Source organism: Streptomyces sp. NEAU-174 (genome assembly GCF_052665095.1).
Genome location: NZ_JBQTCE010000004.1, coordinates 681,847 through 728,211 on the forward strand (window position 1 = coordinate 681,847; position 46,365 = coordinate 728,211).

46 protein-coding genes, 1 tRNA gene and 2 pseudogenes (1 of these 49 only partly in view) are annotated in these 46,365 nt (G+C 72.3%); 21 read left to right on the forward strand and 28 right to left on the reverse strand.

All coding sequences use genetic code 11. The features are described from left to right. The 3 genes in view from ACT2CW_RS15375 to ACT2CW_RS15385 are tightly spaced (at most 36 nt apart) and all read left to right on the forward strand, a layout consistent with a single transcriptional unit that may run on beyond the window. On the forward strand, positions 1 to 678 hold the 3' portion of the coding sequence (locus tag ACT2CW_RS15375) for an alpha/beta fold hydrolase (RefSeq protein WP_445516972.1). It extends 174 nt beyond the left edge of the window; the window shows 678 of its 852 coding nt (coding positions 175-852); the start codon falls outside the window, past its left edge; the stop codon is at positions 676 to 678. A gap of 36 nt (positions 679 to 714) precedes the next feature. Then, positions 715 to 1,536 carry a maleate cis-trans isomerase family protein gene (locus tag ACT2CW_RS15380; RefSeq protein ID WP_445516973.1) on the forward strand — a complete coding sequence of 274 codons (822 nt, stop codon included), beginning with the start codon at positions 715 to 717 and terminating at the stop codon, positions 1,534 to 1,536. A 5-nt stretch (positions 1,537 to 1,541) separates the two neighbouring features. Continuing rightward, complete coding sequence (locus ACT2CW_RS15385) at positions 1,542 to 2,021, forward strand: MarR family winged helix-turn-helix transcriptional regulator (RefSeq protein ID WP_164431580.1); 480 nt, start codon at positions 1,542 to 1,544, stop codon at positions 2,019 to 2,021. 218 nt (positions 2,022 to 2,239) lie between these two features. Here the strand turns inward: ACT2CW_RS15385 and ACT2CW_RS15390 are convergent, their stop codons facing one another. Together ACT2CW_RS15390 and ACT2CW_RS15395 are read right to left on the reverse strand one after the other, a co-directional pair. Continuing rightward, positions 2,240 to 2,704, reverse strand: coding sequence for a hypothetical protein (locus ACT2CW_RS15390; protein ID WP_445516974.1), 465 nt, complete (start codon positions 2,702 to 2,704; stop codon positions 2,240 to 2,242). Positions 2,705 to 2,734: 30 nt separating this feature from the next. After that, a complete protein-coding gene (locus tag ACT2CW_RS15395) occupies positions 2,735 to 3,799 on the reverse strand; it encodes a helix-turn-helix transcriptional regulator (protein ID WP_445516975.1) in 1,065 nt (354 codons plus the stop codon). 86 nt (positions 3,800 to 3,885) lie between these two features. Between ACT2CW_RS15395 and ACT2CW_RS15400 the strand changes: the two genes are divergently transcribed. Beyond that, positions 3,886 to 4,290: a DUF3224 domain-containing protein gene (locus ACT2CW_RS15400; protein WP_445516976.1), complete on the forward strand. Its 405-nt coding sequence runs from the start codon at positions 3,886 to 3,888 to the stop codon at positions 4,288 to 4,290. Between the two features lie 185 nt (positions 4,291 to 4,475). On the opposite strand, the gene ACT2CW_RS15405 is transcribed toward ACT2CW_RS15400, so the two are convergent. The 6 genes from ACT2CW_RS15405 to ACT2CW_RS15430 all read right to left on the reverse strand — a co-directional run bounded on the left by ACT2CW_RS15405 (position 4,476) and on the right by ACT2CW_RS15430 (position 9,332). Next, positions 4,476 to 5,156 carry a uracil-DNA glycosylase gene (locus tag ACT2CW_RS15405; protein WP_445516977.1) on the reverse strand — a complete coding sequence of 227 codons (681 nt, stop codon included), beginning with the start codon at positions 5,154 to 5,156 and terminating at the stop codon, positions 4,476 to 4,478. Positions 5,157 to 5,325: 169 nt separating this feature from the next. After that, positions 5,326 to 6,087, reverse strand: a complete 762-nt coding sequence (locus tag ACT2CW_RS15410) for an SDR family oxidoreductase (RefSeq protein WP_164431595.1) — start codon at positions 6,085 to 6,087, stop codon at positions 5,326 to 5,328. A gap of 18 nt (positions 6,088 to 6,105) precedes the next feature. Then, positions 6,106 to 6,867: a 3-oxoacyl-ACP reductase FabG gene (fabG, locus tag ACT2CW_RS15415; protein WP_164431597.1), complete on the reverse strand. Its 762-nt coding sequence runs from the start codon at positions 6,865 to 6,867 to the stop codon at positions 6,106 to 6,108. Positions 6,868 to 7,026: 159 nt separating this feature from the next. Further along, a complete protein-coding gene (locus ACT2CW_RS15420; RefSeq protein WP_037947741.1) occupies positions 7,027 to 7,422 on the reverse strand; it encodes a DUF3037 domain-containing protein in 396 nt (131 codons plus the stop codon). Next, the gene (locus ACT2CW_RS15425; protein ID WP_138912502.1) at positions 7,419 to 8,243 is read right to left on the reverse strand and encodes a HipA family kinase; all 825 of its coding nucleotides are present in this window, start codon (positions 8,241 to 8,243) and stop codon (positions 7,419 to 7,421) included. Before ACT2CW_RS15425 ends, ACT2CW_RS15420 begins: the two co-directional genes overlap by 4 nt. A 591-nt stretch (positions 8,244 to 8,834) precedes the next feature. Continuing rightward, positions 8,835 to 9,332: a TetR/AcrR family transcriptional regulator gene (locus tag ACT2CW_RS15430; RefSeq protein WP_445516978.1), complete on the reverse strand. Its 498-nt coding sequence runs from the start codon at positions 9,330 to 9,332 to the stop codon at positions 8,835 to 8,837. Between the two features lie 59 nt (positions 9,333 to 9,391). Here ACT2CW_RS15430 and ACT2CW_RS15435 point away from each other — a divergent pair, with 59 nt between their 5' ends. Continuing rightward, complete coding sequence (locus ACT2CW_RS15435; protein WP_445516979.1) at positions 9,392 to 10,306, forward strand: patatin-like phospholipase family protein; 915 nt, start codon at positions 9,392 to 9,394, stop codon at positions 10,304 to 10,306. Between the two features lie 117 nt (positions 10,307 to 10,423). Then, the gene (locus ACT2CW_RS15440; RefSeq protein WP_445516980.1) at positions 10,424 to 10,618 is read left to right on the forward strand and encodes a hypothetical protein; all 195 of its coding nucleotides are present in this window, start codon (positions 10,424 to 10,426) and stop codon (positions 10,616 to 10,618) included. A 779-nt stretch (positions 10,619 to 11,397) separates the two neighbouring features. Here the strand turns inward: ACT2CW_RS15440 and ACT2CW_RS15445 are convergent. Then, a complete protein-coding gene (locus ACT2CW_RS15445; protein ID WP_257548819.1) occupies positions 11,398 to 11,820 on the reverse strand; it encodes a Dabb family protein in 423 nt (140 codons plus the stop codon). Between the two features lie 73 nt (positions 11,821 to 11,893). Here ACT2CW_RS15445 and ACT2CW_RS15450 point away from each other — a divergent pair, with 73 nt between their 5' ends. Both ACT2CW_RS15450 and ACT2CW_RS15455 read left to right on the forward strand, forming a co-directional pair. Further along, on the forward strand, positions 11,894 to 12,547 hold the full coding sequence (locus ACT2CW_RS15450; protein ID WP_445516981.1) for a TetR/AcrR family transcriptional regulator: 654 nt from the start codon (positions 11,894 to 11,896) through the stop codon (positions 12,545 to 12,547). Positions 12,548 to 12,561: 14 nt separating this feature from the next. After that, positions 12,562 to 12,774, forward strand: coding sequence for a hypothetical protein (locus ACT2CW_RS15455; RefSeq protein WP_445516982.1), 213 nt, complete (start codon positions 12,562 to 12,564; stop codon positions 12,772 to 12,774). Between the two features lie 10 nt (positions 12,775 to 12,784). On the opposite strand, the gene ACT2CW_RS15460 is transcribed toward ACT2CW_RS15455, so the two are convergent. Then, entirely contained in the window at positions 12,785 to 13,693 is a 909-nt protein-coding gene (locus ACT2CW_RS15460; protein ID WP_164431645.1) for a LysR family transcriptional regulator, read from the reverse strand. Positions 13,694 to 13,882: 189 nt separating this feature from the next. Between ACT2CW_RS15460 and ACT2CW_RS15465 the strand changes: the two genes are divergently transcribed. Beyond that, entirely contained in the window at positions 13,883 to 14,689 is an 807-nt protein-coding gene (locus ACT2CW_RS15465; RefSeq protein ID WP_445516983.1) for an SDR family NAD(P)-dependent oxidoreductase, read from the forward strand. Between the two features lie 41 nt (positions 14,690 to 14,730). On the opposite strand, the pseudogene ACT2CW_RS15470 reads toward ACT2CW_RS15465, so the two are convergent. Continuing rightward, positions 14,731 to 14,891: pseudogene (locus tag ACT2CW_RS15470) on the reverse strand (IS5/IS1182 family transposase); the annotation flags it as partial. 23 nt (positions 14,892 to 14,914) lie between these two features. Between ACT2CW_RS15470 and ACT2CW_RS15475 the strand changes: the two are divergent. Both ACT2CW_RS15475 and ACT2CW_RS15480 read left to right on the forward strand, forming a co-directional pair. After that, entirely contained in the window at positions 14,915 to 15,301 is a 387-nt protein-coding gene (locus ACT2CW_RS15475; RefSeq protein ID WP_445516984.1) for an NmrA family NAD(P)-binding protein, read from the forward strand. Positions 15,302 to 15,406: 105 nt separating this feature from the next. Continuing rightward, entirely contained in the window at positions 15,407 to 16,636 is a 1,230-nt protein-coding gene (locus tag ACT2CW_RS15480; RefSeq protein WP_445516985.1) for a metallophosphoesterase, read from the forward strand. 28 nt (positions 16,637 to 16,664) lie between these two features. Here ACT2CW_RS15480 and ACT2CW_RS15485 read toward each other — a convergent pair whose 3' ends face one another. From ACT2CW_RS15485 to ACT2CW_RS15505, 5 genes are all read right to left on the reverse strand, one after another. Then, positions 16,665 to 17,879 (reverse strand): SGNH/GDSL hydrolase family protein, encoded by a 1,215-nt coding sequence (locus tag ACT2CW_RS15485; protein WP_445516986.1) that lies wholly within the window; start codon positions 17,877 to 17,879, stop codon positions 16,665 to 16,667. Beyond that, a complete protein-coding gene (locus ACT2CW_RS15490; RefSeq protein WP_445516987.1) occupies positions 17,876 to 19,456 on the reverse strand; it encodes an FAD-dependent monooxygenase in 1,581 nt (526 codons plus the stop codon). Before ACT2CW_RS15490 ends, ACT2CW_RS15485 begins: the two co-directional genes overlap by 4 nt. Before the next feature lie 54 nt (positions 19,457 to 19,510). Then, positions 19,511 to 20,209 carry a TetR/AcrR family transcriptional regulator gene (locus ACT2CW_RS15495; RefSeq protein WP_445516988.1) on the reverse strand — a complete coding sequence of 233 codons (699 nt, stop codon included), beginning with the start codon at positions 20,207 to 20,209 and terminating at the stop codon, positions 19,511 to 19,513. Then, positions 20,101 to 20,706: an SDR family NAD(P)-dependent oxidoreductase gene (locus ACT2CW_RS15500; RefSeq protein WP_445517024.1), complete on the reverse strand. Its 606-nt coding sequence runs from the start codon at positions 20,704 to 20,706 to the stop codon at positions 20,101 to 20,103. The genes ACT2CW_RS15495 and ACT2CW_RS15500 overlap by 109 nt, the downstream gene beginning before the upstream one ends. A gap of 205 nt (positions 20,707 to 20,911) precedes the next feature. Further along, complete coding sequence (locus tag ACT2CW_RS15505; RefSeq protein WP_445516989.1) at positions 20,912 to 21,610, reverse strand: haloacid dehalogenase type II; 699 nt, start codon at positions 21,608 to 21,610, stop codon at positions 20,912 to 20,914. A gap of 197 nt (positions 21,611 to 21,807) precedes the next feature. Here ACT2CW_RS15505 and fdh point away from each other — a divergent pair, with 197 nt between their 5' ends. After that, a complete protein-coding gene (gene fdh / locus ACT2CW_RS15510; protein ID WP_445516990.1) occupies positions 21,808 to 25,065 on the forward strand; it encodes a formate dehydrogenase in 3,258 nt (1,085 codons plus the stop codon). Between the two features lie 44 nt (positions 25,066 to 25,109). Here the strand turns inward: fdh and selD are convergent, their stop codons facing one another. Beyond that, positions 25,110 to 26,135: a selenide, water dikinase SelD gene (gene selD / locus ACT2CW_RS15515; RefSeq protein WP_445516991.1), complete on the reverse strand. Its 1,026-nt coding sequence runs from the start codon at positions 26,133 to 26,135 to the stop codon at positions 25,110 to 25,112. Between the two features lie 53 nt (positions 26,136 to 26,188). Between selD and ACT2CW_RS15520 the strand changes: the two genes are divergently transcribed. Then, positions 26,189 to 26,281 (forward strand) — tRNA-Sec (locus ACT2CW_RS15520). Positions 26,282 to 26,316: 35 nt separating this feature from the next. Here ACT2CW_RS15520 and ACT2CW_RS15525 read toward each other — a convergent pair. Together ACT2CW_RS15525 and selA are read right to left on the reverse strand one after the other, a co-directional pair. After that, positions 26,317 to 28,224, reverse strand: a pseudogene (locus ACT2CW_RS15525) (SelB domain-containing protein); the annotation flags it as partial. After that, positions 28,145 to 29,509 carry an L-seryl-tRNA(Sec) selenium transferase gene (gene selA, locus ACT2CW_RS15530; protein WP_445516992.1) on the reverse strand — a complete coding sequence of 455 codons (1,365 nt, stop codon included), beginning with the start codon at positions 29,507 to 29,509 and terminating at the stop codon, positions 28,145 to 28,147. The pseudogene ACT2CW_RS15525 and the gene selA, both read right to left, overlap by 80 nt. A gap of 248 nt (positions 29,510 to 29,757) precedes the next feature. Here selA and ACT2CW_RS15535 point away from each other — a divergent pair, with 248 nt between their 5' ends. After that, positions 29,758 to 30,978 (forward strand): PP2C family protein-serine/threonine phosphatase, encoded by a 1,221-nt coding sequence (locus ACT2CW_RS15535; RefSeq protein ID WP_445516993.1) that lies wholly within the window; start codon positions 29,758 to 29,760, stop codon positions 30,976 to 30,978. A gap of 34 nt (positions 30,979 to 31,012) precedes the next feature. On the opposite strand, the gene ACT2CW_RS15540 is transcribed toward ACT2CW_RS15535, so the two are convergent. Then, positions 31,013 to 32,632: an ATP-binding cassette domain-containing protein gene (locus ACT2CW_RS15540; protein WP_037947764.1), complete on the reverse strand. Its 1,620-nt coding sequence runs from the start codon at positions 32,630 to 32,632 to the stop codon at positions 31,013 to 31,015. 144 nt (positions 32,633 to 32,776) lie between these two features. Here ACT2CW_RS15540 and ACT2CW_RS15545 point away from each other — a divergent pair, with 144 nt between their 5' ends. Then, positions 32,777 to 33,286, forward strand: coding sequence for a Rieske (2Fe-2S) protein (locus ACT2CW_RS15545; RefSeq protein ID WP_182467162.1), 510 nt, complete (start codon positions 32,777 to 32,779; stop codon positions 33,284 to 33,286). Here ACT2CW_RS15545 and ACT2CW_RS15550 read toward each other — a convergent pair. Continuing rightward, positions 33,252 to 33,983, reverse strand: coding sequence for a cysteine hydrolase family protein (locus ACT2CW_RS15550; RefSeq protein ID WP_445516994.1), 732 nt, complete (start codon positions 33,981 to 33,983; stop codon positions 33,252 to 33,254). The genes ACT2CW_RS15545 and ACT2CW_RS15550 overlap by 35 nt on opposite strands. Positions 33,984 to 34,039: 56 nt before the next feature. Between ACT2CW_RS15550 and ACT2CW_RS15555 the strand changes: the two genes are divergently transcribed. Beyond that, complete coding sequence (locus tag ACT2CW_RS15555; protein WP_445516995.1) at positions 34,040 to 34,507, forward strand: pyridoxamine 5'-phosphate oxidase family protein; 468 nt, start codon at positions 34,040 to 34,042, stop codon at positions 34,505 to 34,507. Between the two features lie 22 nt (positions 34,508 to 34,529). Here ACT2CW_RS15555 and ACT2CW_RS15560 read toward each other — a convergent pair whose 3' ends face one another. Further along, positions 34,530 to 35,435, reverse strand: a complete 906-nt coding sequence (locus ACT2CW_RS15560; protein WP_138912483.1) for a LysR family transcriptional regulator — start codon at positions 35,433 to 35,435, stop codon at positions 34,530 to 34,532. A gap of 73 nt (positions 35,436 to 35,508) precedes the next feature. On the opposite strand from ACT2CW_RS15560, the gene ACT2CW_RS15565 reads away from it, so the two are divergent. Beyond that, a complete protein-coding gene (locus ACT2CW_RS15565) occupies positions 35,509 to 36,516 on the forward strand; it encodes a DMT family transporter (protein ID WP_445516996.1) in 1,008 nt (335 codons plus the stop codon). A 173-nt stretch (positions 36,517 to 36,689) separates the two neighbouring features. On the opposite strand, the gene ACT2CW_RS15570 is transcribed toward ACT2CW_RS15565, so the two are convergent. Next, positions 36,690 to 38,018 (reverse strand): aminotransferase class I/II-fold pyridoxal phosphate-dependent enzyme, encoded by a 1,329-nt coding sequence (locus ACT2CW_RS15570; RefSeq protein WP_445516997.1) that lies wholly within the window; start codon positions 38,016 to 38,018, stop codon positions 36,690 to 36,692. A 36-nt stretch (positions 38,019 to 38,054) separates the two neighbouring features. Between ACT2CW_RS15570 and ACT2CW_RS15575 the strand changes: the two genes are divergently transcribed. Next, a complete protein-coding gene (locus ACT2CW_RS15575) occupies positions 38,055 to 38,756 on the forward strand; it encodes a pyridoxamine 5'-phosphate oxidase family protein (protein ID WP_445516998.1) in 702 nt (233 codons plus the stop codon). 63 nt (positions 38,757 to 38,819) lie between these two features. On the opposite strand, the gene ACT2CW_RS15580 is transcribed toward ACT2CW_RS15575, so the two are convergent. Both ACT2CW_RS15580 and ACT2CW_RS15585 read right to left on the reverse strand, forming a co-directional pair. Then, positions 38,820 to 39,809 (reverse strand): EamA family transporter, encoded by a 990-nt coding sequence (locus ACT2CW_RS15580; protein WP_445516999.1) that lies wholly within the window; start codon positions 39,807 to 39,809, stop codon positions 38,820 to 38,822. A gap of 49 nt (positions 39,810 to 39,858) precedes the next feature. Continuing rightward, on the reverse strand, positions 39,859 to 40,368 hold the full coding sequence (locus ACT2CW_RS15585) for a Clp protease N-terminal domain-containing protein (protein ID WP_445517000.1): 510 nt from the start codon (positions 40,366 to 40,368) through the stop codon (positions 39,859 to 39,861). A gap of 237 nt (positions 40,369 to 40,605) precedes the next feature. On the opposite strand from ACT2CW_RS15585, the gene ACT2CW_RS15590 reads away from it, so the two are divergent. Beyond that, on the forward strand, positions 40,606 to 41,034 hold the full coding sequence (locus ACT2CW_RS15590) for a type II toxin-antitoxin system Rv0910 family toxin (RefSeq protein WP_414084603.1): 429 nt from the start codon (positions 40,606 to 40,608) through the stop codon (positions 41,032 to 41,034). Positions 41,035 to 41,097: 63 nt separating this feature from the next. Here the strand turns inward: ACT2CW_RS15590 and ACT2CW_RS15595 are convergent, their stop codons facing one another. Then, complete coding sequence (locus tag ACT2CW_RS15595) at positions 41,098 to 41,769, reverse strand: PadR family transcriptional regulator (RefSeq protein ID WP_414084602.1); 672 nt, start codon at positions 41,767 to 41,769, stop codon at positions 41,098 to 41,100. 225 nt (positions 41,770 to 41,994) lie between these two features. On the opposite strand from ACT2CW_RS15595, the gene ACT2CW_RS15600 reads away from it, so the two are divergent. Further along, entirely contained in the window at positions 41,995 to 42,819 is an 825-nt protein-coding gene (locus ACT2CW_RS15600) for a PhzF family phenazine biosynthesis protein (RefSeq protein WP_445517001.1), read from the forward strand. A 40-nt stretch (positions 42,820 to 42,859) separates the two neighbouring features. On the opposite strand, the gene ACT2CW_RS15605 is transcribed toward ACT2CW_RS15600, so the two are convergent. Together ACT2CW_RS15605 and ACT2CW_RS15610 are read right to left on the reverse strand one after the other, a co-directional pair. Continuing rightward, positions 42,860 to 43,672, reverse strand: a complete 813-nt coding sequence (locus ACT2CW_RS15605) for a CPBP family intramembrane glutamic endopeptidase (protein WP_414084600.1) — start codon at positions 43,670 to 43,672, stop codon at positions 42,860 to 42,862. A gap of 75 nt (positions 43,673 to 43,747) precedes the next feature. Next, positions 43,748 to 45,250 (reverse strand): glutamate--cysteine ligase, encoded by a 1,503-nt coding sequence (locus tag ACT2CW_RS15610; protein ID WP_414084599.1) that lies wholly within the window; start codon positions 45,248 to 45,250, stop codon positions 43,748 to 43,750. A 447-nt stretch (positions 45,251 to 45,697) separates the two neighbouring features. On the opposite strand from ACT2CW_RS15610, the gene ACT2CW_RS15615 reads away from it, so the two are divergent. Then, positions 45,698 to 46,285, forward strand: coding sequence for a hypothetical protein (locus ACT2CW_RS15615; RefSeq protein WP_445517002.1), 588 nt, complete (start codon positions 45,698 to 45,700; stop codon positions 46,283 to 46,285). Positions 46,286 to 46,365 lie beyond the last annotated feature (80 nt).

A 46,365-nucleotide genomic window follows, 5' to 3' on the forward strand; every position in this document is an offset into this window, starting at 1 on the left:
GTGGCACGCGAACTGACCGACCTGGTCAGGCCGGTGGTGCTGGACGTACGCGGCCGGGGTCTCTCGGACGAGGGCGATGGCTACGGGCTGGCGGAGTACGCCGAGGACACCGAAGCCCTCATCACCGACCTCGGCCTCGACCGCCCGCTGCTCCTCGGTCACTCGATGGGCGCGCGGATCGCGGCGGCCGTCGCGGTGCGCGCCAAGGTGCCCCTGCGCGGCACCGTGCTGGCCGATCCGCCGATGAGCGGCCCGGAGCGCGGCCCCTACCCCACCGCCCGGGAGGTGTTCCTGCGGCAGCTCTCCGAAGCCAGGCGCGGAACGGACGCCGACGAGGTGGCCGCCTCCTGGCCCACCTGGCCGCGGCGGGAACAGGAGCTGCGGGCCCGCTGGCTGTCCAGTTGCGCCGAGGAGGCCATCGTGGCCACGCACCACGGCTTCGAGCACGAGGACTTCTTCGACTGGTGGCCCCGGGTGCCCGGACCGGCCCACCTGCTCTACGGGGCCGACAGCCCCGTCGTGACGGCGGAGGGGGCGCGGGAGGCCGCCGAGAGCAATCCGCCGGCACCGCTGCACAAGATCCCCGGCGCCGGCCACATGATCTTCTGGGACGCCCCGGCGATCGCCACCGCGGCGCTCCGCGACACGCTCCGGGCCATTCTCTCCCCGGCCGCCTGACCGGCGCCCGCCGCCCCGTTTCGGAGGACCAACCCCATGGCAGACCATCACATCGGGCTGATCGTGCCCAGCTCCAACCTGACGATGGAGACCGAGCTTCCCCGGATGCTCAACGCGCGGGCGTCCATCGCGCCCGACGACCGCTTCGTCTTCCACACCAGCCGGATGCGGATGAAGCATGTCACCCCGGACGAGCTGCGCAATATGAACGCGCAGACCGAGCGGGCCGCCCTCGAACTGGCCGACGCGCGGCCCGATGTCGTCGCCACCGCCTGCCTGGTCGCCATCATGGCGCAGGGGCCGGGCCACCACTGTGTGGCGGAGGCCGACATCACCTCCGCGCTGCGGTCCGAGGGCTCCCGGGCGCCCGTGGTCTCCAGCGCCGGCGCCCTGCTCAGCGGCGTCGAGGCGCTCGGCGCCCGCCGGGTCGCGATCATCACGCCGTATATGAAGGAGCTCACCGCCAAGGTGGCCGACTACCTCGAGGACGCCGGGATCGAGGTGGTCGACGCGCTCAGCCTCGAAGTTCCGGACAACCTGGCGGTGGCCCGTCTGGACCCCGCCGACCTGCGTGACCACTGGCGCCGCCTGAACCTGAGCGGGGCCGACGCGCTGGTGCTGTCGGCCTGTGTGCAGATGCCGTCGCTGGCGTCGGTCCAGCCCGTCGAGGACGAGGCGGGGCTGCCCGTACTGTCGGCGGCCACCGCCACCGCGTTCAGCATTCTGACGGAGCTCGGGCTGCCGCCCGTCGTGCCCGGCGCAGGGAGCCTGCTCGGCGGCCGGCTCTCCGGCCCCGCCGGGAGCGGCGCCGGCGTCCGCCCCGATGTCCCTCGGCGTCAACCGTGCGTGCTTAAGTAGGTTCTATGACCGATCCCACCCCGCCCGCCCAAACCGGGCCGGAGGCCCCCACTGCCCTGACGGCCGCGCCCGGCTATCAGGTCCGCCGTCTCTACCAGGCGTATCTCGCCGTGTGGGCACGGGAGGTGGACCCCGTCCTCACCGGCCCCCAGTTCGCGGTGTTGCAGACCGTGGAGGCCCATCCCGGCCAGGACCAGCGTTCCATGGCCGCAGCCGTCGCCCTGGACACCTCCACCATGGCCGATGTGGCTCGCCGGCTGGAGAACCGTGGGCTGCTCGCCCGGAAGACCGCGGCCGCCGATGGCCGTCGCAAACTGCTCTACCTGACCGACGCGGGCAAAGAGGCCCTTCAGGAGGCGAACCACCGGGCGCGCAGGCTCGACAAGATCCTCCTGGAGTCCTTCGACGAGGCGGAACGCGAACGGTTCGTCGTCAAGCTGAAGGAGCTCGCCGACCGCTGGGAGGAGCTGGGGGAGGCGGCCTAAGCGCTCCGCGGGAAGAGCCGCCCTGACCTGTCGTCGATCGTCCGCGGCGCCGTCGTGGCTGGTCGCCCACGCGGCGGAGCCGCATATCGACACAGCCGCGGCGGAGCCGCATATCGACACACCCCCGCGCCCCTTCGGGGCGCTGCCCGAACCGTAGCGGACTTCCTCCGACCTGCTGAGCCGGACCTTCGGTCCTCGACGGTGCCTTCCACCGGCCTTCAGTCCTCGACGGCGCCCTCCAGGACCAGGGTCAGCCGCAGGATGGCCGCCCGCACCCCGTCGCCGTACGGATCCTCGCCGAGCGCGCCGGCGGCCTCGCGCGCCAGCGCCAGCTGGCCCCGGGCCGCCTCCTCCTGGCCCAGCTTCAGATGGCCCGCGGCCACGTTGAGGTGGAGGGAGGGCAGGAACGCCCGCGGCGCCAGGGCCCCGGTGAGTCCGTCCGCGGCGGCGAGCGCCCGCAGGTCCCAGATCAGCTCGTCGAGCGGATCGTCCTGGGTGTCGGCCAGATAGTGGGCGAGGGCGCACCGGTGGAAGGGGGCGCCGTCCCGTTCGATCTCCTGCCACAGCGCGGCGAGGCGATTGCGCGCCTCCTCCCGGTCGCCGCCCCGGTGCAGCATGACCGCCTGCCCGATCCGGGTCAGTACGGCATCGCCCTCCGGCGCCTGGTGCCGCGCTTCCGCCATCGCCGCCTCCCGTCTTTCGGACGACAGACCCTAGCCGCTCGCGCCCGCGCCGCTCGGCGTGTCGTGGCGCGGCGGGTCCTCAGGGGACGTCGTGGCGCGGCGGAACATCTGGGGGTCGTCCGGCGCGCCGTAGCGGCGGGCCAGTTCGGCGACGGCGCGGGCGACGGCCGACCGCAGCTCGGGCGGGCCCAGCACCTCGGCGTCGGTGCCCAGCCGCAGCATGTCGTGGACCGCGACCGGCAGCGACTCCACGGGGAGGACGACGCGCCGTCGCCCCTCGTCGTCGGGCGGGCCCGCCGCGGCCACCGCCTCCGCGCCCACCGCCCCGAACTGCATCGGGAGCAGCTTCACCCCGCGCTCGGAAAGCAGAAGCTCGGCCTCGCCCTGGAAGCGCATGGACTCCAGCCGGCGGGACGACTCCGCCCAGGAGGCGGCGAGGTCGAATCCGGCGGGCCGCTCGAAGACCTCCTCAAGCACCTCGGCGTCGAGGATCCGCGACACCCGGTAGCTGCGCACGGAGTCCTCGACCCGCGCCACCAGGTACCAGATGCCGCCCTTGAGGACGAGGCCCAGCGGGCACAGCTCGCGTCGCACCTCGCCGCGCCAGCGGCGGTAGTGCACCCGCAGGACACGCCGCTCCCATACCGCCTCGGCGGCCGCCGCCAGGTGGGGCACCGGCTCGGCGTCCCGGAACCAGCCCGGCGCGTCGAGGTGGAAGCGCTCCTGGATCCGCCGGGACCGCTCCCCCAGCTCGGCCGGGAGCGCCGCCCGCAACTTGAGCTGGGCCGTGGTGAGGTCGGCGCCCAGGCCCAGCTCGGCGGCCGGGCCCGGCATCCCGGCGAGGAAGAGCGAGTCGGCCTCGTCGCCGGTGAGCCCGGTCAGCCGGGTGCGGTAGCCGTCGAGCAGCCGAAAGCCCCCGGCCGGGCCCCGGTCGGCGTAGACCGGCACCCCGGACGCGCTCAGCGCCTCCACATCGCGGTAGACGGTGCGCACCGAGACCTCCAGCTCGGCGGCGAGCTCGGGCGCGGTCATCCGGCCCCGGTTCTGGAGCAGCAGGAGGAGGGAGAGAAGGCGGTCGGCGCGCATGCGGCCCATTGTGGCCGCCGTACCTGACAGAAGATGTCAGGTACGGCGGCCAGAGTGACGTTCACAGCCGATCCCGGCCCCGGAAAGGACCCACCATGACCACGCACACCACCGGCCACTTCACCTACGCCGACTGGCAGGAGACGGCCGTCGAGGAGACCGAGGGCGGCGCCAAGCTGGCGCGGGCCGTGGTCACGAACGCCTTCTCGGGCGGTATCGAGGCGCCGCGGACCAGCTGCCAGTACGTCATCACCTATCTGCCCGACAAGACCGGCGTCTGCTGCGGCTACGAGCTGCTGACCGGCACCCTCGACGGGCGCGCGGGCAGCTTCGCCGTGGTGCAGCACGCCGGCTGGGGCGAGGACGCCACCGTCCACTGCGCCTTCGAGGTGGTGCCCGGATCCGGCACCGGCGAGCTGACCGGGCTCACCGGATCGGGCACCTTCTCCGCCGTCCAGGGGGAGTCCGAGATCCCCTACAGCTTCGACTACACGCTCTAAGCAGGTCGGAGGAAGTCCGCTACGGTTCGGGCAGCACCCCGAAGGGGCGCGGGGCCGTGTCGATGTGCGGCTCCGCCGCGGCTGTGTCGATATGCGGCTCCGCCGCGCGGGCGCGACCAGCCACGACGGCGCCGCAGCCGGCAGACGACCCGTCGCGACACTTCGAGCGGAGCGCTTAGCCCCGGTCAGGTGCCGAGATCCGGGATCCGCCAGTCGATCGGGGTGTGTCCCTGGGCCTTGACCGCCTCGTCGATCTGGCTGAAGGGGCGCGACCCGAAGAACTTCTTCGCCGACAGCGGGGACGGGTGCGCCCCCTTCACCACCGCGTGCCGCGACGCGTCGATCAGCGGCAGCTTCTTCTGGGCGTAGTTCCCCCAGAGGACGAAGACGGCCGGATCGGGGCGCGCGGCCACCGCACGGATCACCGCGTCGGTGAACTTCTCCCACCCCTTGCTCTTGTGGGAGTTGGCCTCGCCGCCCCGGACCGTCAGCACCGCGTTGAGCAGCAGCACACCCTGCTGCGCCCAGGGCATCAGATAGCCGTTGTCGGGCACCGGGTGGCCGAGCTCCTCCTTCATCTCCTTGAAGATGTTCCGCAGCGAGGGCGGGGTCTTGACGCCCGGCCGCACCGAGAAGCACAGTCCGTGGCCCTGGCCCTCGCCGTGGTACGGATCCTGCCCGAGGATGAGCACCTTCACCTGGTCGAACGGCGTGGCCTCCAGGGCGGCGAACACCTCCTCGCGCGGCGGGTACACCGGCCCCTTGGCCCGCTCCTCCTCGACGAACTCGGTGAGCTCCTTGAAATAGGGCTTCTCCAGCTCCTCGCCGAGGACCCCGCGCCAGGACTCGGGCAGCACATCGGGCACGTCTTCAACCTCCGGTCGGTGTTTCCGTCCTACGGCACAGAACCTACCGGCGGCCACTGACAACGCCTCACACGCGCCCGGGCCACGTCAGCGGCGCGGGGCCGGACCAGGGGCGGCGCGGGCCGGGACCGGGCACCCGGTCGGCCGGTCAGGCGGGACCGGGCGCCGGTCAGCCGAGCCCGGCGCCCAGGAGGATGCCGCCGTCCACCACGAGCGTCTGGCCGGTGACCCACGCCGACTGGTCGGAGGTGAGGAACGCGGCCGCGCCCCCGATGTCCTCCGGCACGCCGAGCCGCTTCAGCGGATAGGCCGCGGCGGCCTCCTCCTCCCGCCCCTCGTACAGGGCGGTGGCGAACTTGGTCTTCACCACCGCCGGGGAGATGGCGTTGACCCGCACCCGCGGGGCGAACTCCTGGGCGAGCTGCACCGTGAGGTTGATCATGGCGGCCTTGCTGACGCCGTACGCCGCGATGAACGGCGAGGACGACATCCCGGCGAGCGAGGCGATGTTGACGATCGTGCCGCCGTTCTCCCGCTGCCAGGCCTTCCATGTCCGCTGGGCGAAGCCCAGCGCCGAGACGACATTGGTCTCGAAGACCTTACGGATCACATCGAGGTCGAGGTCGGCGATGGGCGAGTAGACCGGGTTGGTGCCGGCGTTGTTCACCAGGTGGTCGACCCGGCCGAACGCCTCCATCGTCCGCTCGACGGCGGCCGCCTGGTGCGCCTGGTCATGGGCCTTCCCGGCGACGTAGATCGCACGGTCGGCCCCGAGCCGCTCCACGGCCTCCTTGAGCGCGTCCTCGTTGCGCCCGGTGATGCACACCTTGTCACCGCGGGCCACCATCGCCTCGGCGATGGCGTAGCCGATCCCCCGGCTCGCCCCGGTGATGAGCGCGGCCCTGCCGCTGTCCGGTATCTGCTCGGTCATGTGGTGCGTGACTCCTGATCAGTTGAGCGGGCCGCCGGCCACGTACAGGACCTGGCCGGAGACGAAACCGGCCGCCTCGCCGGTGAAGAAGGCGATCGCGTTGGCGATGTCGGCGGGCTCCCCGACGCGCTGCACCGGGATCTGGCTCGCGGCCGCCTTCTGGAAGTCCTCGAAGCCCATGCCGACGCGCTCGGCGGTCGCGGCGGTCATGTCGGTGGCGATGAAGCCGGGCGCCACGGCGTTGGCGGTGACGCCGAACTTGCCGAGCTCGATGGCGAGGGTCTTGGTGAAGCCCTGCATGCCGGCCTTGGCCGCGGAGTAGTTGACCTGGCCGCGGTTGCCCAGCGCCGAGCTGCTGGAGAGGTTGACGATCCGGCCGAAGCCCGCGTCCACCATGTGCTTCTGGCAGGCGCGCGTCATCAGGAACGCGCCCCGCAGATGCACGTTCAGCACCGTGTCCCAGTCGGACTCGCTCATCTTGAACAGCAGATTGTCGCGGAGCACACCCGCGTTGTTGACCAGGATCGTCGGCGCGCCGAGCTCCTCGGCGACCCGCGCGACGGCGGCCTCGACCTGCTCGGCGTCCGACACATCGCAGCCCACGGCGATGGCCTTGCCGCCCGCCTCGGTGATCTTCTGCACGGTGGCCGCGCAGGCCCCCTCGTCGAGGTCGAGCACGGCGACGACGCGGCCCTCCTCGGCCAGGCGCACGGCGGTCGCCGCGCCGATGCCGCGGGCCGCGCCCGTCACGATGGCAACGCGCTGCTCGGTGGTGGACATATGCGGGTTCTCCCTCGCATCGATGGCGGCTCACCGTCCCGGCCGGGAGTGAGCAACCGCTTAGTCTCTCCTGCGCACGAGACGCTATGAGGCCCGCCACCGCCTGTCAACGACCGCCCGTATGTGCTCGCTCACCTCCGCGCCCTTTGAGCCGGTGTGTCACCGCACCAGCAGCTCGAGCAACCGCTCGACCTCCGCCTCCGCGTCCGCCGTCAGCCCCGTGTGCACCGGCCCCGGCTGGACGACCGTGGAGCGCGGCGCCACAAGCCAGCGGAAGCGCCGCCCCGCGTCCTCCCCCGCCGCCTGACCGGCCCGTTCTCCGCCGCCGCAGACACACTCCACCGCGCGCAGCGCGGCCCGTACCGCGGGCACGTCCGCCGTGGGGTCCAGGGCGCGCAGCCGGTCCTCGTCCAGATGGACCCGGGCCGCCACGAAGGACGTGGCGCGGCAGTAGACGACCACGCCCGCGTTGATCTGCTCACCCCGCTCGACCCGGGGCACGACCCGCAGCACGGCGTACTCGAAGACATCCCGGCCATTGTGGAACCCGCTCACTGCGACGCCTTTCCGTCGACCCACACCCGCAGCCACTCGGGAGCCTTGGACGGCTCCTCACCGGCCCGCTCCCCGAGCGTGATCCTCCGCTCCACCGTGGCCGCCCGCTCCAGCAGCACCTCGACATAGGCGCGGCGCACCGCGTCCGGGCCGTCGAAGCCCGGCTCGTCCGTCAGCCATTCGTCGGGGACGTCCGCCACCACCTCGGTGAGCAGCTCCTCGGTGATCAGCGGCGCGAGCGCCCGGCCGGCCGCTGCGATGTCCGGCGCGAACGGCGCGAGGACATGGTCGGAGGCGTCGTACGGCTTGGTGGCGGCCTTGTCCAGCCCGCGCCAGCCGTGGTGCCAGATCATCGTGGCGCCGTGGTCGATGAGCCACAGCCGCCCGTGCCAGACCAGCATGTTGGGGTTGCGCCAGGAGCGGTCCACATTGCCGATGAGCGCGTCGAACCACACGACCCGCCCGGCCTCCTCCGCGCCCACCTCGAAGGCGAGCGGATCGAAGCCGAGCGAGCCGGGCAGGTAGTCCATGCCGAGGTTGAGCCCGCCACTGGCCTTGAGCAGCTCCTGCACCTCCTGGTCCGGTTCGCTCAGACCGATCACCGGGTCCAGCTGAATCCGCACCAGATCCGGCACCCGCAGCCCCAGCCGGCGGCCCAGCTGACCGCAGACGACCTCGGCGACAAGGGTCTTGCGCCCCTGCCCGGCGCCGGTGAACTTCATGACATAGGTGCCCAGATCGTCGGCCTCGACGATGCCCGGCAGCGATCCGCCCTCGCGCAAGGGCGTGACATACCGGATCGCGGTGACTTCGGTCAACATTTTCCCAGGCTATCCGACTTACTGACCTTGCAATTCACGATTGACTCCGGACAGGTACAAGCCGGGGAATCCGCCCTGGAACCGGACGGATTGCGCGTCGCGCCGCTGCGCCCTCCGGTTCTGCCCGGGCCTCCGCGACGCGGCGAGGACCCGTCGAACTGCGAGGCGTGCCGTGACCGAGGCGATGGGATCTGGTTCAACGACAGTTGGCGGCTCACCCGGATCACGGGAGCTGGCAGCCGAGCTGGGGGTCCTGTCCACTCACGTCGTCCGCCACGTGCAGGGCCTGCCACACATTTCGCGAGCCCATGTCTACCGCATCGGAGATGGAGGCGTACACCTGTCCGGGGCGGCCTCCTTGACCGCTTTGGTGTAGGTGGTGGCCCGGTCACGGCAGATGATCTCGGCACCGGGATGCCGGGCCGGCCAGGCCGCGAACGTCTCCGAGGTGCGGTCGGACGGCGGTGCCGTTCGGTCAGCCCGCCGACCTGCTCGACGAACGTCCTGCGGGAACAACTCCCGCGGTCACAGAAATACCTGCGGACCCGGAGTTGGACCACGACCCGCGGCTGGAGGTTACGCATGACGACGTCAGCTTCCAGTGTTGGCGATGGGTGCCCGCAGGAGAGCGGCGAACTGCTCCAGGGCGAGATCGGTGCGCTCGCGTTCGCCAGTGGTGGTGAGGTCGAACAGCAGGCCGCGGATGACGGCCATGACGAGGGTGGGCGTCGCGGTGTCATCGTTCCCGGTGGTGATGTCGGCGAAGACGGTGCGCAGTGGGCCGAACCAGTCGGTGACGGCCCCGGCCTGGTCCGGGTAGTTCTCGGGGTGGGCCAGCAGGTCGGCGTGGACTTCGAAGAACAGCCGGACGAACGGGGCGCGCTCGGGCGCGCTCAGCCAGGCCCAGATCCCGCGCAGCCGCTCCTCGACGGTGGCGCCGCTCGGTGGCAGGCCGTGTGTGAGGCGCTCCGCGCCGCGCCGGCGTGCCTCGGCGAGAACGGCGGCCACCAGTTCCTGCTTGCTCCCGAAGTCGTAGAGCAGCATCCGGGGACTGGAACCCAGCGCCGCGGCCAGCGGACGGAGGCTCAATCCGGCCAGCCCCTCGGCGAGGACATGGTCACAGCTGTTTCAATAATGGACGGAGAGACATGGAGACCGACGGCATACACGACCTCGACCGGGCGCTGGTCCTGGGGCCCGGCGGGCGTCTGGGCACCGCATGGATGGCCGGACTGGCAGCGGGCCTACACGGCTTCGGGGTAGAGCTGGGCGAGGCCGACCTCATCGTGGGAACCTCCGCCGGGGCGATCCTCGGCGCAGTCCTCGCCACCGGGCAGGACCCAAGCCGTCTCGCCACCCTCCCCGCCCGACCTCCCGCCGACGCCTCGTCCGCGCCGCGCCGCCCCGATCCGGCCATGATGGGCGCAGTCTTCGCCGTCCTTGGCGACCCGGGCCTGGACCCGGCCGACGCCCGTCGCCGGGTGGGCCGCATCGCCCTGGAAACGCTTGACGACCAGGCGGAGAACCGCCTGATCGCCCAGCGCGCCCAACTGATCGCCACCGACAGCTGGCCGCGGCTACCTCTGCTGATCCCGGCCGTTGACGCCGAGACGGGCGAACCCATCGTGTGGGACGCCGCCGCAGGCGTCCCACTGGTGCGCGCGGTCGCCGCGTCCAGCGCCTTCCCCGGAGCTGAGCCGCCCGTCACCGTCGACGGCCGCCGTTACCTGGACGGCGCCTTGCGAGACGGCACCAACACCGACCTGGCCGCCGGCGCCCGCACCGTGGTGGTCATCGACCCACTCGCCCACCGCCACCCCCGCCCCAGGACCGACGGCGCCCACCTCGTGGCCCCCGATCCGGCCACGGCGCGCCTGCTGGACGCCGAGCGGAGCGACCCCGAAGCGTGGACAGCGGCCTACCAGGCCGGCGAGGCCCAGGCCGGCACGACAGCCGAGGAACTGCGCGCGCACTGGCGGCCTGCCACCGACCGCAGTCGAGAGGCTCCGGATCGCCCTGCGCCCGCTTCCCTTCATCTTGGGCGATGTGAGGAGACCGATTGAGCAAGTTTACGGGGCCTCCCGAGCAGGGTGGCGAGATCCAAAGAGCGCCATCAGATCCGGGACACCTGGGAACGCCGCCCGCCCAGCGGCTTACCAGGCACGGCCCAGCACAGAAGAATGGAGCTGGTGGAGCCGGGCGAGCTGGACACGGCCCCCGTAGCGGCGGCCGCCGACGCTGCCCGGGAACGCACCGCCCAGTACCTCCTGGCCATGCGGCTGGAGCAGCTGCACGAGCAGGCCGCGAGGGGCCGGCTGCGCGAGCTCGCCGCCCGGCTCCTCGACGGCGACATGGCCGGGGCGGTGATCGCATGACGACCGAGCCGAGCGGCGTCGACCTCGCACCGCAGGCCCTGGCCGCCGCCCGCGAGCAGGCGAAGAAGGGCCTTCGATGCGGACACCGGCCGCCTGGGCGTGGTCCCCGACGCCCCGCCCTACGGAACCAAGCTGCGCTGGAGCGCGCAGAAGCTGATCGCGGCAGCCAACGCGGAGGTGCCGGGCGCGAACGTGCGTACCTTGCATGTCCTGCCGCCGCCCCCGGCGACACGGGCTCCGCCTCGGCGGCCGCCGACCCGGACCTGCGGCCGGCTGCGCCCGAGGCGCCGGTCCGTACACGGGAGGCCGCGTCGCCGGGCTACCAGCGGGTGCTGGTAGCCCACCAGGCCAGAGCGCGCCCTCGACCCGCGGATCGCGGCTGCCATCGAGCGGCAGAACTCAGGCTCCTCCATGCGGTTGCGCCACCCGTTGGTTCGCCGCCGAACCTCCGTGCCCAGGTTCGTCCCGGCACGGCGAACCCGAGGTTTGGCCGCGACCGAGAAGCGCTGCGGGGCCAGACCAGGCGCGCTTGGTGAGGAAGCTGACTGCTGGTGCTCGATCGTCTTTCATGACGTGACGTCCGCGGTATCCACGTGCCCGGATGGACCGCGTGCCTCAGGGCCCTGGGGAAGTCCCGTGCTGGACGAGGTGGGGTGCGGCCAGGCAGATGGTGGCGGCCTTGCCGCACCCCCGAGCGGGTGCACGAAACGGGCTGTCGGCCTTCTCACGTGGTCGGCGGCCCATTGCGGTCGGATCCGCGAGGACGGCGGCGGGTCCGGTCATGAACGGTCTGACGGCCCCGAGGCGACCTGTATCTCAAGGAGCGGTTCGAGTTGGGCGGCCCACTCCGGGTGCATGGCGGCCTTCTTCTCGTGCAGCGCCATGATCTCGCCGGCCAGCTCTGGGGCCATGTCGTCGGAAAGGTCGGGGCCGATGGAGATCTTGGCCAGGTGCGGGATGATCTCGGGATCTCCCGCCAGGTGAACCGGGTCGTGCATGTACCGCTCGAGGGCCGCCAGGTCCTCGATGCCCACGCAGTAGGCGTGGGTGAGGCCGTCGGCGGGATCGCCCAGGCTCTGCCCGACGGTTGCGAACGAGACCGACTCGACGGACGCCGTTCGCCGCATCAGCGCGAGCACTTGGGCCTTCTGCTCCTCGGTCGTCCCGTCCTTGAAGGCGAAGCGCAGCGTGTGAACGATCATGGTTTCCCCGTCCGTGATTGAACTAGCCAGTTCAGTAGATCTGCCTTATCGGTATCGAAGTTAGAATGAACCCATGGGTTCAACAGCGTCAAGCGGGGGCAGTGGCGTCTCGCGCGGGCGGGTCGACAAGCGACAGGCGATCTTGGACGCCGCGTTCGCCGTCTTCGCGCGGCGCGGATACGCACAGGCATGCGTCCAGGAGATCGCGGAGGAAGCGCGCGTCGCCAAACCGACCGTCTACAGCCACCTGAACGACAAGGAGACCCTCTTCCGCCACACCATCGAGGCAGCGGCCGACACCCTGATGGCAGAGAACCTCGCGGTCGTCGAGCGGCTGCGCGAGCGAGCCCCGGACGATGACCTGCGTGCGGCGCTTGCGGACCTGGCCCAGCGACTGCTGCGGATCTGCTGCGGTGAACGCGCCCGCGCACTGCGCTGGTTGACCTACGCCCAGGTGGCGCGATTCCCCGACCTGATCGAGACCGTGCAGGAGCGCACCGCGCACCGTCCCCGCGCGGCGCTCGCCGATCGGCTGGCCCGCCTCTCGCTCGCCGGCCGCCTGCGCCCATGCGACCCGGAGCAGGCCGCCGAACACTTCTTCGCCCTGCTCACCGGCCCTTTGGAGTCCCGCTCCCGGCTGGGCACCCGTCGCGTCCCCGCCGCCAAGCTCCGCGTCATCGCGGATGCGGCCGTGGACGCCTTCCTGCGCGCGTACGGGAGCGACTGAGCGGTCTGTCGCCCGTGCCCCAGGTTGCTGATCTGCTCGAATGTCACGATACACAGGCGGGTGGGCATCCGGCCGCGCTGCTGGACGGCACCTACCGCGAGGTCGTCGTCCGGGTCCCGGACAACGCGCAGATCGGACCGGCGCCGAACAGGCGTTCCTTCCAGCTCCCCGACCCGCCCGGCGGCCTACGGCCCCTCCGGGACAAGCACGCGGCCGACGACCAGTGAGGCCCTCGGCTCAGAGGGCGGTATGCGGGGCGAGGAGGCTGGTGCCGCACCAGTTCTGCTGATGGAGGTGGTCGAGCACGGCTGCCTCCGCCGAACCTGGGTGGCGGCGTGTACCGACGATGACGGGTTCGGTCAGGGAAGGCAGGAACGGGCGGGCTAGCCGTTCGAAGCTTTCGGGCACGGCCGATGCCGGAACCACGGTGACGCCCAAGCCCTGGGCTGCCAGTCGCACGGCGGTGGAGATCTGTGACGCTCGGGCCACCGTGGGCGGGCTGATGCCCGCGTCGGCGAGCAGGCGGGCGAGGTATTCGTCGAGCAGGCTGGCGCGGCGGAAGCGCACCCATCCCTGTGTCGCAAGGTCTGCCATGCACAGGGCCCTGTCGCCGGCGAGGAGCGGGTGTCCCTCGGGCAGGACGGCGACGTAGGTCTCCTCGCCCAGGGGGTGGATGTCGAATGTGCAGCCGGTGGGGATGCGGTGGACGAGGACCATGTCGAGCGTTCCCTGGCGGGCCAGCCGTTCCATATCCGCTGGATCGGGCTCCTCGTGGAGAATGACCTGGAGTTTCGGGTGGCGGTGGCGGAGCCGGCCCAGCGCCAGAGGGAGCTGTCGTGCTCCCAGGCCCATGTGGACGGCGATGATGAGTTCACCGGCCAGTTCCCCGGACGCGGCACGGGCAGCCAGGACGGCTCTGCGGGACGCGGTGGTCGCGATCTCTGCCTCGGCGAGGAAGGCGCGTCCGGCCATGGTCACTGTGACCCCGCCCGATGTCCGAGTGAACAGCTGCACACCGAGGTGCTTTTCCAGAGCGCCGATCTGCTGCGACAAGGACGGCTGCGTGACGCGCAGACGCTCAGCAGCCGCTGTCATGGAGCCTTCTTCGGCCACAGCCAGAGCGTATTCGTATTGCCGCAGGTTCATCCGTTTCCACTTTCCGGGGGCATAGGCAATGCCAATCTCAAGTATGCGTTGACACTATTTGTCTCTATGTCTCGCGGATCCTACCGTGGTGCATGTCCGGTGGATCGCCGCCGCCGAAAGCAGTGGATATCAGGGCGGGAGCCGGTACGGGCGTGCCTGCGCTCACCAACATGGACGGGAGTGGCAATCATGGCAAATCAGACAGGTGTTGGCCGCGGCGACGGGGTATCGCCGAAGAACGCCGATGCGAGACTGGCGGGAAAGGTCGCGCTCGTGACGGGTGCTTCCAAGGGCATCGGGGCGGGCATCGCGCGGGAATTCGCTGCGGCCGGAGCGTCGGTCGTGGTCAACTACGCCTCCAGTGCCGCCGGTGCCGAGCGGGTGGTGCAGGACATCCAGGCGCGAGGGGGGACCGCGATCGCCGTACAGGGCGACGTGTCGGTGCCTGCGGATGTTGAGCGCCTCTTCGCCAGGACCGTAGACGCGTACGGCCGGTTCGACATCCTCGTCAACAATGCCGGTGTCTATCACGCACAGCCGCTGGAGACCGTCACGCAGCAGGAGATCGACCGTCAGCTTTCCGTCAACGTGATCGGACCGATCCGTATGATCCAGGAAGCCCTTAAGTACTTCGGGTCCGACGGCGGGTCGGTCATCAACATCGGATCGCTGGACAGCGCCCGCGCGGTGCCGGGGATGTCGGTGTACGCCGCGACGAAGGGCGCCGTCGACGCCTTGACACGAGTCCTGGCCGCCGAGCTCGGCCCTCGCGGAATCCGAGTGAACACCCTGGCCCCTGGCGGTGTGGAGACGGAAGGCATCCACGCGGCCGGCTTCATCGGCAGTGACGCCGAGACGGACATGATCGGGCGCACCCCCCTGGGCCGTATCGGTCAGCCCAGGGATCTGGCGCGGGCGGCGGTCTTCTTCGCCTCCGACGACTCCGCATGGGTCACCGGAGAGCGCCTCACCGCCTCTGGCGGCCTGCGAACCTGACACAGGACCTGTGACCGCGCCAGAGGTGCTGAGGGATCATGTCACTTGGCCAGTCTGCGGTGACATATGAGGGTCGCGACGATGGCGGTGAAGGCGAGGAAGTGTTCCGGCTTGCGCTCGTAGCGGCGGTGCAGGCGTCGGCAGCCGGACAGCCAGACACGGTCCGTTCCACGACCCAGCGGTGCCGGCCCAGGTGTCGGGCCTCGACCGGATGGCCGGGGAGGGTTGACCTTCAGGCTTCCCCTCGGCGCCGCCCACTACCCGCTCATCGCCCTCGACGACATCGCCTGGTTCACCGGCCACATGTTCGACAACTGGCAGTCCTGGGGCGCCCGCGACCTCGCGGTGATCGGCGACAGCCTCACCGGCGACGAGATCGCCGCCACCTTCGCGCGGGCCACGGGCATCCCCAGCACCTACACCCCGATGCACCACGACGACCTGCGCGCCGCCATCCCCGACTTCGGCCACGACTACGTGGCGATGTTCCAGTTCTTCGCCGACCGGGACCTCTACACCCGCGACCGGGACATCACCCACCTGCGCCGCCTGCACCCCGGCTTGATGACCTTCGAGGACTGGCTGCACCGCACGGAGTGGACCGGTGCCTGATCGCCGAGCCGGCCCTGAGGGGCCGTGCCCATGAACACCGGTGCGGCCGGCCCACGGTGACCGGATACAGTGCGCGAGAGGGCAGCCTGGTCAGGGAGGGGAAGCGTGACCGACACCAGCGACACCCGGCCCGCCGAGGGTGAAGCGCAAGCGCCGCGGCGGAGCCGACTTCGCCGCCTGATGGGCTACATGCCCCTGATCGCCCCCATCCTGCTGTGGGCCGTGCCCTGCTGGGTGCTCCTGTACAGCGGCCAGCACTGGCCGCTGCCCGTCACGCCGGCCGGCACCGCCCTGTTCGCCCTCGGTCTCATCGCCATGCCGCTCGCGATGGCGCGCGGCCACGGCCGGCGCCAGCAGGACCGGGCGGCGATCATCGGCGACACCCTGCTGGGCGCCAGCTGGATCCTGTTCACCTGGTCCGTACTGCTCGGCGTCCTCTTGCGGCTCGCCCTGACCGTGGCCGGCGTCGGCGAGAGCCAGGACCGGGCCCGAATCGTCGCCTGGGCCGTCCTCGGCACCACCGCCGTACTGCTCGGCTGGGGGCACGCCGAGGCCCGCCGCGTGCCACGTGTGCGCCGGCTCGACGTGCGACTCCCCCGGCTGGGTGCCGGGTTGGACGGCCTCCGCGTCGCCCTCATCACCGACACCCACTACGGCCCGCTCCATCGCACTCGCTGGTCCGCGCGGGTATGCGAGACGGTGAACACTCTGGAAGCCGACCTGGTCTGCCACACCGGCGACATCGCGGACGGCACGGCCGAACGCCGCCGCGCCCAGGCCGCCCCACTCGGTACCGTGCGGGCCACCCGGGCCCGGGTCTACGTCACCGGCAACCACGAGTACTACAGCGAGGCCCAGGGCTGGGTCGACCTGATGGACGAGCTGGGCTGGGAGCCGCTGCGCAACCGCCATCTGCTGCTCGAACGCGGAGGGGACACCCTCGTGGTCGCCGGCGTGGACGACGTCACCGCCGAGTCCTCCGGCCTGGCGGGCCACCGCGCCCACCTCGCCGGAGCCTTGCACGGCGCCGACCCCGACCTGCCCGTCCTGCTCCTGGCACACCAGCCCAAGTTCATCGACCGGGCAGCGGCCGCCGGCGTCGACCTCCAACTCTCCGGCCACACCCACGGCGGCCAGATCTGGCCCTTCCACCACCTCGTCCGCCTCGACCAGCCCGCCCTCGCCGGCCTCAGCCACCACGGCCCCCGCACCCTCCTCTACACCAGCCGCGGCACCGGCTTCTGGGGCCCGCCGTTCCGCGTCTTCGCCCCCAGCGAGATCACCCTGCTCGTGCTCCGCTCCCCGCACCTGCCCACACAGGTCAGCGACGCGTGAATCAGGGCGGCTGATACTTCAGCCGGGATCAGTCGAAGAGGGAGAGGTCGATGGAATCCGCGAGGGCCGCGTAGCCCGCGTCGTTGCCGTGGAGGTAGTCGCCCATGTGCAGGTCGCCGCGGATGCGGGTGGGGTCGGCGGGGTCGCGCCAGACGGCGTCGAAGTCGAGTACGCCGTCGAAGGCACCGCTCGTGCGGATCCATGAGTTGACGTGCTCGCGCGCCTTGTCGCCCTCGGGTGAGTACACGTCCGTGCCGCCGTAGGGAGCGATGGTCGCGGCGTAGGCCTTCGCGCCGTGCGCACGGGCTCGGGCCGCCAACTGGAGGTGGGCCGCGATGATGTCGTCCGCGGTGACGGGGGCGCCGGGGAACATGGCGAGGAATCCGGCGGTCTCCTCGGTGTGGGGGGCGAAGGAGAAGATGAGGTCGTTGCCCACGGCGATCACGACGTGGCCGAGGCCCGGCGTGGCGAGGATGTCGCGGTCGAAGCGGGCGAGGGCGGCGGTGCCGATGCCATCGGCGAGCATGCGGTTGCCGCCGATGCCCTGGTTGATCACGCAGCGCGTCTGTCCGCCGCGGGCGGCCAGGCGCTCGGCGAGCAGGTCGGTCCAGCGCCGGTCGGCGCCGGGGGCGGAGCCGATTCCATCGACGCGGGAGTCACCGACGACGGCGATGGCCTTGGTCGGTGCGTCGGGCTGCACTTCCACGGCCGCGATCAGGGCTTGCGCCGGCAAGGGTGCCGCGTCTGTGGGCAGGGACGCGAGTGCGGTCGCGTCGCCGGGGATGATCCAGCCGAGTGCGTGGAAGGTCCCGTGGCAGGTGGCGATGTCCACTCGGCCGGGCAGGTAGAGGCTGATGGTCAGCCGCGACAACGCGGCGGTACGCAGATCGATGGGGTCACTGAGGATCGGCGCGCCCGCCGGGACGGTGGTGGCCAGGTTGCCGCCGAAGGTCACCGCATGACTGTTTCCGCTCTGGATCCCGCCGTCGGAGTCCCCGATGGCGACACGGGCAGCGCCGATGGTCAGTGGTGCGGTTCCGTACTCGTTGCTGATACGGATGCGGATGCGGCGTCCGCCGCCGCTGACGCGGACGACCTGCCGCAGCGTCGCGTTCTCGAAGGGTTCGACGGAGCTGACGGAGTTGTCCGGTGCCTGCGGCGAGGCGCCCCAGGTGCGAACCCACGCGAAGGCGTTCGCGTCCGAACTCGCGGATTCGGAAGGGGGGTTGTTGGCGGTGGTCATGGTCGTTGCCTTTCGGTGGTCGGGTATCGCGGCTGGGGGAACCGGCCAGTCGCTCTGGTTTCCGGGGTGCCGAACCACCGGGCGGCGGCCTGTTCGAACGCATGGCTGTCGGGGGTGTACTCACTCGCCCAGGCCACGACGCCGTCAGGTCGGATCAGTACAGCCCTCAGCCCGAGGTCGTCGCGCACCGGACCGGCCGCGTACCGGATCCGGCCCGCCCATCCCTTGGCCGCGGCCCGGAGTGCGCAGTCGGTGCCGAAGTCGAGCGCGACGCCCTGGCCCTGATGCAGCAGGTCGCCGAGGCGGGTGCCGTCCTCGAAGCGGAAGTCCGGGGCGGTGCGGCCGACGAGCGGCTGCTCGCCGCCCAGGTCGTAGCGGTTGAACAGTCCCGATGTCTCGCGGTAGACGTGGGTGGTGCCATCGGGGGTGCTCATCAGGTCGCGGACCAGCCGCCGCAGCGCGGGGGCGTTCGGGCCCGGCTTCATGGTCGCCACCTGGGCGCGTGACCAGTCGAGCACCGAAGCGCCGATGGGGTGGCGCTCGCTGGTGTAGGTGTCGAGCAGGCCATCCGGCGCCGAGCCGCGCACGGTTGCCGCGAGCTTCCAGCCGAGGGTGACGGCGTCACCGAGGCCGAGGTTGAGCCCCTGGCCGCCGAGCGGGGAGTGGATGTGCGCGGCGTCACCGGCGAGCAGCACACGGCCGTTGCGATAGGTGGTCACCTGCATCGCACGGTCGGTGAAGCTGGACGCGAGATGGACCTCGTCCAGCACCACGTCGGTGCCTGAGATACGGCGCAGGACCGTCTGGAGGTGGTCGCGGGTCAGCGGCCGCGAGCGGTCGAAGGCGCCGCCGTCGAAGTCCATCATGCCCAGGTGCCCTTCGAGCGGCGTGCGCAGGTACATGCCGTTCGGCGTCAGGTTGAATCCGAGGGGCAGTTGATGCGGGTCGGCGAAGGCCACTTTGGCGACGTAGCCGGTGAACAGCGACTCGGTGCCGACGAAGTCGAAGCCCGCGAGCGTACGTACCGCGCTGCGCCCGCCGTCACATCCCACCAGCCAGCGCGCCCGGTACTCACGCCCGCCCGCGGTCACCACCACGGTCGCGTCGTCCTGCGTCACGGCCGTGACGGGAGCGCCCCGGACGATCTCCACACCGAGCGCCGCGTCCCGCTCGGACAGCACCTCGCCGACCGCTTCCAGGCTCGTCATAAAGCCCTCCATCGCCGGGCTGGGCAGCCGGAACGGAAGGGCGGACGCCTCGATGCCGGCCGCGTCGAGCATCATGCCCGCGAAATGGCTCAGGCCACGGGGAGCGGGCGCCTCGATCGCCTCAGGGTGCGCACCGATCTTCTCCGCGTCGACACCGGAGGCCTTCGCCACCGCTTCCAGCAGCCCCCGGCGGTAGAACGTCTCGGCCGAACCAGCGGTCAGACCCCGCATCCCGAGCGGGAGCGCCTTCAACGGCGAGCTCGATTCCTGGTCCCGCTCCAGGACCAGGACCGAACAGCCGGACAGGGCGAGCTCGCCGGCCAGGAACAGGCCGACCGGGCCGCCGCCCGCGATCACTACGTCATGCATGAGGGATGTCTCTCCCGGAGTGGTCAATTGGCGAACCCGACCGGTTTCGGTGGGTCAGCGGAGATGGGTGAGGCCGTCGAGGACGATGGCGATGCCGGTGAGGAACTGCTCGCGGTCGTCGTGCTCACTCATCTGGCCGATGACGGCGTGCATGAACGGGTAGTCCTCGGGGTCGAGCTCCTGCCATGCCGCCGCTGCCGCGCCGAAGAACTCTTCGCGGTCCGCGTCGGCGTCGATGCCCGAGGTGTCTCCGTCGATGTGGGCGTTCTGGCTGACCGCGCCGAGGATGTAGTGCACGAGCGCGGAGGTCGCGTCGAACCAGGAGGCTCGCGGCACGCCCAGGGCGCCCACCTGCCGGCCGATCCGTTCGAAGATCCCGACCGTGACCGGGCCCACCGGGTTGCGGATGATCTGGAGGATCAGCCGGGTGGCGAGCCACTGGTGTGCGGCGATCGCGTCGAACAGGGCCAGCGCGACGACGCGGATCTCGTCCTCGGGTGTCGCCGGAGCCCGGGTGGGCTTGGTCGCCAATGCGGCGGTGACGACGGTCTCCGTCACGGTGTCCAGCAACTCGTCCCGGTTGCCCACGTGGTAGTAGACCGCCCCGGACCCGGTGGCCAGGCGCTCGGTCAGCGCCCGGACGGTCAGCGCCCCCTCGCCGCCGGTATCGAGCAGCTCGATGGCGGTATCGATGATCTGCTCCCGGGAGAGCACCTGGTTGCGCCGCTGTGTCCGGCGCCCTCGCGCTGCCATGCCTCGATCGTGGCACATTTAGAGCGCCGCGCCAAATTGGTACGGCGCTCCAATGCGGCTTCCGGGGCCGGCCTGCGGATCGCGCCACGCGGCCGGATGTGCTGCGCCGCCTCGTCCCCGCCTACCGGCGCGGGCCGCCCGGCCCGGCGAGCGGCCATGATGGGGCCGGTCCGAAGCGCCAGCGAGCCCATGGTGCTCGACATGTTGACGATGCGCGGCGAGTCGGCGCGGCCGAGCAGCGGGAGCGTCGCGTTCGTCACCCGGATGACCCCGAGCACGTTTGTGTCGAGGACGGTGCGGACGACGCCGAGGGCGACGCCGAACGCGTCGGCGCCCTCGGCACACAGACGCTTGACGGCCTCCTCGCGCCCGGCCTCGTCGCGAGCGCCCACCGCGACCCTGAAGCCGATCGCCCCGAGACCCTGTGCGATGGCGTGACCGATTCCCTTGTTCGCGCCGCTGACCAGCGCGATCTTCGTGTTGTTCACGCGATCCATGCTCAGCGGGCCGCGCACTCGTCCGAACACCTCGCGGTACCCGTCGTCGACGCGCCGAAGGTCACCACGGTGCTCGCATGGCCGGCGAGCAGTCGCTCCCTGGCGGTCGCATCGCTCGTCCGCTCGGCGGCCAGGCACCGCGGCACCGCGGCACCGCGCTGAAGTGATCACCAGCCTGGTGACGGCCAGGCGCTTGGTTCCAGAGTCAGCCGGGCTGGGGGGTTCCCAGGCGCCGGGCCAGATCCGCCACCCCGGTCGCCTCCCGGTCGGCGGACCGCGCCGTGGTCGGGTAGGGAACCGGTGTGCGCCGCAACCAGACGGTGGCGAGACCGGCCCGGGCGGCGCCGTCGATGTCCCACGGGTGCACCGCCACCATCGTCGCCGCCCCGGCCGGCACATCCACCGCGCGCAGCGCGTACGCGTACGCGGCGGGGGCGGGCTTCCACCGGCCACCGGCGCCCTGGACATCCAGGTGGGCCTCGAAGCAGTCCGCGCACCCGGCCCGGTCCACCACCGCACGCGTGGTGTCCGCCGAGCCGTTCGTCAGGGTGATCAGGCGGTGTCCGGCCGCGTGCAGTGCCCGTACGCCCTCGGGGACGTCCGGGTGGACGGGCAGGTCCGGCAGGCCGGTGAGCACGTGGTCCACGGCCGCCGCCGGGTCCGCTCCCCCGGGTCCGTGCCGGGCCAGAAGGGTGCGCAGGACGTCCCCGGCGACCTCGGCGAACGTAGCCCGGCCGCCCGCGAGGGACAGGGCGATACCGTCGCGCAGCACACCGGCGAACCACACCGGCAGCAGGTGGCCGGGCAGACCGATGTCCTCCAGGCGCGCGGCGAGCGGGGTCATGTCGGTGAGCGTCTCGTTGACGTCGAAGACGAGGACGCCCGGGCGGCCGTCACCGGCCATGGGGACCAGCGCTCCCGATAGCCATCCGATCACTCCCGTCGTACGATCCGGACCGAGGCCAAGTGGACATCACGGGCATACCGAACGGTCCGGTGGGCGGACACACCGCCGGTAGGGATGCCCGCGTACGGGAGAGGGAAACCGGGTACCCGGCAAGGCACCGAGCGCCACCGCAAGGGCACGGAAAGGCGGATGACATGGGCGTACGCACATGGATCGCCTCCTGGCCGGTCTACCGCCAGCTCACCGGGACGGACCCGCTGGGCCGCGGGGCCGCCGCCACGAGCGCCGGTGCGCGGCCCACTCCCCGGACCGCCTCGGCGGACCGGGTGGTGAAGTCCATCTGCCCGTACTGCGCGGTGGGCTGCGGCCAGAACGTGTACGTGGAGGACGACCGCGTCACCCAGATCGAGGGCGACCCCGACTCCCCCGTCTCCCGCGGCCGGCTGTGCCCCAAGGGCTCGGCCAGCCTCCAGCTCACCACCGGCGGCGCCCGCGAGTACCACGTCCTCCACCGGCGCCCGCACGGCACCGCATGGGAGCGGCTGGACCTCGACACGGCCATGGACATGATCGCCGACCGGGTGATCGAGGCGCGCCGGGCGGGCTGGCAGTGGGAGGTCGACGAGACCCGCACCCGGCGCACCCTCGGCTTCGCCAGCCTGGGCGGGGCCACGCTCGACAATGAGGAGAACTACCTGATCAAGAAGCTGTTCACCGCCCTGGGAGCCGTGCAGATCGAGAACCAGGCGCGGGTTTGACACTCCTCCACCGTTCCCGGTCTGGGAACCTCGTTCGGCCGCGGCGGCGCGACCACCTTCCAGCAGGACCTCCAGAACTCCGACTGCATCGTCATCCAGGGCTCGAACATGGCCGAGTGCCATCCGGTCGGGTTCCAGTGGGTGATGGAGGCCAAGGCCCGTGGCGCGAAGGTGATCCACGTCGACCCGCGCTTCACCCGGACCAGCGCGCTGGCCGATCTCCATGTGCCGCTGCGCGCGGGCTCGGACATCGCCTTCCTCGGCGGGATCATCAACCACGTGCTGCGGAACGACGCGTACTTCCGGGACTATGTCGTGGCGTACACCAACGGCCCCGTCGTGCTGCGCGAGGACTTCCGGGACACCGAGGACCTCGACGGCGTCTTCTCCGGACTCCGCCCCGAAAGCCGCGCCTACGACAACGGCAGCTGGCAGTACGAGGGCATGGAGGTGCAGGCGGCCTCCGGTGAGCGCGACCAGGCGTACGACAAGCGCACCGGCGGCGGACGGTCGGTGACCCAGGCCGCGCGCGGCGAGGCGCACGGGGCCGGTGGCGCCGAGGTCGGCGAGGGCGAGCCCGAGCGGGACGAGACGCTCAGCCATCCGCGCTGCGTCTTCCAGGTGCTCAAGCGGCACTACGCCCGCTACACGCCCGAGCTGGTGGAGAAGATCTGCGGCGTCCCGCAGGACCTCTTCCGCCAGGTGTGCGAGCTCGTCACGGAAAACTCCGGACGCGACCGGACCACCGCCTTCGCCTACGCGGTCGGCTGGACCCAGCACACGGTGGGCGTGCAGTACATCCGCGCGGCCTCCGTCCTCCAGAGCCTGCTCGGCAACATCGGCCGGCCCGGCGGCGGCATCCTCGCCCTGCGGGGGCACGCCTCCATCCAGGGCTCGACGGACATCCCCACCCTGTTCAACCTGCTGCCCGGCTACATCCCGATGCCGCACGCCCACCAGATGCAGGACCTCGACACCTTCGTGGAGGTCGAGGCGGCCCGCAAGGGCTACTGGGGCAACATGCGGTCCTATCTGGTCAGCCTGCTCAAGGCCTACTGGGGCGAGGCCGCGCGGCCCGAGAACGACTTCTGCTTCGACTACCTGCCGCGGCTGACCGGCTCCCACTCCACCTACGAGACGGTCATGGCCCAGCTGGACGGGGTCTGCAAGGGCTACTTCCTGATGGGCGAGAACCCGGCCGTGGGCTCGGCCAACACCAAGATGCAGCGGCTGGGCATGGCCAACCTGGACTGGCTGGTGGTCCGGGACTTCTCCCTCATCGAGTCCGCCACCTGGTGGCAGGACGGCCCGGAGATCGAGACCGGCGAGCTGCGCACCGAGGACATCGCCACCGAGGTGTTCTTCCTGCCGGCCGCCGCGCACACCGAGAAGGACGGCAGCTTCACCAACACCCAGCGGCTGTTGCAGTGGCACCACCAGGCCGTCGAACCGCCCGGCGAGGCGCGCAGCGATCTGTGGTTCATGTACCACCTGGGCCGCCGGATCCGGGCGAAGCTGGCCGGGTCGGCCGATCCGATGGACCGGCCGGTGCTCGATCTGACCTGGGACTACCCCACCAGGGGCGAGCACGCCGAACCGGAGGCGGAGGCGGTACTCGCCGAGATCAACGGCCACGACGCCGAGGGCCGCCCGCTCTCGTCCTATGAGCAGTTGGCCGGGGACGGCTCCACGTCCTGCGGCTGCTGGATCTACTGCGGGGTGTACGCCGACGGCGTCAACCAGGCCGCCCGCCGCACACCGGGCACCCGGCAGAACTGGGTGGCGGCCGAGTGGGGCTGGGCCTGGCCCGCCAACCGCCGCATCCTCTACAACCGCGCCTCGGCCGACCCGGACGGCAGACCGTGGAGCGAACGCAAGGCCCTGGTGTGGTGGGACGAGAAGCGGGCCCGGTGGTCCGGCCATGACGTGCCCGACTTCGCGCCCGGCAAGGCGCCCTCCTACCGGCCCCCGCCGGACGCGACGGCGGGCGCGGCGCTGTCGGGCACAGACCCGTTCATCATGCAGGCCGACGGCAAGGCGTGGCTGTACGTGCCGTCCGGCCTCACCGACGGTCCCCTGCCCACCCACTACGAGCCGCAGGACTCGCCCTTCCCCAACCTGCTGTACGGCCAGTGGCGCAACCCGGTACGGCACCTGATGCCGTCACGCCCGGACAACCGCTACCAGCCGGGCGGCGGCGAGCCCGGCTCGGAGGTGTTCCCGTTCGTCGCCACCACCTACCGGCTCACCGAACACCACACCGCGGGCGGCATGTCCCGCTGGCAGCCCTACCTGGCGGAGCTACAGCCGGAGTTCTTCTGCGAGGTCTCCCCCGAACTCGCCGCCGAACGCGGCCTCGAGCACACCGGCTGGGCGACGGTCGTCAGCGCCCGCGGGGTGATCGAGGCGCGGGTCCTGGTCACCGACCGCGTACCGCCGCTGACCGTGCACGGACGCACCCTGCACCAGGTCGGCCTGCCCTACCACTGGGGGCCGAACGGCTACAGCACGGGGGACGCGGCGAACGAGCTGCTGCACATGTCCCTCGACCCCAACACCCACATCCAGGAGACCAAGGCGTTCGCCGTCGACATCCGGCCAGGCCGCCGCCCGAGGGGCCCGGCCGCCGTGGAACTGGTGCGGGCCTACCGGACGCGCGCGGGCATCGACGAACACACCGGCACGGAACTCTGAGCCACCACGGCGTCCACCTGAGGACAGTCCCGCCTGAGGACGTCTCACCTCAGGACCAGGGAGCACTCCCCCCGCGGGACGAGTTCTCCCACCACCGGCGCTCCGGGCACCTCGCCCGCCACGAGCAGCCCGCCGGAGGTCTGGGCGTCGGCCAGCAGCAGCCTGGTGGCGGGGTCGGTGTCCCCGAAGTCGGTGAACGGTGCCACCCACTCCAGATTCCGCCGGGTGCCGCCGCTGACGTACCCGTCCCGGACCGCCTCCCGCGCCCCGTCGAGGTACGGCACGGCGGCGGTGTCGACCACCGCGGTCACGCCCGAGGCCCGCGCCAGCTTGTGCAGATGGCCGAGGAGGCCGAAGCCGGTGATGTCGGTGGCGCAGGTGGCACCGGCCGCCAGGGCCGCGGCCGAAGCGTCCCGGTTGAGCGCCACCATCGTGGCCACCGCCTGCTCGAACCGTTCGCCGGTGGCCTTGTGGCGGTTGTTCAGCACCCCCAGGCCGAGGGGCTTGGTCAGCGACAGCGGCACGCCCGGCCGGCCCGCGTCGTTGCGCAGCAGGCGCGCCGGATCGGCGAGGCCGGTGACGGCCATGCCGTACTTGGGCTCGGGATCGTCCACGCTGTGCCCACCGCCCACGTGGCAGCCCGCCTCGGCGGCGATGTCGAGCCCGCCGCGCAGCACCTCGCGGGCCAGGTCGAACGGCAGCACATCGCGCGGCCAGGCCAGGAGGTTGACGGCGAGCACCGGGCGGCCGCCCATCGCGTACACGTCCGACAGGGCGTTGGCCGCGGCGATGCGCCCCCAGTCGTACGCGTCGTCCACGACCGGTGTGAAGAAGTCCGCGGTGGACACCACCGCCTGGGCCGGGCCGCCCGCCGGGGCGGGCAGGGCGACCACGGCGGCGTCGTCGCCGGTGGCCAGCCCGACGAGCAACGAGCTGTCGCTCACGGCCGTCGTCGGCCCGGCCAGTCCGCTGAGCACGTCCTCCAGTTCACCGGGCGGAATCTTGCAGGCGCAGCCACCGCCATGGGCGAACTGCGTGAGCCGTACGGGCGTTTCGCGGGTCGTGGTCATGCCGGTCCTCTCGGTCGATGGTGGTCGGCGGCGGGTAGCCTTGAGCGGGCGAGGGAGGCGTGTGGGTGCCTGGTGGCCCTCCCGGTCTTCAAAACCGAGGTGCCCGAGGATCTCGGGCAGGCGGGTTCGATTCCCGTCCGCCTCCGCTCCCCGTACCGGCCCGGCAGCGCCGACGCTGGTCGTCCACGCGTTCGGTGAGCCCCTGGGCATCGAGGTACTCCAGCAGCGGTACGGCCACCCGGCGTGTCGTGTCGAGGGCCCGGCGCGCCTGGCTGAGCGTGAACGGCTGCGGCAGGCCGCGGAGTACGGCGGCGGCCCGGGTGTCCGCGCCCGGAAGCAGCAGGATGCCGTCGCCGACCCGCAGCAGCGCGCCCGCCGCGACGGCTGCGGCCACCGTCCGGCGCGTCAGCCCCAGTTCGGTCAGCCGGTCGGCCTCGGGGGCGCGGAACGGTGTCCGCAGCAGCTCCCGCCGCACGTCGTCCACGGCCGCCTGGACGGGCGGCGGCAGGGTGGGCCGGGCGTCCGCGCCGCCGTACAGCCGCCCCTGACGGCCGTACACCTTCTCCGAGGTCTCGGCGAGGGCGTCGACCAGGGACCGGTCGGGCAGGCCGAGCAGACGGCGGGCCGCCTCCGGGGGCAGGCCGGGCTCCAGCGGATGACGCGCCGCATGGCGTTCGACCTCGGCCTCCAGGCGGTCCCGCAGCGCCGCCCAGTGGGCCGCGTCGGCCAGCCAGTCCCCGGCCACCGGCGCGGTGGGGGCGGGCAGCCCCATGGCCGCCAGCTCCGAGCGGCGGACGATCCCGCGCCGCCGCAGTTCCGCCGCGCCGTCCGGCGCGCCGGTCAGGTCCGCCAGCTCGGCCGCCCTCGCCCGGGCCGCCCCGCGCCGGGTCAGCCGGGGCGGCCGTACGTCCAGGACGGTCACCCCGCACGGCGGGCGCCGCCCGCCCGGTTCCCGCAGGACCGCACGGTCGCCCACCCGCAGCGGCAGCTCCCGGGGCAGGGTCAGCCTGGCCGTGTCCGCGCCCAGCGGGCGGACGGTCACGGGCACCGCGGCGGTGCCGATGTGCAGGGTGACCGTCCGGGGCAGATCGCGGGCCGCCGCTCCGCGGACCCGGACGTCGACCAGGCCGGTGAGCAGCCAGCGGTCGGGCGTCAGCAGCACCTGGCCCCGGCCCAGCACGCCGTCGGGCGCGCCGTGCACATTGACCGCCACCCGCGCCACGCCGCTGACCGCGGACCGGTCCTCCCGCAGGCACTGGAGCCCGCGCACCCGCAGCGCGGTCCTGCCGTCCCCCGCCACCAGCCGGTCGCCGGCGCGCAGGGTGCCCGCCCCGAGGGTGCCGGTGACGACCGTGCCCTGACCGCGCACGGTGAAGGCGCGGTCCAGCCACAGCCGTACGTCCGCACCGGCGGGCGGAACGGGCAGCGAGCGGCCCAACCGGGCCAGCTCCAGGCGGAGTTGGTCCAGCCCGGCGCCGGTCACCGCGCTCACCGCGACGGACGGCACGGTGCCGAGGGAGGTGGCCGCCATGCGCTCGGCGGCGTCCGCCCGCACGGGCTCGGGGTCCGCCAGGTCGGCGCGGCTCACCGCGAGCACGGCGTGCCGCACCCCGAGCGCGTCCAGGATCTCCAGGTGCTCCTGCGACTGCGGCTGCCAGCCCTGGTCCGCGGCGACCACGAACAGTACGGCGGGCACGGGCCCGACACCGGCCAGCATGGTGGCGACGAAGCGCTCGTGTCCGGGCACGTCCACGAAGGCGATGTGCTCGCCCCCGGGGCCGCCGTCTCGGTCCGGGCCTCCGTCCGGGCTTCCGTCCGCCGGGCCTCCGTCCGGGCTCTCGTCCGGGCTTTCGTCCGGGCCCAGGCGGGTCCAGACGAACCCGAGGTCGAGGGTCAGGCCGCGGCGCCGCTCCTCCTCGAAGCGGTCGGGCTCCATCCCGGTCAGCGCCCGTACCAGCGCCGACTTGCCGTGGTCGACATGCCCGGCGGTGGCCAGTACCCGCATGCCCCTACCCTTCCGCGACCGGATCCATGGCGGCTCCCGCGGCCGGATCCGTGGCGGCCGGACCGCTGACCGACCGCACGGCATCGGCCAGCCGCTCGTCGTCCTCCCGTGGCACCGCCCGCAGGTCGAGCAGGCACCGGCCCGCCTCCAGCCGCCCCACCACAGGGACCGGGCCGGTCCGCAGGGCCGCGGCGTACCGCTCGGGCAGCGACAGCGCCGCGCTGGGCAGCGTCACCCCCGGGGCGCCGCCACCGCCCACCGACGCGGCGCTCTCGACGGCCCGCACATCGATGCCGTCGGCGGCCAGGGCGGAGGCGAGCCGCTCGGCACGGTGGCGGAGCCCCGCCGGATCGGCGGCCAGTGCCACGGCGGTCGGGGTCTCGGGCCCGGTCAGCGTCGCCTCCAGCGCGGCCAGCGTCAGCTTGTCCACGCGCAGCGCACGGGCGAGCGGATGCCGGGACACGGTCCGCACCAGCTCCTCCCGCCCGAGGAGCAGTCCGCACTGCGGTCCGCCGAGCAGTTTGTCGCCGCTCGCGGTGACCAGCGACGCTCCGGCCCGGAGCCGGGTCTCGGCGTCGGGCTCGTCCGGCAGCAGCGGGTGGGGCGCGAGCAGCCCGGAGCCGATGTCGACGACCACCGGAACGCCGAGAGCCGCCAGTTCCCCGGTCCCGGCCGCCCTGGTGAACCCGGTGACGCGGAAGTTGGAGGGGTGCACCTTCAGCACGAAGGCCGTCTCGGGGCCGATCGCTGCGGCGTAGTCGGCGGCGGACGTACGGTTGGTCGTTCCCACCTCGCGCAGCCGGGCTCCGGTGGACACCAGCAGGTCCGGGAGGCGGAAGCCGTCCCCGATCTCCACCATCTCGCCGCGGCTGATGACGATCTCCTTCCCGGCGGCGAGCGCGGTCGCCACCAGGACCAGCGCCGCCGCGCCGTTGTTCACCACATGCGCGGCGGCGGCCGACGGCACCCGCTCGCGCAGCGCGGCCAGCGCGGTCCGCCCGCGGCGGGCCCGCGCCCCGGTGCGCAGATCCAGCTCGACGTCCGTGGGTCCCGCGGCCTCCCGCACCGCCCGCCGGGCCGCCGCCGACAGCGACGCCCGGCCGAGGTTGGTGTGCAGCACCACGCCGGTAGCGTTGATGACCGGTCGCAGTCCGCCGGCCGTGCGGGGCAGCCGGGCGACCGCCGTGTCCGCCACCTCGTCCGGCGCGATGGCACCGGCCCGCGCCCGCTCCTGGGCCTGCCGCACCGCCGCCTTCACCGCCCCGGATCCCAGCCGGTGTGCCGCCTCGATCAGGCGTGGGTCGCCCAGGACGGCGTCGGTGCGGGGAATCCGCCGTCGTACGTCCGTGGTGGTGACCCGCTGATCCATGCGGCCCCTCTCCTCCGCCCGCTCCCGTGGCTGCCCGGGGAACGCCCATCGTCTCGCAGTGCCCCGTACCGGCGTCACGACACGCCCGGCGGCCCGAGCGCCGTCCGTCTCGCACGACCCGTTTCCGCGGGCGACGGGCGGGAACGGACCGCCGGGGGCGCGGCGTCCCGGCCGGTGGCACCGGCCGGATGTGATGGCGGCCGGTGAAGTCCGGCCGTGCCGTGCCGGGAGGGTGCACAGTGGAAGACGTGGGAGTTCGCCGACGGCTGACCGATCTGACGAGGCCATGGCAACCTGGGTACGCCTTGGTGGCGATCCCGGTCGGGCTGATCGTGGTGATCACCGTCGTCGATCTGCTGGCCCCGTCCCATATCCATCTCGGCCCCCTGCTGGTGGTCGCCCCGGCCATCACCCCCTCGTTCGCCGGTCCCCGGACCACCGGGCTGATCGGCGCGCTGGCGGTGGCCGCCCAGATACTCATCGCGGCGCTGCGCGGCGGCTTCGACCTCAACCACCAGGTGCAGATCGCGGCCCTCACCGTGCTCTCGCTGCTCATCACGGCCTACGCCCGGGAGCAGCGGCGGCGCCACCGTGAGCTGGCCCGGGTGCGGTCGGTGTCCGAGGCCACCCAGCGGGTCGTCCTGCGGCCGCTGCCGCACCGGCTGGGCCCGCTGCGGGTCGCCTCGCTGTACATGGCGGCCGAGGACGAGGCGCAGATCGGCGGGGACCTGTACGCCGCGACCCGGGTGAAGGAGTGCACCCGGCTGATCATCGGGGATGTCCGGGGCAAGGGGCTGACCTCCATCAGCGACGCGTCGGTGCTGATGGGCGCCTTCCGGGAGGCCGCCCATCTGACCCCCGGCCTGCTGGAGCTCACCGATGTCCTGGAGCGCAGCGTCTGCCGGCACCTGGCCGAGCACATCGCCACCGCGGGTGCCGAGCACGGCGGTGCCGAGCAGCCGCAGCCGGGAGCGGACGAGGAGCTGCGCGAGCACTTCATCACCGCCCTGCTGGTGGACATCCCGGACGAGGGCGCGGTGACGTACATGGCCAACTGCGGGCATCCGCCGCCCCTGCTGCTGCGGGACGGTGGCCAGGTGACCACCCTGCACCCGGCCAATCCCGGCCCGCCGCTGGGCATGTGCGAACTCCCCAGGAGCTCGGGCGACCCCGGCACGCCCGAGACCATGCCCTTCGAGGACGGCGACACGCTGCTGCTCTACACGGACGGGGTGGTCGAGGCCCGCGCCCCCGACGGGTCCTTCTATCCGCTGGCCCAGCGGGTCGCGCAGTGGTGCGGCTCCGGTCCCGAGGGGCTGCTGCACCACATCCGCCGCGATCTGCTGGCCCATGTCGGCGGGCGGCTGGGCGACGACGCCGCCATGGTGGTCATCCAGCGCTCGCCCGCGCTCCACCCGGTCCAGCAGCTGAAGAGGAAGATGCCGGCCAACAGCGCCCACCGCGGATGAACGAGCGCACCTCGCGCCACGTCCCGCGGAGTGCTCAGCGGACCCGGTCGACCCGGCGCTCGTCCCAGACCGGCTCCGCCGTCTCGCGGACGACGCCGTCCGACCCGAAGACCAGGAAGCGGTCGAAGGACCGCGCGAACCAGCGGTCGTGGGTGACCGCGAGCACCGTGCCCTCGTAGGCTCCGAGCCCGTCCTGGAGCGCCTCGGCCGACTCCAGGTCCAGGTTGTCCGTGGGCTCGTCCAGCAGCAGCGCCGTCGTCCCGGCCAGTTCGAGCAGCAGGATCTGGAACCGGGCCTGCTGACCGCCCGAGAGCCGGTCGAAGGTCTGGTCGCCCTGGCGGTCGAGCTCATAACGCCGTAGCGCGCTCATCGCGCGGCCCCGGTCCCGGGCGTGTTCGGTCCACAGGATGTCCACCAGCGTGCGTCCGAAGAGCTCCGGATGGGCGTGGGTCTGGGCGAAGTGGCCGGGCACGACACGCGCGCCCAGCTTCCACTCCCCCCGGTGGGCGACGTCCTGGCCCGCCAGGAGCCGCAGGAAGTGGGACTTGCCCGAGCCGTTGGAGCCCAGTACGGCCACCCGCTCGCCGTAGAAGACCTCCAGGTCGAAGGGGCGCATCAGCCCCTCCAGCTCCAGCCCCCGGCAGGTCAGCGCGCGCACCCCGGTGCGCCCGCCGGCGAGCCGCATGGTGATGTCCTGTTTGCGTGGCGGCTCCGGTGGCGGCCCGGCCTCCTCGAACTTCCGCAGCCGGGTCTTGGCGGCCTGGTAGCGGGAGGCCATCTCGTCGCTGCGGGCCGCGTACCGCTGCATGTCCAGCACCAGCCGTTTGAGCTGGGCGTGCTTCTCGTCCCAGCGCCGCCGGAGCTCCTCGAAGCGCTCGAACCGCTCCTCGCGGGCGGCGTGGTAGGTGGCGAAGCCGCCGCCGTGCACCCACACATCGCTGCCCGCCGGGCTCGGCTCGACGCTGACGATCCGGGCGGCCGCGCGGGCCAGCAGTTCCCGGTCGTGGCTGATGAACAGCACGGTCTTACGGGTCTCGCGCAGCCGCTCCTCCAGCCACTGCTTGCCCGGCACATCCAGGTAGTTGTCCGGCTCGTCCAGCAGCAGCACATCGTCGGGCCCGCGCAGCAGCGCCTCCAGCACCAGCCGCTTCTGCTCGCCGCCGCTGAGCGTGCGCACCTCGCGCCATTGGGCCCGTTCGTACGGCACTCCGAGCGCGGCGGTGGTGCACATGTCCCACACCGTCTCGGCCTCGTAGCCGCGCGCCTCGGCCCAGTCGCTCAGGCTCTGGGCGTAGGCCAGCTGGGCGGCCTCGTCGTCCCGCTCCATGATCGCCAGCTCGGCCTCGTCCACCGCGCGGGCGGCCTCGCGGATCCGGGGCTGGGCCACCGACACCAGCAGGTCGCGCACCGTCCGCTCATCCCGCACCGAGCCGATGAACTGCGGCATCACCCCGAGGGAGCCGCTGACCGTGACCGTGCCGCCGTGCGCCTCCACCTCGCCGGAGACCAGCCGCAGCAGCGTGGTCTTGCCCGCCCCGTTGGGCCCGACCAGGGCGGCCACCGTGCCCTCGGCGACGCGGAACGACACATCGCCGAGCAGCAGCCGTCCGTCGGGCAGGAAGTAGGCGAGGTGAGCGGCCTCCAGATGTCCCATGAACCGGCATTCTCACTGCTCGGCAGGGCGGTCGGCAAAGTGATTTTCCAGTACCCGGCGCGATGATGCCCGGGGGTGGCTGAACGCGGCGGCCCCGCCGTCCGTATGGAACGGTGAAACGTCCCCCGAGCAGGAGGCACCACCATGACGCAGTCGGCAATCCCCGGGCAGGGCACCACCCGCCGTGCCGTCGTCACCGCGGCCGGAGCGGCCGGGCTGGCCGCCACGCTTGCCGCATGCGGCAAGGACGACGACGGCGGTTCGGGCGGCGGCGGCGCGGACAGCGCCCAGGACGCCGGGGGCGCGCAGCCGTCGCAGAGCGGGTCGCAGAGCGCGGAGGGCGGCGGCCAGTCGGGCGGCGGGGGCGGCATGGAACTCGCCAAGACCTCCCAGATCCCCGAGGGCGGCGGCATGGTCTTCAAGGACCACAAGGTCGTGGTGACCCAGCCCAAGGCGGGTGACTTCAAGGCGTTCTCGTCGATCTGTACCCACCAGGGCTGCTCGGTCGGCGATGTGAGCGGCGGCACCATCAACTGCCCCTGCCACCAGAGCAAGTTCGACATCACCGACGGCAGTGTGAAGGGCGGCCCGGCGCAGAAGCCGCTGCCGGGCGCGCAGATCAAGGTGCAGGGAAGTTCGATCTGGATGGCGTGACGGCCGTCCGCCGCCAGCAGGCGGCCACCTCGTCGGCCGTGGTGACGGCGGCCGCGAGGGCGAGGGTGTGACGGACCATCGCCGGGGTGTACGAGGCGGGCACCCCGGCGATCGCGTCCTCGGGCACCACTGCCGCATAGCCGAGGTTGACGGCGTCGAAGACGGCGGCCGGGATCGCCACATTGGCCGACACGCCGGTGATGACCAGCGTGCGGCGGCCCAGATTGCGCAGCAGCGCGTCCACCTCGGTCCCGGCGATCGGCGAGAGACCGTGCAGTCGCCGTACGACCAGGTCCTCGGGCGCCACCGGAATGGGTTCGGCGATCTCCACCGCCGCGCTTCCAGGCAGTTGCCGGACCGGCAGCCGCTCGACGGCCCGGAACAGCGGTGCGTTGCGGCTCGCGCCGCGTCCGTCGGCGCGCCGCTCGGCCACCGCGTGCAGCACCTGGACCCCCGTGTCGTGGGCGGCCGCCACCAGCTGGGCGACACGCCCGAGCGCACCGGACTCCTGGGCCACGGCGGCCAGTTCGGGCAGCGCGCTGTCCGGCCCGACCACACCGCGCTGGCATTCGACGGTGAGCAGGGCGCAGCCGTCCGGCCGGAGCAGTTCCACGAGGTGTTCGCGGGGGCGCGGGGACGCGGCGTCTTCGCGGGGGCTCGGGGTCACGGCGCGGGAGAGTAGCGTCCCTTGCGTCATCAAGGAAGAGCCATCATTCTGTGCCGCACAACGGGTTACCGGGAGGTACAGGTCGGATGACCGTCACTCAGCGGCGCGGACGCCGCATCATGATGAGCCAGGACGAGCTGGACGCCTTCCTCGCCGAACAGCGCACCTGCCGGGTGGCGACCGTGTCCACGGACGGGCGGCCGCATATCAGCCCGCTGTGGTTCTGCTGGGACGGCACCGCCCTGTGGCTGTACTCCCTGACCCGCAGCCGCCGCTGGGCCGAACTGCGCCGCGATCCGCGGATCGCGGTGGTGGTCGACGACGGGCACGACTACGGCGAACTGCGCGGGGTGGAGCTCTCCGGCGAGGCGGTCCCCGTGGGCGAGGAGCCGCGCACCGGCGTGTCGTGCCCCGAACTCGACACGCCGGAGCGCATGTTCGCGGCGAAGTACTTCGGCCTGGACGCCATGCCGCACGACGGTCGCCACGCCTGGCTGCGGCTGGCCCCCGAGGCGATCCGCTCCTGGGACTTCCGCAAGATGCCGCAGGGCTGAGACACCCGGGTCAGCAGGGCGGTCAGTCGATGATCTTCTCGCCGACCGACCGCAGCACCTCGACCGCCGCCCGGATCGAGGGCCTGCGGTCGGCGTCGGCGCGCCAGATCGCGTAGATGTGCCGCCGCATCGTGGGCTGGCTGACGGGCACCATCCGCACCCCCTCGGGCACCGGGCCACGGCCCAGCCGGGGCACCACGGCGATGCCCAGCCCGGCGGCGATCAGCGAGAGCTGGGTGTGGTGCTCATGCGCGGTGTGCCGGATCCTCGGCTCGATGCCCTTGCCGCGCAGGGTCACCATCAGCCAGTCGTAGCAGAACCCGCCCTTGGGCCAGGAGATCCACTCGTCGTCCACGAAGTCCTCCGGCTCGACCGCGTGACGGTCGGCGAGGGGGTGGTCGGCGGGCATCGCGACATCCACCGGGTCGTCCAGCAGGGCGGCCTTCACCAGCCCGCCGGGCATCGGCAGCGGTTTGTTGTACCAGTCCAGGACCACGGCCAGATCGATGTCGCCGCGCACCACCGAGGGCACCGACTCATCGGGCTCCATCTCCTGGAGCCGCACATTCAGCTGCGGATGCTCGGTACGCAGCCGGCTCAGCGCGTCCGGGAAGAGACCGCGGACCGCGGTCGGGAACGCGCCCAGCAGCAGCTCGCCCACCGCGTGGCCGCGCTGTGCCTCCAGATCCGCCTGGGCCAGCTCCACCTGGGAGAGGATGCGCGCCGCGTGGTCGGCGAGCAGCCGCCCGGCGTCGGTGAGCCGGATTCCGCGCCCGTTCTTGGCGAGCAGTTGCTGTCCGGTCTCCCGCTCGAGCTTGGCGAGTTGCTGCGAGACGGCGGAGGTGGTGACATGCAGCCCCTCGGCCGCCCCGCTCACGGATCCGTGGCGGGCCACGGCGTACAGCGTGCGGAGCCGATCCAGGTTCATGTAAGAAATACTACGCGATACCGCGAACGAATTCTCGCTTGTCCTAAGAGGTTGCAGCCCACATCGTAATGGCATGACCTCAGCCGCCGCCTCGGCGCCCCCCGCCGCCGCCTCCACCGCGGAGCCCTCCCCCGAACCCGTCCGCCGACCGCTCCTCGACTGGCGCATCCGCTTCGGCGCGCTGTCCCTGGTCTGGGGTTTCAGCTTTCTCTTCATCAAGGTGGGCAATGAGGCGTTCGCCCCCTTGTACGTCACGCTCGGGCGGATGCTGTTCGGCACCGCCGTGCTGCTGGTGACGCTGGTGGTGAAGCGGGAGCGGCTGCCGCGCGGGGCGCGGGTCTGGGGCCATCTGGCGGTGGCCGCGTTCTTCCTGAACGCGCTGCCGTTCTCGCTGTTCGCCTACGCCGAGCTGACCATTCCCTCCACCCTGGCCGGGATCTGCAACGCCGCCTCGCCGCTGTGGGGGATGCTGCTCGCGGTGGTCGTGGTCTCCGACGACCGGCCGACCCGTCAGCGTGTCGCGGGTCTCGGGCTCGGCTTCATCGGCGTGTTGATCGTGCTGGGCGCCTGGCAGGGCTTCTCCGGCCAGGATCCGCTGGGCACGGCGCTGGCGCTGATCGCCTCGGCCAGCTACGCGGTCGGCTGGCAGTACGTCCGGCGCACGCTGAGCGATACCGGCCACTCCCATCTGTCGATGTCCGGCGGGCAGCTGCTGCTCGGTACGGTGCAACTCGCCCTCGTGGCACCGGTGTTCGCGCCGACGCCCACCTCCTTCCCGGCCCTGCCGCTGCTCTCGGTGCTCGCCCTGGGCGCGCTGGGCACCGGGGTGGCGTTCCTGGTCCAGTACGGGCTCGTCGACGAGGTCGGCCCGACGACGGCGATGATGGTCACGTACTTCGTCCCGGTGATCGCCACCACCGCGGGCGTGGCGATCCTCGGGGAGCACCTCACCTGGAACACACCGGTGGGCGCCGTGATCGTCCTCATCGGCGCGGCCCTGACCCAGCGGCGCTCCGGCGCGTCCCGGCCTCCGTCCGGCGGACGTTCCCGAACCATACGGGTCCATCGCACAGGCTCCTAAGCAGGTCGGAGAAAGTCCACTACGGTTCGGGCAGCGCCCCGAAGGGGCGCGGGGCCGTGTCGATGTGCGGCTCCGCCGCGGCTGTGTCGACGTGCGGCTCCGCCGCGTGGGCGACCAGCCACGATGCGGCCGCGGACGCACGACGGCGTTTCGCGGCACTTCCCGCGGAGCGCTTAGTCCAGCCGTCCCGATACTGTCGCCCCCACCGCCGCGGCCACCGCGTCGGCGGCCGTCCCGATCTCGTCGGCGGCCAGCGGCGAGACCGTCAGCCGCACCCCCGGTGGCGAGGCCACGCGGAAGCGCGCCCCGGGGGCGACGGCCCAGCCCGCCGCCAGCAGCCGGGCGACCGCGCCGGTCTCGTCCGGGACCGGCACCCACACATTCATCCCGCTGCGCCCGTGCGCGGCGATCCCCCGCTCGCGCAGCGCCCGCACCAGCGCCGCGCGCCGCGTGTCGTACGACGCCGCCACCGCCGCCGGGTCGACCGCGTCCGTCCGCCACAGCCAGGCCACCGCGTCCTGCAACAGATGGCTGACCCAGCCCGGGCCCAGCCGCTGGCGGCCGCGCACCCGGTCCAGGGTGACGGCGTCGCCGGTGAGCACGGCGAGCCGCAGATCGGGACCGTACGCCTTGGCGGTGGAGCGGACCAGCGCCCAGCGGTCGGTGCCCCCGGCCAGGGGGTGCAGGGGGACGTCCACGATGCCGTGCCCGTGGTCGTCCTCGATCAGCAGCACATCGGGGTGGTCGGCGAGGACGCCCCGCAGCTCATGCGCGCGTGTCGCGCTCACCGCCGCGCCCGTCGGGTTCTGCGCCCGGTCGGTGACCACCAGCGCCCGCGCGCCCTGGGCCAGCGCGTGCTCCACCCGCTCGGGCAGCGGTCCGTCGTCGTCGACCCCTACGGGTACGGCGCGCAGTCCGAGCGCCGGGATCAGATCGAGCAGGCTGCCCCAGCCGGGGTCCTCGACCGCAACCACGTCACCGGGCCGCAGATGCGCGGCCAGCACCCGCTCGATCGCGTCGAGCGAGCCGGAGGTGACGGCGACCGGGCCGGGCGGCACCCCGTCCGCGTCGAGGGCGGCCCTGGCGAGCTCGGCCACCTCGGGGACGACGTCCGGCGCGCCGTACAGCGTGGGGCGCTCCGCCGCGCGCGCCGCGGCCGCCGCGAGCGGCGCGCCGAGCGGGGGCAGCAGCGCGGGGTCGGGGTTACCGCTCGACAGATCGCGGGCACCGGCGGCGTCGACGCCGATCCACTCGCGGGGCGTGCTGGACGGTCGGGAGCGCACCCGGCTGCCCCGGCGCCCCGCCGTCTCGATCACGCCCCGTTCACGCAGCACACGATAGGCGGCCGCGACCGTATTGGGATTCACGCCCAGCCGCTGGGCCAACTCCCGCAAGGGCGGCAGCAGTTGGCCCGGTGGCAGCTCACCGGCGCCGACCGCGCGCTCCACACTGGCCGCGATCTCGGCTGCGCGACGACCTGCGATCGGATATTCTCCTAGCACAAACGCTATTTTGCACTAGTGCAATGGAGGACGCAAATGCCCGCCCCGGACGCCACCGCCGCGACCAACGCGCCCGACAGCACCTACCCGCCGACCGACCGCACCGTGCCCACCCGCTCCCGCGAGCGCGCCTCCTACGACCGGGAGGTGGTGCACGCGATCCTCGACGAGGGCTACGTCTGCCATCTGGGCTTCATACGCGAGGGCGCCCCCGTCGTCCTGCCGACCCTCTACGGCCGGGTCGGGGAGCGGCTGTACATCCATGGCTCGACGGGGGCGCGGCCGCTGCGCATGGCGGGCGGGTCGGGCGCCGGGGAGCCGGGGCTGCCGGTGTGTCTGACCGTCACCCATGTCGACGGGCTGGTCCTGGCCCGCTCGGCGTTCCACCACTCCATCAACTACCGCTCGGTGGTGGTGCACGGCACCGCCCGCCCGGTGACCGACCCGGCCGAGCGCACCGCGGCACTGGACGCCCTGGTGGACCATGTGGTGCCGGGCCGGGCCGCCGACTCCCGCCCCGCCAACGCCAAGGAGCTGGCCGCCACCGCCGTGCTCCGCCTCGACCTCGAAGAGGTCTCCGCGAAGGTCCGCACCGGCGGGCCCAACGACGACGACGAGGACCTGGTACTCCCGCACTGGAGCGGCGTGGTGCCGGTCGCCCGCGCGTACGGCACGCCGGTCCCCGCCGACGACCTCGCACCCGACACGCCGGTGCCCGGCTATCTCACCCGGCTCTGACCGGCCGGCCCGCCGCCCTCCGGGGCTTCGTTCCCGTCGTCCCACGCAGGGCGGCGGGGCCGGTCATCCCCCCGCCGTGAACTCCCGTTCCCCTTCCACCGGCGCCGAGGCCGCCACCGGCTCCGCCGCGGCGGCCTTCGGGGTGGAGGTCTGGGCGATCAGGGCGCCGGCCAGCACCACCGCACCGCCGACGACCTGCGCCACGCCCAGGTGCTCATCCAGCAAAACCCATGCCAGAACGGTCGCGATCACCGCCTCCAGACAGGCCACCACCCCGGCCACCTGCGGTGAGAGCCGACGCACCGACACCACCCCGGTGAGGTACGCGAGCACCGTCGCCACCAGCACGATCCAGGCGAGCAGCGCCAGTGCGGGGACACGGGAGCCCGCCAGGTCGGCGCGCCCGGCGAGGACCGTCCAGTCCATGCCCCAGGGGCGGCCGACCACGGTCAGCGCCACGGCCCCGATCAGCAGTCCATAGGCGATGACACCGAGCGGATCCGCCGGGTCCCGGCCGTCGCTGCCGTGGTCGGAGAGGACGAAGTAGCCCACCTGACAGAACGCCGCGCCGAAGGCGAGCAGCACGCCGAAGGGGTTGAAGCTCAGCCCGGACCAGACCTCCACCACACAGGTGAGCCCGCCGACGGCCAGGACGACCCCGAGCGCCGCGGCACGGCTCACGGGTCGGCGCTGGACGAACCGCACCCACCCCAGCACCAGTGCGGGCGCGAAGTACTCGATGAGCAGCGCCACGCCGACGGGGATACGGGAGAGCGCCGCGAAGTAACACGCCTGCACCCCCGCGACGGCCAGCAGACCGAACCCCACCAGCAGCGCGGGGCGGCGGGTCAGCAGCCCGCGATGGCGCCAGGCCAGGGGCAGCAGGACCAGGGCCGCGCCCGTCACCCGCAGCCAGGTGACCTCGAGCGGCGCGAGCCCCGCCTCGATCAGCGGTTTGGCGGCGACGCCCGATCCGCCGAACGTGAACGCCGACAGCAGGGCGAGCCCCAGGCCGGCATTCCTTTGCCGTGAGTCATCTCCGGATACGCGCACCGGGCCATCATGTCAGCCCGCGTCAGCACCGTCACCCCTTTGACTCCTGTCAGACTTCCCCCTCCAACGCGGTGACCAGTGGCGCGACGGCGACACCCGCGCGCCGCAGCACCTCCATGGCACGACACTCCCGGTCCTGGACGAGCGCGGCGAGCAGATCGAGGCCGTCGACGCGGGACGCGCCACGGAAGGCGGCGCGGCGGACCGCCGCATCGAGGGCGGCCGCCGCGGCGGGCGACCATCCGGCCATTCCCCTCCCCGCCGCCCGCGCGGCTCCCGAGTCCTCGACGCTGCCGCTCCACCGGAGCCCGTAGCCGATGGCACGCTGCACCAGATACCCCAGCAGCCGGATCACCTGGGGCGAGCCGCCGGGAAACGCGTCCCGTACGTCCGGGTCGGACTCCAGGAGGCCGTGCAGCAGATGGGCGGTGTCGATCCGCGCGTCACCGTCGCGCACGGCGCGCCGGCGGGCCCCCGCGATCACGGCGGCCACCACGTCGCTCACCCGGTCCTCGCATCCGGTGTCGTCCGGGCCGGCGGAAAGGGTAGGACTTCGCACACTCTCACCCCATCAGTCCCTTGAGGCCGGAGCATCCTCGCCGGGAAGCATGTGCGCATCCCACCGTGGTTGTGCGTGGATGGACCGGTGCTCCTCCTCGGGGAGGAGAGGGGCGGAGAGCGACCCTGACGAACGGGAACTGATGACCCGTCAGTATTGAATGTTCCGCGGCCCGGGGCTACGTTGCCCGGCACCGTCGCACCACACCCCGCAGCAACGCGCCGAAGGGACTCCCCCATGGCCGAGGTCAGCGCGCAGACACGCATCGAGGCACCGGCCGAGAAGGTCTGGGCCCGGCTGACGGACTTCTCCACGTACGGCGACTGGAACGCCACCCACACCAGCTTCCCGCAGGGCGGTCCGGCCACGTTGGAGGTGGGGGCCACCTATCAGGAGAACATGAAGCTGATGGGCTTTCCGGCCGAGGTGACCTGGACCGTCGAGGAGTGCGAACCGGCCCGGCTGCTGACCACCCGGGGCAAGGGCCCGATGGGCGTGAACCTCGCCATGCGGTATTCGCTGGCACCGGACGGCGATGCCACGACGGTGCGCGTCGACGGGGAGTTCACGGGGGCGGCGGTCTCCTTGATGGCCGGGAAGCTGAAGGACTCGGCGAGCACCGCGCTCAATGAATCACTGCGCAAGCTGAGCGCGCTGGTCGTCTGAACTCCCCCGCGCCCCCGTCCCGCTCCGCCGCCCCCGTGCGGCCGCACCCCCGTCCGACGGGGCTCAGCTCTCGCCGCCGCGCTCGGCGCCGCCGTTCGCCTCCTCCTGCTCGGCGAGGATGAGGTACAGCCGCTTGCGCGACTCATTGATGACGGAGACGGCCTTCTGCCGCTGCTCCGCGCTGCCGGTCCGCCAGACCTGGGCGAACGCCTCCATCAGCCCGAAGCCCGCCTGTCGGACCTCATGCATGGCCTCCCAGTCGATACCGCGCCCGGCCTCCTCCCACGGGGCGGCGGGCACCGCCTCGGCCTCGGTGCGGCCGGCCTCGGTGAGCGCGAACAGCTTCTTGCCGCCCTCGCTCTCGCTGCCGATCAGCCCCTCGTCCTCGAGCAGCTGAAGGGTGGGATACACCGAGCCGGGGCTGGGCCGCCAGGCGCCCCCGCTGCGCTCGGTGATCTCCTGGATCATCTCGTAGCCGTGCATCGGGCGGTCCTTCAGCAGGGCCAGGATCGAGGCGCGCACATCGCCGCGCCGCGCCCGGCCGCGCATCCCCCGGCCACCCGGTCCGCCGCGGCCACGGCCGCCGAACGGGGGGCCGCCGAAGGGCGGACCATCGAATCCGGGGCCGAACGGGCCGAACGCCGCGCGCCGCCCCTCACGCCCCTCGCCTTCGCCCCAGCCACGCTGGCCGGGTCCGCAGTGCTCACGTCCGTGTCCATGTCCATGAGAACGCATCGTGACGCTCCTTTCTATCGTCGATCCATCACGACACTTCAACGATATATCGGAACCGATCGGATGCCAACCCCCTTCTCTCGCCACGCCGAGGACCCCCGGGCATCCCGAGAGCCGATTCTCGTGCTGCGGCACCCTCACCACTGGCCCTATCCCGCCTCGAAAGGGGCCACCTCCGAGTGATTGGCCATGGCCCACCCGCCGCCCGCCACCTACGGTCGGCTTATGCGGATACGAATCGTCGACGCGTTCACCGACCGCCCCTTCGCCGGCAACCCGGCCGGGGTCGTCCTCCTCGACTCCGACTCCTTCCCTGACGACCACTGGCTCCAGCAGGTCGCCGCCGAGGTCAACCTCGCCGAGACCGCCTTCGCGCACCCCCTCCCCCGGGCCGCGGAGGCCGACTGGGCGCTGCGCTGGTTCACCCCGGTCACCGAGGCGCCCCTGTGCGGCCATGCCACGCTCGCCACCACCCATGTCCTGAAGACCACGGGGACCGCGACCGGCACGGTCCGCTTCGCCACCCTCAGCGGGGTGCTGTCGGCGACGGCCGACGACGGCGGCTCGATCACGCTGGACTTCCCCACCGCCTCACTGACCGAACTGCCGGTGCCCGAGAAGACCGCCGAGGTCGGCGCGGCGCTCGGCGCCCAGATCGTGTCCGCCCACCACGCCGGCCCGTTCATCGACGACCTGCTGATCGAGGTGGCCGACGAGAAGACCGTGCGCGCCCTGGCCCCCGACCTCGCCGCGCTCAAGCGGATCAGCCACCGGGGCGTCATCGTGACCGCGGCCGCCGAGGACCCCGGGTGCGGCTATGACTTCGTCTCGCGGCTGTTCGCCCCGGGCGTCGGCATCGACGAGGACCCGGTCACCGGCAGCGCGCACACAGCGCTCGCGCCCTACTGGTCGGCCCGGTTCGGCCGCGACGAGCTGACCGGGCTCCAGGCGTCCGCGCGCACCGGCCTGGTCCGCACCGCGCTGCGCGGCGACCGTACGCTGCTGACGGGCGGCGCCGTGACCGTCATCGACGGCGAACTGCTCGCCTGAGGCCCGTCGCACAACGTGTCGCACAACGCCGGACGGCGGGTCAGGCCGTGGGCAGCCAGTCCACCCGGCCCGCCAGCACGGCGTATCCGACGAAGGCCACGATGTCGATCAGCGAGTGGGCGGCGACCAGCGGCCCGACCCGGCCCCAGCGGCGGTAGAGCAGCACGAAGACCACGCCCATCGCCATATTGCCGAAGAAGCCGCCGATCCCCTGGTAGAGGTGGTACGAGCCGCGCAGCACCGAGCTGGCCAGCAGGGCGGCCATCGGGGTCCAGCCCAACTGCCCGAGCCTGCGCAGCAGATAGCCGACCACGATCACCTCCTCCAGCACCGCGTTCTGCACGGCGGAGGCGATCAGTACGGGGATCTTCCACCAGACGTCGGGCAGCGACTCGGGCACCACCGTGAGGTTGCCCCCGGCCGCCCGCGCCCCGAGGTAGAGCAGCAGCCCGGTGCCGCCGATCGCGGCCGCGATCGCGGCGCCCCACGCCAGGTCGAACCGGGGCCGGTCGCGGTCGAAGCCGATCACCCGCAGCCCGGCGCCCTCGCGCAGCAGCAGATGGGCCACGAGCGCGACCGGCACCAGGGCGGTGGAGATGCCGAACAGCTGCCAGGCGAGATCCAGCCAGGGCCGCCCCGGCGCCGCGGAGGAGTTGAGATTGGCCGCCTGGTCCTTCAGCCCGCCCGGTTTGGTCACCGAGCCGATAAAGCTGATCAGCGCGGACAGTCCGCTCGCGCCCAGGGACAGCGCCAGTACGAGCAGCGTCTCATTGCGCAGTGTCCGCCGCGAGAGCCCGTCCTCGACCACGGGCAGCTCCGCGCCCCGCGCCTGTGACCGCACTCCTGTCCCCACTTCCGTCTCTCCGCCTCATCGGTGCACCCGCCCCGTTCACCGGACAATACGGGGTCGTGGTCCACGGTGGGGGCGTCACCCGGAGAGATCGGTGGGCCAGGTGTGCACCGGTGCGTCGGTCCGCATCAGGGCGCAGTAGCGGCGGGTCATGGCCGCGAGGGCGGCGTCCCGGTCCAGTCCGCCGCCCAGCGCCCGGTGGTAGGTGGCCGCCTGCCAGGACGCGCCGTTGACCCCCAGCTTGCAGCGCTCCTCGATCACGCCGAGATAGCGGTCGCGGTCGGCCGGCTCCACGCCCCAGGAGTCGAGGCCGGACGCGGCGAGCGGCAGCAGTTCCTCGCGGACCAGCCGTACGGCGGAGGTGCGGGTCAGGGACGCCGACCGGCCGGATTTGGGCCACTGGAGGACCGCGTCGATGCCATGGCGGCAGGCCGCCTCGAAGTTGGCCGCGGCGGCCGCGAACGGCAGCCTGGTCCACACCGGGCGGGACTCCTCGGCGAGCGCCCTGACCAGCCCGTAGTAGAAGGCGGCATTGGCGATGACATCGGTGACGGTGGGCCCGGCCGGGAGCACGCGGTTCTCCACCCGCAGATGCGGCACGCCGTCCACGACGTCGTAGACGGGCCGGTTCCAGCGGTAGATCGTGCCGTTGTGCAGCGCCAGCTCCTGGAGCTCGGGCACCCCGCCCTCGTCCAGCGCCCGCAGCGGGTCCTCGTCCTCGCCGGTGGAGAGCAGCGGCGGGAAGTAGCGCAGGTTCTCCTCGAACAGCTCGTACGCGGAGTCGATCCAGCGCTCGCCGAACCAGGTGCGCGGGCGCGCCCCCTGGGCGGCGATCTCCGGCGCGCGCACATCGGTGGCCTGGAGGAACAGCGGCGGCCGCGATTCGCGCCATGCCTCGTGGCCGAAGACGAAGGGGGAGTTGGCCCCCACCGCGATCTGCGCGGCGGCCACCGCCTGCGCCGCGTTCCACGCGTCCGCGAAGCGGCCGGGAGTGACCTGGAGATGGAGCTGGACGGAGGTGCAGGCCGCCTCGGGGGCGATGGAGGAGCTGGCATAGGTGAATCGCTCCCGGCCCTCGATGTCGATGAGGAAATCCTCGCCGCGGGCGGCCAGCATCTGCTCATTGAGAAGTTTGTAACGGTCGTCATAGGAGAGGTTCGTGGATCCCAGATCGTCCGCGGCGAGGGTGGGCAGAATTCCGATCATCACGATCTCGGAGGACACTTCCCGCGCCTTGCGATCGGCATATGACAAACCGGTTCGGAGCTCTTCGGAGAGCTGATCGAGAACGCGTCCGTGCAAACGGTGGGGCACGATGTTTACTTCAAGATTGCACTGCCCGAGTTCGGTCTGGAAATCATGACTCCCGATGCGCTCCAGAACCTCCGCGTTCATCATCCTCGGCAGCCCGTCGGCCCCGGCGAGATTCAGCTCGATCTCCAGCCCCATCAGATTCTTCGGGCGGTCGAATCGCTTGTCGGCCAGGAGCCGGCCCAGCCCGTCGAGGCACTGCCGCAACCGGACGCGCTGCCGTCGCCGGCCGGACGGGTCGAACTCACCGGCTATGAGCTTCTCCCCCATCGAAGCGTCCCTCCTCGAGTGGATCATCAGCGCCAGCGGTGTGCACACCACGCTCGATGATGCCCACCAATGTGATCGATAACGCCCCGCGATCCCCACCCAGCCGATAGGCTCTGGGGGACTGTGCATTGCGCCGGGGAAATGGACCAGCGAGTTCCAGCCTACCGCGCGCGGATCAAAATGCCAGGTCATATCCGTTCATCTGGCACTGAATCGGGGAAAATCCCCGCCTTCCCGGGGTCTGGATATCCTCTTGTCGGCGATATCGGCAGCGGCTAGACGAAACACAACGGGAACACTTGTCGTATAAACTCGGCTAACGAGGCAGAGAGATAACGCCCGAACGGTCTGTTCCGGCTCCCCTCTGACCCGTGTTCCACCGACAGCGCCGCCCAAACCCGGCCCGCTATCGCTTCACCGTGTCTTCAAAGCGAGAGGCGACCCACCATGCCGCTGCATGTGCCCCAGGCCCCCGCGCCCGCCCTGCGCAGCGTCCTCACGGCCCTTGATTCCCCCACCGCCGTCCGCGAGGCCCGCACCCCCGTGCTCTCCACGCTCACCGGCCCCTTCGAACCCCAACTCCCGCTCCCCGTCCATGTCCTGGACGACATCACCGCCTCCGACGGCCCGCCGCGCACCCGGCTCACCGGCTGGCGATTCCTGATCCGCGACGGCGACCGTACGGTGGCCGCCGCGGAGGCGATGCTCACCGCCGACGGCTGGGCCTTCTCGCACTTCTCCGAGGGCCCCTATGTCAGCTCGGCCGAACTCGCCCTGAGCGAGGCCGAGTCGCAGCCCTCGGCGTACCAGCCGCGGCTGCTGTCCATCCCCGAGCTCTACATGGTCACGCTCTGGCTGCACGGCGGCCTGACCGCGGACGGCGCCGAGGGCGGCCTCGGCGCCGGGGACCTGCTGGTGCCGCTCGCCCCGGCCCCGCCCGGTATCGCGGCGCACCGGGCGCACCGGGCAACCGATCTGCTGCCCGTCCTCACCCACCGGCTGACCCGCGTCCCCTTGCTTGGCTCACCTGCCTGACCTGGGCCTTCACCAGGCCGGGAGCGTTCCTTTTACTCCTTGTTCCCGGGTTCTTCCCCACCCTCCCCTCCCCACCCCTC

Excerpts from the sequence above, each read along its gene's own strand:
- ACT2CW_RS15595 (WP_414084602.1), bottom strand. The coding sequence starts at position 41,769 with ATGCGTTCTCATGGACATGGACACGGACGTGAGCACTGCGGACCCGGC.
- ACT2CW_RS15395 (WP_445516975.1), bottom strand. The coding sequence starts at position 3,799 with ATGGGCCGCATGCGCGCCGACCGCCTTCTCTCCCTCCTCCTGCTGCTC.
- ACT2CW_RS15380 (WP_445516973.1), top strand. The coding sequence starts at position 715 with ATGGCAGACCATCACATCGGGCTGATCGTGCCCAGCTCCAACCTGACG.
- selD (WP_445516991.1), bottom strand. The coding sequence starts at position 26,135 with ATGACCACGACCCGCGAAACGCCCGTACGGCTCACGCAGTTCGCCCAT.
- ACT2CW_RS15565 (WP_445516996.1), top strand. The coding sequence starts at position 35,509 with ATGACCTCAGCCGCCGCCTCGGCGCCCCCCGCCGCCGCCTCCACCGCG.
- ACT2CW_RS15400 (WP_445516976.1), top strand. The coding sequence starts at position 3,886 with ATGACCACGCACACCACCGGCCACTTCACCTACGCCGACTGGCAGGAG.
- ACT2CW_RS15560 (WP_138912483.1), bottom strand. The coding sequence starts at position 35,435 with ATGAACCTGGATCGGCTCCGCACGCTGTACGCCGTGGCCCGCCACGGA.
- ACT2CW_RS15445 (WP_257548819.1), bottom strand. The coding sequence starts at position 11,820 with ATGATCGTTCACACGCTGCGCTTCGCCTTCAAGGACGGGACGACCGAG.
- ACT2CW_RS15435 (WP_445516979.1), top strand. The coding sequence starts at position 9,392 with ATGGAGACCGACGGCATACACGACCTCGACCGGGCGCTGGTCCTGGGG.
- ACT2CW_RS15610 (WP_414084599.1), bottom strand. The coding sequence starts at position 45,250 with ATGGGGGAGAAGCTCATAGCCGGTGAGTTCGACCCGTCCGGCCGGCGA.
- ACT2CW_RS15410 (WP_164431595.1), bottom strand. The coding sequence starts at position 6,087 with ATGACCGAGCAGATACCGGACAGCGGCAGGGCCGCGCTCATCACCGGG.
- ACT2CW_RS15550 (WP_445516994.1), bottom strand. The coding sequence starts at position 33,983 with ATGACGCAAGGGACGCTACTCTCCCGCGCCGTGACCCCGAGCCCCCGC.
- ACT2CW_RS15490 (WP_445516987.1), bottom strand. The coding sequence starts at position 19,456 with ATGCATGACGTAGTGATCGCGGGCGGCGGCCCGGTCGGCCTGTTCCTG.
- ACT2CW_RS15540 (WP_037947764.1), bottom strand. The coding sequence starts at position 32,632 with ATGGGACATCTGGAGGCCGCTCACCTCGCCTACTTCCTGCCCGACGGA.
- ACT2CW_RS15495 (WP_445516988.1), bottom strand. The coding sequence starts at position 20,209 with ATGGCAGCGCGAGGGCGCCGGACACAGCGGCGCAACCAGGTGCTCTCC.
- ACT2CW_RS15385 (WP_164431580.1), top strand. The coding sequence starts at position 1,542 with ATGACCGATCCCACCCCGCCCGCCCAAACCGGGCCGGAGGCCCCCACT.
- ACT2CW_RS15545 (WP_182467162.1), top strand. The coding sequence starts at position 32,777 with ATGACGCAGTCGGCAATCCCCGGGCAGGGCACCACCCGCCGTGCCGTC.
- ACT2CW_RS15460 (WP_164431645.1), bottom strand. The coding sequence starts at position 13,693 with ATGAACCTGCGGCAATACGAATACGCTCTGGCTGTGGCCGAAGAAGGC.
- ACT2CW_RS15590 (WP_414084603.1), top strand. The coding sequence starts at position 40,606 with ATGGCCGAGGTCAGCGCGCAGACACGCATCGAGGCACCGGCCGAGAAG.
- ACT2CW_RS15615 (WP_445517002.1), top strand. The coding sequence starts at position 45,698 with ATGCCGCTGCATGTGCCCCAGGCCCCCGCGCCCGCCCTGCGCAGCGTC.
- ACT2CW_RS15485 (WP_445516986.1), bottom strand. The coding sequence starts at position 17,879 with ATGACCACCGCCAACAACCCCCCTTCCGAATCCGCGAGTTCGGACGCG.
- ACT2CW_RS15575 (WP_445516998.1), top strand. The coding sequence starts at position 38,055 with ATGCCCGCCCCGGACGCCACCGCCGCGACCAACGCGCCCGACAGCACC.
- selA (WP_445516992.1), bottom strand. The coding sequence starts at position 29,509 with ATGGATCAGCGGGTCACCACCACGGACGTACGACGGCGGATTCCCCGC.
- ACT2CW_RS15440 (WP_445516980.1), top strand. The coding sequence starts at position 10,424 with ATGGAGCTGGTGGAGCCGGGCGAGCTGGACACGGCCCCCGTAGCGGCG.
- fabG (WP_164431597.1), bottom strand. The coding sequence starts at position 6,867 with ATGTCCACCACCGAGCAGCGCGTTGCCATCGTGACGGGCGCGGCCCGC.
- ACT2CW_RS15555 (WP_445516995.1), top strand. The coding sequence starts at position 34,040 with ATGACCGTCACTCAGCGGCGCGGACGCCGCATCATGATGAGCCAGGAC.
- ACT2CW_RS15600 (WP_445517001.1), top strand. The coding sequence starts at position 41,995 with ATGCGGATACGAATCGTCGACGCGTTCACCGACCGCCCCTTCGCCGGC.
- ACT2CW_RS15500 (WP_445517024.1), bottom strand. The coding sequence starts at position 20,706 with ATGGATCGCGTGAACAACACGAAGATCGCGCTGGTCAGCGGCGCGAAC.
- ACT2CW_RS15390 (WP_445516974.1), bottom strand. The coding sequence starts at position 2,704 with ATGGCGGAAGCGCGGCACCAGGCGCCGGAGGGCGATGCCGTACTGACC.
- ACT2CW_RS15450 (WP_445516981.1), top strand. The coding sequence starts at position 11,894 with ATGGGTTCAACAGCGTCAAGCGGGGGCAGTGGCGTCTCGCGCGGGCGG.
- ACT2CW_RS15425 (WP_138912502.1), bottom strand. The coding sequence starts at position 8,243 with ATGTTGACCGAAGTCACCGCGATCCGGTATGTCACGCCCTTGCGCGAG.
- ACT2CW_RS15465 (WP_445516983.1), top strand. The coding sequence starts at position 13,883 with ATGGCAAATCAGACAGGTGTTGGCCGCGGCGACGGGGTATCGCCGAAG.
- ACT2CW_RS15505 (WP_445516989.1), bottom strand. The coding sequence starts at position 21,610 with ATGGCCGGTGACGGCCGCCCGGGCGTCCTCGTCTTCGACGTCAACGAG.